The sequence below is a fragment of the Caballeronia sp. LZ008 genome, assembly GCF_031451435.1.
In the GTDB taxonomy this organism is placed as follows: Bacteria; Pseudomonadota; Gammaproteobacteria; order Burkholderiales; family Burkholderiaceae; genus Caballeronia; species Caballeronia zhejiangensis.
Map to the genome: position 1 here is coordinate 1 of NZ_JARUXK010000045.1, position 57,671 is coordinate 57,671.

23 protein-coding genes and 8 pseudogenes (1 of these 31 running past the window's edge) are annotated in these 57,671 nt (G+C 62.4%); 14 read left to right on the plus strand and 17 right to left on the minus strand.

Annotated elements, in window-relative coordinates; translation table 11 throughout:
• Positions 1-223: 223 nt before the first annotated feature.
• A pseudogene (locus QCE49_RS33655) lies at positions 224-505 on the plus strand (helix-turn-helix domain-containing protein); the annotation flags it as partial.
• Positions 505-857, plus strand: a pseudogene (gene hpxZ / locus QCE49_RS33660) (oxalurate catabolism protein HpxZ). The pseudogenes QCE49_RS33655 and hpxZ, both read left to right, overlap by 1 nt.
• 387 nt (positions 858-1,244) lie before the next feature.
• Here the strand turns inward: hpxZ and QCE49_RS33665 are convergent.
• Together QCE49_RS33665 and QCE49_RS33670 are read right to left on the minus strand one after the other, a co-directional pair.
• A pseudogene (locus tag QCE49_RS33665) lies at positions 1,245-1,631 on the minus strand (N-formylglutamate amidohydrolase); the annotation flags it as partial.
• A 93-nt stretch (positions 1,632-1,724) separates the two neighbouring features.
• Positions 1,725-2,835 (minus strand): annotated as a pseudogene (locus tag QCE49_RS33670) (porin).
• Between the two features lie 353 nt (positions 2,836-3,188).
• On the opposite strand from QCE49_RS33670, the pseudogene QCE49_RS33675 reads away from it, so the two are divergent.
• Positions 3,189-3,380, plus strand: a pseudogene (locus QCE49_RS33675) (RND transporter); the annotation flags it as partial.
• Positions 3,381-3,695: 315 nt separating this feature from the next.
• Here QCE49_RS33675 and QCE49_RS33680 read toward each other — a convergent pair.
• Together QCE49_RS33680 and QCE49_RS33685 are read right to left on the minus strand one after the other, a co-directional pair.
• Positions 3,696-4,655 (minus strand): annotated as a pseudogene (locus QCE49_RS33680) (MFS transporter); the annotation flags it as partial.
• Between the two features lie 395 nt (positions 4,656-5,050).
• A complete protein-coding gene (locus QCE49_RS33685; protein WP_250460429.1) occupies positions 5,051-5,947 on the minus strand; it encodes a LysR family transcriptional regulator in 897 nt (298 codons plus the stop codon).
• 93 nt (positions 5,948-6,040) lie between these two features.
• On the opposite strand from QCE49_RS33685, the gene QCE49_RS33690 reads away from it, so the two are divergent.
• On the plus strand, positions 6,041-7,039 hold the full coding sequence (locus QCE49_RS33690) for an NAD-dependent epimerase/dehydratase family protein (protein WP_250460431.1): 999 nt from the start codon (positions 6,041-6,043) through the stop codon (positions 7,037-7,039).
• Positions 7,040-7,555: 516 nt separating this feature from the next.
• Here the strand turns inward: QCE49_RS33690 and QCE49_RS33695 are convergent.
• Entirely contained in the window at positions 7,556-7,981 is a 426-nt protein-coding gene (locus tag QCE49_RS33695) for a cupin domain-containing protein (RefSeq protein WP_175983202.1), read from the minus strand.
• Between the two features lie 75 nt (positions 7,982-8,056).
• On the minus strand, positions 8,057-8,884 hold the full coding sequence (locus QCE49_RS33700) for an AraC family transcriptional regulator (RefSeq protein ID WP_250460442.1): 828 nt from the start codon (positions 8,882-8,884) through the stop codon (positions 8,057-8,059).
• Between the two features lie 645 nt (positions 8,885-9,529).
• Here QCE49_RS33700 and hutG point away from each other — a divergent pair.
• Positions 9,530-10,291: pseudogene (hutG, locus tag QCE49_RS33705) on the plus strand (N-formylglutamate deformylase); the annotation flags it as partial.
• Positions 10,292-10,476: 185 nt separating this feature from the next.
• Here hutG and QCE49_RS33710 read toward each other — a convergent pair.
• The 8 genes and pseudogenes from QCE49_RS33710 to QCE49_RS33745 all read right to left on the minus strand — a co-directional run.
• A pseudogene (locus tag QCE49_RS33710) lies at positions 10,477-10,626 on the minus strand (SDR family NAD(P)-dependent oxidoreductase); the annotation flags it as partial.
• A 271-nt stretch (positions 10,627-10,897) separates the two neighbouring features.
• Positions 10,898-11,917 (minus strand): ABC transporter substrate-binding protein, encoded by a 1,020-nt coding sequence (locus QCE49_RS33715; protein WP_008345505.1) that lies wholly within the window; start codon positions 11,915-11,917, stop codon positions 10,898-10,900.
• Between the two features lie 24 nt (positions 11,918-11,941).
• A complete protein-coding gene (locus tag QCE49_RS33720; RefSeq protein WP_008345503.1) occupies positions 11,942-12,850 on the minus strand; it encodes an SMP-30/gluconolactonase/LRE family protein in 909 nt (302 codons plus the stop codon).
• Positions 12,851-12,877: 27 nt separating this feature from the next.
• The gene (locus tag QCE49_RS33725; RefSeq protein ID WP_175983205.1) at positions 12,878-13,864 is read right to left on the minus strand and encodes an ABC transporter permease; all 987 of its coding nucleotides are present in this window, start codon (positions 13,862-13,864) and stop codon (positions 12,878-12,880) included.
• Positions 13,861-14,811 (minus strand): ABC transporter permease, encoded by a 951-nt coding sequence (locus QCE49_RS33730; RefSeq protein ID WP_008345494.1) that lies wholly within the window; start codon positions 14,809-14,811, stop codon positions 13,861-13,863. Before QCE49_RS33730 ends, QCE49_RS33725 begins: the two co-directional genes overlap by 4 nt.
• Positions 14,808-16,289, minus strand: coding sequence for a sugar ABC transporter ATP-binding protein (locus QCE49_RS33735; protein ID WP_250460433.1), 1,482 nt, complete (start codon positions 16,287-16,289; stop codon positions 14,808-14,810). The genes QCE49_RS33730 and QCE49_RS33735 overlap by 4 nt, the downstream gene beginning before the upstream one ends.
• A gap of 33 nt (positions 16,290-16,322) precedes the next feature.
• Positions 16,323-17,357: a substrate-binding domain-containing protein gene (locus tag QCE49_RS33740; RefSeq protein WP_008345492.1), complete on the minus strand. Its 1,035-nt coding sequence runs from the start codon at positions 17,355-17,357 to the stop codon at positions 16,323-16,325.
• A 284-nt stretch (positions 17,358-17,641) separates the two neighbouring features.
• On the minus strand, positions 17,642-17,989 hold the full coding sequence (locus tag QCE49_RS33745; RefSeq protein WP_250460435.1) for a hypothetical protein: 348 nt from the start codon (positions 17,987-17,989) through the stop codon (positions 17,642-17,644).
• A gap of 558 nt (positions 17,990-18,547) precedes the next feature.
• Between QCE49_RS33745 and QCE49_RS33750 the strand changes: the two genes are divergently transcribed.
• From QCE49_RS33750 to QCE49_RS33760, 3 genes are all read left to right on the plus strand, one after another.
• Positions 18,548-18,727 (plus strand): MbtH family protein, encoded by a 180-nt coding sequence (locus QCE49_RS33750; protein ID WP_175983208.1) that lies wholly within the window; start codon positions 18,548-18,550, stop codon positions 18,725-18,727.
• A gap of 24 nt (positions 18,728-18,751) precedes the next feature.
• Positions 18,752-19,648 carry a cupin-like domain-containing protein gene (locus QCE49_RS33755; protein ID WP_250460437.1) on the plus strand — a complete coding sequence of 299 codons (897 nt, stop codon included), beginning with the start codon at positions 18,752-18,754 and terminating at the stop codon, positions 19,646-19,648.
• A gap of 200 nt (positions 19,649-19,848) precedes the next feature.
• Positions 19,849-46,080, plus strand: coding sequence for a non-ribosomal peptide synthase/polyketide synthase (locus QCE49_RS33760; protein ID WP_309806867.1), 26,232 nt, complete (start codon positions 19,849-19,851; stop codon positions 46,078-46,080).
• A gap of 103 nt (positions 46,081-46,183) precedes the next feature.
• Here the strand turns inward: QCE49_RS33760 and QCE49_RS33765 are convergent, their stop codons facing one another.
• Positions 46,184-46,843, minus strand: a complete 660-nt coding sequence (locus tag QCE49_RS33765; RefSeq protein WP_250442089.1) for a hypothetical protein — start codon at positions 46,841-46,843, stop codon at positions 46,184-46,186.
• 154 nt (positions 46,844-46,997) lie between these two features.
• Between QCE49_RS33765 and QCE49_RS33770 the strand changes: the two genes are divergently transcribed.
• The 3 genes from QCE49_RS33770 to QCE49_RS34690 all read left to right on the plus strand — a co-directional run bounded on the left by QCE49_RS33770 (position 46,998) and on the right by QCE49_RS34690 (position 49,989).
• Complete coding sequence (locus QCE49_RS33770; protein WP_235366135.1) at positions 46,998-47,873, plus strand: alpha/beta fold hydrolase; 876 nt, start codon at positions 46,998-47,000, stop codon at positions 47,871-47,873.
• A complete protein-coding gene (locus QCE49_RS33775; RefSeq protein ID WP_250457628.1) occupies positions 47,873-49,564 on the plus strand; it encodes a cyclic peptide export ABC transporter in 1,692 nt (563 codons plus the stop codon). The genes QCE49_RS33770 and QCE49_RS33775 overlap by 1 nt, the downstream gene beginning before the upstream one ends.
• A gap of 176 nt (positions 49,565-49,740) precedes the next feature.
• Positions 49,741-49,989, plus strand: a complete 249-nt coding sequence (locus QCE49_RS34690; RefSeq protein WP_409017641.1) for a hypothetical protein — start codon at positions 49,741-49,743, stop codon at positions 49,987-49,989.
• Here the strand turns inward: QCE49_RS34690 and QCE49_RS33785 are convergent.
• The gene (locus QCE49_RS33785; protein WP_250457629.1) at positions 49,880-51,433 is read right to left on the minus strand and encodes a methyl-accepting chemotaxis protein; all 1,554 of its coding nucleotides are present in this window, start codon (positions 51,431-51,433) and stop codon (positions 49,880-49,882) included. The genes QCE49_RS34690 and QCE49_RS33785 overlap by 110 nt on opposite strands.
• A gap of 1,000 nt (positions 51,434-52,433) precedes the next feature.
• On the opposite strand from QCE49_RS33785, the gene QCE49_RS33790 reads away from it, so the two are divergent.
• The 3 genes from QCE49_RS33790 (at position 52,434) to QCE49_RS33800 (ending at position 56,851) form a co-directional block, all read left to right on the plus strand.
• Positions 52,434-53,612, plus strand: coding sequence for a porin (locus tag QCE49_RS33790; RefSeq protein WP_250457630.1), 1,179 nt, complete (start codon positions 52,434-52,436; stop codon positions 53,610-53,612).
• Positions 53,613-54,730: 1,118 nt separating this feature from the next.
• Positions 54,731-55,792: a lipopolysaccharide biosynthesis protein gene (locus QCE49_RS33795; RefSeq protein WP_250457632.1), complete on the plus strand. Its 1,062-nt coding sequence runs from the start codon at positions 54,731-54,733 to the stop codon at positions 55,790-55,792.
• A gap of 804 nt (positions 55,793-56,596) precedes the next feature.
• Positions 56,597-56,851: a hypothetical protein gene (locus QCE49_RS33800; RefSeq protein WP_309780528.1), complete on the plus strand. Its 255-nt coding sequence runs from the start codon at positions 56,597-56,599 to the stop codon at positions 56,849-56,851.
• Positions 56,852-56,923: 72 nt separating this feature from the next.
• Here the strand turns inward: QCE49_RS33800 and QCE49_RS33805 are convergent, their stop codons facing one another.
• Positions 56,924-57,671 carry the end of a bifunctional diguanylate cyclase/phosphodiesterase gene (locus tag QCE49_RS33805; RefSeq protein WP_008345467.1) on the minus strand. Its footprint extends 1,187 nt past the window's final position, so the window shows 748 of its 1,935 coding nt (coding positions 1,188-1,935); its start codon lies off the right edge, out of view; its stop codon occupies positions 56,924-56,926.

The following is a 57,671-nucleotide window of genomic DNA, read 5'->3' on the forward strand; positions in this document are numbered from 1 at the left end:
ACGTGGATTCAAACCGTTGAAAACAGAGCCAATCACACATCAAAAACACGACATCTGTATTTAGCCGGTGGTACGACATTTCAATTTTGCTTTGACAATAAGTGTAGGTCCCAAGTTCAAATGTCGTGTTTCTGCTAAGTAGAGATGTCGTGTTTCTGCTAAGTAGAGATGTCGCGTTTTGGCGTAGGTTCGTCGCCACACAAGCGTTTCAGGAGCGCGGGCGATGAACACGATTGGGACCATCACGATGTCGATGCGTGAACTGGACCGACTCAAGGCGATTCAGGCGGTCGCCGACGCGCGACTCAAACCCGAGCGTGCGGCCGAACGGCTGAACTTGAGCGTACGGCAAGTCGAACGCCTGGTGTGGCGTTACCACGCGGCCGGCGTGGCCGGTCTGGTGTCAGGCAAACGCGGACGCCCGAGCAACCATCAATTGCCCAACGGCGTGGCACAGCGCGCGCTGGCGTTGATCCGCGAACGCTACGAGGACTTCGGGCCGAGCTGGCCGAGGTCGAAGCGGCCTTCGACGCGTACGAGACCGCACTCGTCACGAACGACGTCGCGATGCTCGACGCGCTGTTTTTCGATACGCCGCATACGCTGCGCTACGGCGCCACGGAAAACCTCTACGGTTACAAGGCGATCCGCGCGTTCCGGGCTGCACGACCGGGCAAGACACTGGCGCGCACGGTGACCGCGCGCGTCGTGACCACATGCGGCGATGCCTTCCCGTCGCGAACATCGAGTTCCGGCGCGATGGCGATCCGCGCATCGGCCGGCAGACTCAAACGTGCGTGAAGATGCCCGAGGGATGGCGCGTCGCCAGCGCGCATGTAAGCTCGATGGGCGCGTAGCGGCGCGCCTGGCCGACTGCCTGACCAGCAGCGGCCGTTGCGCATCACCGTGAAATGCGTCATTGCGAGGTCAATTCCGTTCACGCGACGCAACCCGATGAATATTCGATCTGCATCGGAAGCACGTCACTTGCTGCGCAAAGTCCAGCGACGATCGGAAAGAGGGTCGACGTCCGGCAAGTCACGTCGATGCTGTGGCCGATGACCGGCTCGCCGACGTCAATCCAACGCCACGACCGCATCGAGCGCGCCGCCGACCATCGCGCGCAGCGTCGGCTGGATAGCGTCGGCTTTCTCCGGCAGATACACGAACGGCGGCGCTTCATCCATATACGCGGACTGACACATTTCCAGTTGGACCGCGTGAATCCCGTCCTGCGGCGCGCCGTAATGGCGCGTGATGAAGCCGCCCTTGAAGCGCCCGTTCGCGACCCACGTGTAATCGCTTTGCGCGGCCGCATCCGTCACCGCCCTCGTCACCGATTCCGCCGCCGTCCTCCCATCCTGCGTGCCGATGTTCAGGTCTGGCAGCTTGCCGTCGAAAAGACGCGGCAGCACGCTCGCGATCGAGTGCCCTTCCCACAGCAGCACGTTCCCGTGCATCTCGCGCAGACGCGCAAGCTCGGCGGCGATCGCATCGTGATACGGCTGCCAGTACGCTGTCACGCGACGCTGCTTTTCGGCGGCATCGGGAGCGCAGCCTTCGCGATTCATCTGCTCGCCGCGAAACGTCAGATCGGGGCACAGGCCGGTCGTCGTCTGGCAAAACCTCATCCCGCAGCCACGCCTCGATTGCGCGGTCACGCTCGCGTAGTGCACCAAGCGCAAGGCACATGACTACTTCGGCCGAAAAGAAACGTCGGCGCGTCAGAAAATATGCATCATGCCGATGTACGCGCCCGTCTGGGATTGCCCCGCGAGCGGACTCGTGCCCCGGATCGGCGTCGCGCGGCGTGGCGAAGACGGAGAACGTACCGTTCGCGCTGTTGCGCACGTAAGCGACCGTGCTGTACAGAAATGTGCGCTTGGTGAAGTTATAGGTCGTGCCGAGAACATAGAGCATCGCGTGGCTCGCCGGGTCATGCGATGCGTCGCCGCCGCCCTCGCCCACGTGGACATAGAAGCCCGCCGCCGTGACGGCCCAAGCGGGCGTCGCCTGATAGGTCGCGCCGAGCCAATAGTGATCGGCGGTGCTGGAGAGGCCCGCGGGCGTGTCGGGCGCGGAATAGTGCGTGTAGGCGGCCTGCACTTTCCATCGATCCACCTTCAGGTTCGCGCCCACGAAGAGTTCGCGCGACGCCTGAAATACGTTGTTCATCTGGCCATTCTGGCTGCGCAGTTCGTCATAGATGCCGCGCACGTCGAAAAGCGGCGAGTGGTAAGTCAGCATGATGCCGTCCGAGCGGCCGAACTCGCCCGCCGCGCCGGAGTTGAACGCGCCCGCCTGACCGCCCAGCGAGTACTGTCCTTGCACGTCGAACCCATGAAACACGGGGCTGTGATATTCGACGTTGTTGCTCGTCTGCTGCCAGTTGCGTCCGCGCACGAGTGATGCCGATGACACCGCCTGTTGCACGAAGGGATCGAATTCCCAGACGCCGTCGCTGTCAATGAACAGATTGCGGCCCGCCTGCAACTGCCCGTATGTCTTCGAGCTCAGTCCGACATAGGCGCGGCGCGACCAGAGACGTCCGCCCCCCGTGGTGCCGTTCATGATCTGGATCGCAGTTTCGAGATTGAACACCGACGTCAGGCCGCCGCCTAGATCTTCGTTGCCTTTGAGGCCCCACATGCTGGTGCCCCAGTCGCCGCCCTCGGCGCTCCATCGCGCGGATGTGCCGCCGGTACCGTTCGCGATGTGATTCAGATATTCGATGCCCCCGTCGAGGCGTCCATACATCGTGACGCTGGATTGCGCCATGGCGCCCGACGCGACAAAGGTGAAACCGACCACCGCTTTCCGTACACAACCTTTCATGTTCGGTTCGACTCCGTTGGGGGTCCGCTCGGATGCGCGGAACCGATGCACGCGAACATAGCACCATCGCGAGAACTCGGCACAGATCCAGTAACCGCAACGGTCAAGAACTGGAAGATGATCTCAATCGAAGTCCGTTTGCTGCGTCCCGCGCAGCTAGCGATCCAACGGGCAGCCGCGAGCAGCCATACTTCAGCCGGTCGAGGTCGCCATCGGTGATGCTACTTGTTTCGCCAAGCAAGCTCGCTTTCAGTCCCGAACGTCGCTAAGACCTTAGCGCGCACGTCGGACCTCGATGGTCGACACAGCTACGCAGATAAGAGCGTTCCATCCACCCTTTCGTGCTCAAGGGGACGAACCGCTATCAGGCCGGCTCGGTTGACTATCTCAATGTCGCCAGCGCGCAGACCATTGCGCTCGAGAACCAGCGCAACGGCGAGACGATCGAAGCGCGCCGACTGAATGCTAGCGTTCGACTGCTCAAGGCGCTCGGAGGCGGCTGGGATCGCACGGCGCTGCGCGACACGGCGGCCGCAGCGCAATGACACCGTTGTCGTTTCGGCACTAGCTTCTCCGACCTTCAAACCTCCGTACAGACAGGAATTAGCAAATTCCTGCTGTACGTGGAATCGAGGCATGGTCATCGGATCGACGCCTGCATTCGCGTACGCCCTGACGCGCGCCAGCGGCCTCTGACTAAGCAACCTCGGCTTTCGACGGCGCCTCAAAGAAAGACCGTTGATATTGAGGGAATGAAGGCGATCGCGATCAATCCGAGAAGCAACATACCGAGGTAAATCCAGATTCGCCTCGAAGCGCAGGCGAGCTCCAGAGCGCCGCGCCGCGCGAGATTTTCATGCTCAGGCTGCCTCCGTCTTGCCGACCATGTGCCCGGATCGCCCTTTGCGCGTCAAGAGCAGCAACGTTGCGACACTGACGAGCGTAAGGATGGCAAGCGGCATGAGCGCGAGGGAGTAACTGCCCGTTGCCTCCTTAACCCAGCCGTAGACGTTCACCATGAGGCCGCCACCAAGCAGATTTGCGATGGCGTTAATCGTTGCGAGGCCCGCCGCCGCCGCGCTGCCGGAGAGCATGTCGCCAGCGAGCGCCCAGAAAGGCCCTTTGAACGCATAAGCACCGACCAAAACGGCACAGAGCAGGCAGATCGTCGGGAGCAAGGCGCCGCTAAGCGACGTGGCGAATAGGCCCATACCGATAAGAAGCATCGGAATGACTGTGTGCCAGCGACGTTCCTTTACTCGGTCAGAGCGTCGGCCCCAATAGACCATCAACACGCACGCCAACGCGTAGGGTACGGAGTTAATGAGGCCTGTCTGCATAACGGTCAGGCCGTACGACTTGAGCAATTGTGGCTGCCACACGTTCAGGGTGCTACCCGCAGCCGACGCACAGGTATCGACAAGAGCAAGGCAAAGGACGTAGCGGTTTCGGAAGAGCTTCGTCAGCGGCATATCCAAGACTTTTTTTGGCGCCTTCGTCTCTGTCGCAAGTTCATTGGCGAGCCACGTGCGCTCTTCCTCCTTGAGCCATCTCGCTTGCTCCGGCTTGTTAGTCAAGAAGAACAGGCACATCAGACCAAGAAGCACAGTCGGCAGGCCTTCAAGGATAAAAAGCCAGTGCCATCCGCGCATCCCTGCGATTCCATCCATTTGCAGAAGCAGTGCGGATAGTGGTGAACCGACGAAGTTACCAAGCGGGATCGCCACCATGAATATAGCAACGATGCGAGCGCGGTACGACGCCGGAATCCAGTACGAGAGGTACAGTAGGACCCCCGGAAAGAAACCAGCCTCGGCAGCACGCATGGTGCCGAGATTCCGTACGTATTCAACACCCCTTCGTTGACGCGCTTGAGTTCATCGGCGTGCACATGGCTGTTCGGTTCGCTCGGCAATCAGAACGCGCGGCTCTCACCTCGCTGCCCGCGTCAAGTTTCTGGATTGACCTCGCCCAGAACGGTCAAATGCCTCTTCCTCCGCTGGTAGCACGCGCTATAACATGCGCTGTCGCGTCTCGCGGAGAATCATCGATACGGGATCGAACAAATCCGTCGTGCCCATGCGAACTGGTTGCGCCGCTCGTCGAAGCTCCGCTGGAAGTGTTTCGGAAGACGGGTGCGGACTGCGCCGTGTCGATGCCTCGCGCCGACGCTCACAGTGAGGCTTGCGGATGCGCGTGTCGCCCAGTCGCGGCGTTATCGCGCGTACTGTTCGAGCGCGTCAGCAAGGGCATCGAAGGTAGCGCGGCAGCGCGGGCTCGCGCGCAGATCTTCGTGCATCGTCACCCACGTTTCGAGCCGGAGCGCGAACGCTTTCGACAGCACGCGTACGAGACCATCACGGCGCGCAATCGCGACATGACATCCGCCGATTCCCGCACCCGCGCGGATCAGTGCGAGTTGCGCGAGATCGCTATCGGCGCGCATCGAAAACAACGCGTGACGAAAACCCGGCAACGTGCGGCTCACATCGCGAATGAACGCGTTTGGCTGGTCGTAGCCGATGACCGCGTGTTCTGCGAGCGCCGCCATGCTGCGCGGCGTGCCGTGACGGTCGAGATAATCGCGCCGCGCATGAAGTCCGACCTCGATCACGCCGACTCGCCGCGCGACGAGTTGCGTCTGGCGCGGGCGCACCATGCGCACGGCAATATCCGCTTCGCGCCTCAGCAAGTCCTGCACGCGGTTCGACAGCACGAGTTCGACGATCAATCGCGGATGCCGCTCGCGCAGCGCGGCGATGACCGGCGGCAGCACTTCGACCCCGACCACTTCGCTCGCGGATACGCGCACGACGCCCTGCACGCCCGCGCCGTCGTCGCCCGTGTGGCCGCTCGCCGCGCGCTTGAGCGATGCCGCCGTACTCTGCATCGCTTCGGCGTGCGACTGTAATGCAAGCGCAACGTCGGTCGGCTGAAGCCCGTTCTGCGAGCGCGTAAATAGACTTACCTTCAGCGCCCGTTCGAGCGCTTCAACGTGCCGCCCAGCCGTCGGCTGCGTGATGCCGAGCGCGCGCGCTGCACCCGACAGCGAGCCCTCGCGCAGCACTGCGAGGAACGTTCGGTAAAGCTCCCAGCCGATGTCGTCTGCCATACGTTTTTGAATATCGGATCAACGAGGTTCGCCAATTTTAATGTGTCCGCGAAGGGCGGAGAATGGCGTCATCGACAACCTGGGAGGCGTGACATGGCGCAAGGCGAAACGGTTCTGGTACTTGGGGCGACGGGCGGCATCGGCGGGGAAGTTGCGCGGCAATTGCGCGATGCGGGCTGGCGCGTGCACGGGCTGCGGCGCGGCGCGGGGGCATCGAAGGGCGACGGCATCGACTGGATTCACGGCGACGCGATGAACGCGGCCGACGTGATGCGCGCGGCACAGGGCGTATCCGTGATCGTGCACGCGGTAAATCCGCCAGGCTATAAGCGCTGGGCCGAACTGGTGCTGCTGATGACCGACAACACCATCGCGGCGGCGAAGGCGCAGGGCGCTACCATCGTGTTGCCGGGCACGGTCTACAACTTCGGGCCGGACGCGTTTCCATTCATCGACGAAGACGCGCCACAGCATCCCGTCACGCGCAAAGGCGCGATTCGCGTGGAAATGGAAGCGCGTCTGCAACGCGCGAGCAAGGAAGGCGCGCGAGTGCTGATCGTGCGCGCGGGCGATTTCTTCGGGCCAAGAGCGGGCAATAACTGGCTCGCGCAAGGACTCGTGAAGCCAGGAAAGCCGGTGGCGAAGGTCAGCAATCCGGGTGCGCGTGACATCGGGCATCAATGGGCGTATCTACCCGATGTCGCTCGCACGATGGTTGAACTGCTTGCGCACCGCCATTCGCTCGATGCGTTCGCGCGCTTTCACATGAGCGGTCATTGGGACGAGGACGGCACCGGCTTTGCCGACGCGATCCGTCGCGTGGTCGCGCGGCGCACCGGGCGGGCGCCCGCTGTCGTCGGCTTTCCGTGGTGGCTGCTCGCGCTTGCCGCGCCGTTCAACGTAACATTCAGGGAGCTTCAGGAAATGCGCTATCTATGGACGACGTCCGTGCATCTGAATAACGCGCGGCTCGTGCAGACGCTCGGGCACGAGCCGCATACGCCGCTGGACGTGGCCGTCGAAAAGACGCTCATCGGACTCGGATGTCTCGCGCCTGATGTTCGAGCTTCGCTATCGAGCCTCGCTCCGTAAAGCGAGCGGCCGTTAAGATCCCCGCAGTACGTGAGCCTGCCGTCCGGCTAAGCATTCTGGCTTCCGCGCAATGCGGACGATGCTCGACTGGTAGCGTATTCAGGAACGGGTTCGCTCGGCTCGAAACTGTCGCACGACGAAACGTTCGAGCCCGCCCCACGAATCGCGTGTGCCTGACCGAGGGTGATTCTTCGGGCGGTTGATTGTCTTGCCCCCTTCTCAAAGGCATATCCTGAAGATGGTGACCTGAGATGTTCTTGAAGGCGGACGGAAACGCAGACGATTAGTTGCGCTCTGTGTTTCCTCGCGATTGTCGCCGGTTCACCAGCCATGGCCGAGTGGCAGGCGCCGGGCTGTTTCGACCGGCACATGCCTTGTGTCCTCAAGCGAATCGCCGGTGGAACTACCTGGCCCCACACGAGAGCGGACGTTGAACTGGAATCGACGCAATCGCGCCCTCGGAGAATCGCCCGTATCCGCCCGCCACGTCTCACCGGTCATACCCCGGTGGCCGGCTCAAATCCACTGGTCGTTCGCGACAGTACGCTCGCTTGCCGCGCCGTCGCCTGTGTTCACGACACCTCGCGGCTCGATAAGCAGCAGCTTGACTTCTGCGTTTGCACAGGGCTTGTGCTCGACTCCCTTCGGCACGACTCCCAACTGTCCGGCACGTAATACGATCGAACCATCGCCTGAAGGCCCTGCCCGAAAATCGATACGCAGTTCGCCATCGAGGACGATGAACGCTTCGTCGGTATCGGCATGTCGGTGCCACTCGAACTCGCCTTCGACCTTGACGACCTTGAATTGATAGTCGTTCATTTCCGCGACAACGCGCGGTTGCCAGTGATCGTTAATCTGCGCGATCTTGCCGATCAGATCGATGGTGTCGCACTGGCCGCGCGTGACCGGAGCGGTGGAATGGTTCGAGGATTGGGACATCGTTCTCTCCGTTCAAAGGTTGATGCGTTGAGGATACGCATGCTCCTTCCGGTCGTATTGAACGATCGTGGCGTTTTAGCCGCGCGGAACGCCGCCCGCGACTTGTAACCAGCGCCCTGGCGTCAGCCCAAATGTCTTCGAAAAGTGTCGCGTCATATGACTCTGATCGGCAAAACCCGCGGCTGCAGCAGCGCAAGCGAGCGAGGTGCCAGCGAGCAGCATGTGGCGCGCTGCATCGAGGCGCCGCATCGTCAGATATCGATACGGGCTCGTGCCGTAGAACCTGCGAAAATCGTGCGACAAGCTCCAGCGATCGCGACCCGTCACCGCTTCGAGTTCGTCGAGCGCGACAACGCGCGAGCAATTTGCGTGCAGATAGTCGCGTGCACGCCGCGCCGCGAGGAAGTCCCCTTGGGCTGTTCTTGCAGGCGTACCAGTGACGGCGGCCAAGGCATTCGCCAACTCGGCAAGTGCATCGCTCTGTTCAAGCGGCTCGAGCGTATAGCTGACATGCTGCAGCAACGCTACGGTCGCAACCTCGAGGCGCCGATCGGTAGTCACGCCGCCTTCGAGGAACGGCAGCGCTTGTCCGCCGAGCACTTCCTGAAAGAGAGCGGGTTCCACGTAGACCATCCGGTATTGGAACCCCTCATCGGTGCCCGCCTGGCCATCGTGAGCCTCATCGGGATGCAGTACGAGCGTGTTGCCCGGCAGGCTGTTCCGCTGGCTGCGCCGATAGTTGAAACTCTGAACGCCAGCGAGCGTGCGGCCGATCGCGTAGGTGTCGTGGCGGTGCATGGAGTATGCGCTGCCGTGAAACCACGCTTCGATGCGCTCGACGCCTTCTATCGGCTCGGCGCGCCTTACCCAGTCGGGGGGTAAGACCGCTGCTCGTAGATTCATGATATATGGCCCCGGATGGCCGCCCTGTGCTGATGCGGTGCAGATCTCAAGGCGGTGCGCGCGCAGGCGAAAACCGAATTGTCGCACGTGCGACGACGCGCCACATGCGCCTAGCGCATTCCTACGCAGTGGGACTTCCGCGGCCCTAAACGTCGGCTTGAGGAACGTGGACGGCCGTTCGGTGTTGGGAAGATCCGCTGCCGGCCGGGAACTTGTGGGCAGTTGCAACCACTGACTGCTTTCCAGCGACGGGTTTGAGGAGGTGACGGGCGCGAACCAACCCAGAACCGCCGTTACCTGGACAGGGTTTTGGCGTCGGGTAACGAAATACACCGATCATTCGACTGCAGGTCCGAAATCTAAAGATGACTGAACGGGATGTCATGTCGGCCGCAGCCTGATCGAACGACGCGTCAAACGAGGCAATGTGTTCGAACGACCATCGCTGCTTCGTCCGACCAGTCGACTAACCCCGCGAGTGTCTCAAGCTGACAGCTCCAAACTCAGGAGAGAGCTAACAGCGCCTAGCGGCGTCCGGTCGAAGCGACATTGGCGCTGCCCCGCCAGGGTACCGACTGCGACCTTCGCATTGCGGTACTGCTGCGCCTGAACATAGCCTTAGGTAAGCGATAGTGCAAACCCTCTCATCTCGGCACGCACATTCCCGACGCCCTGCGCGACCGGTACACGGATATCGCGCTGACGGTCGCGGATACTGACTGGCACCTCGACCGCCTCTACGGCTTCGCCCGCGCACTCGGCGCGACGATCCTCGGCGCGCGCGTGTCGCGCTACGTGATCGACCTGAACCGGCCATCGAACGACGAGAGCCTGTATCCCGGGCAGACCGCCACGTCCCTGTGCCCGACGGAAACGTTTCGCGGCGCGCCGCTGTATCGCGAAGGCTGCGCGCCCGACGCGGCCGAGCGCGATCGCCGGGTGGCGACTTGCTGGCAGCCGTATCACGACGCCCTTCAGGAAGAGCTGACGCGCCTGCGCAGCCAGCATCGGAATGTGCTGCTCTGGGAAGCGCACTCGATCGCGAGCGTTCTGCCGCGCCTTTTCGAAGGCAAGCTTCCGGACTTCAACATCGGTACGCAGGATGGCCGCACCGCCGCGCCCTCCGTGCAGGAAGCTATACAGCGCGTCGCCGCGGCGAGTCCGTTCACATGGATTGCGAACGGCCGCTTCAAGGGCGGCTTTATCACGCGGCACGCCGGCGCGCCGCAGGAAGGCGTGCATGCGGTGCAACTGGAGATGTGCCAGTCCACCTATATGAGCGAAAACGCACCGTTCCACTATCTGCCCGAGGTCGCGAAGAAAGTGGAGCCGGTGGTACGCGGCATGGTGAATGGCGCGCTCGACGCAATCGTCAAGCTGACTGCGAACGCCTCGCGGGCGAAATGAGCGCGAGACGTCCTTGCCGCAGGACGTCTCGGCAATACCATCTGAACACCACGACCAGAGACGCTCTGGCCAATACACGCTTGCCGAGCTTCATCAGCGCTCGGAGCAGGCGATCAGGCTGGCGGGCGACGAGCCAACCGCATCAACGCGCCGTGTACCCGCCATCGACAGGCAGCGATATCCCGCTCGATCATCTCGAGCGCGACGGCGCGGGCGACCATCGCGGCGCCCCGCGCATTGACGGCCATCACGCGGTCGAATGCGTCCGCGTCGAGTTCCAGCGGCGATTCGAGCGATGCAATGCCCGCGCAGTTCACGAGACCGTCGAACGCTTCGAAGGGCTCCGTGCGTCGTCGATGAGCGAACGGTGCGCGCCGACGTATCGAGAACGACGTCGACCGGGAACTCGTCTCCCCAGTTCGTGAATGTCCAAGCGCGCACGTGCTCATTCTTGGGCGATACGATGCGCGTCTTGGCGCCGGCTTCATCGAGCGCCTGGCGGGGCTCGCCATTTCCACTTGCTCAAATCCTTCCCGCGACCAAGATCGCAACCTTTAGCCCCTTGAGAGAATCATTCGTCGTGTTTCCATTTCCGATGATAGGTGCCTACTTCTTCCCATCCACGACGGCGACGACCTCGTCGCGCGTGTACTCCTTGTTCGCCAATGCACCAACCGGCGTTTTGGCCAGCACCGCGTCGAGTTCCTCCGGCTTCACTTCCAGAACCGGCATACGGATGTCGTGCGGCATCTTCTTGCCGGCGAGAAGCTGCTGCGTCACCCAGAAGGCGAACGAGGACGCGCCCGGCGGAATCGTCACCGACATCGTCTCGTAACCGCTCTTCTTCTGTTCGGCCCACCAGGCGAGTTCTTCCTGCCGGTTGCCGAGAATGATGATCGGCGTCGGCCGCCCCGCGGCCTTGAGCGCCTGCGCGGTGCCGAAGCCGTCGCCCCCTTGCGTGAGCACGCCGTCGACCTTCGGCAAAGTCGGCAGGATGCCCGCGACCTGCTTCTGCGCGACGGTCTGCGTCCAGTCCCCGTGCACCGAACCGACGATCTTCATCCCCGGATACTTCTTGAGTTCGTCGACGATGCCCTGATGAATCTCGTCGTCCACGGAGACGCCTGCGAGTCCGCGAATTTCGAGCAAGTTGCCCTTGCCGTTCAGCCGCTTCGCCAAGTAATCGACCTGCATGCGGCCCATGCCCTGAAAATCCACGGCAATCCGATACGCGCACGGCTCGGTTGCGATGCCATCGAACGATACGACCGTCACGCCCGCGCCGCATGCCTGCTTGATGACGCCGTTGAGCGCCGTGGGCGAAACGGCATCGACGGCGATGGCCTTGAAGCCTTGCAAGATGAGATTCTGGATCTGCTGAACCTGCTCTGTCGCCTGGCTTTCGGCTGTCGTGAAGCTGGGCGCCGCCGCGACGACCTTCTGCTTCACGGCCGGATCGGCGACGTTGGCCCAGCTCTTGAGCATCTGCTGGCGCCAGCTATTTCCCGCGTAGTTGTTCGACAGCGCGATCTTCATCGACGACGTATCGCCCGTCGCGACCTGCGCCGACGCGCCCGCCGACGCCGCGACCAGGCACAGCGCCACGGCCAGTGTTGTGATTCTCATGCTCGTCTCCTGTTATTGATGTTTTTACCGTCCCGCGCCACGCACGCCGACATGCAGCGAATAGATCGATGACGTCGCCGTAATGAACAGGCGATTTCGATGGATGCCGCCGAACGTCAGGTTCGCGACGACCTCGGGAATGAGGATCTTGCCGAGCAGCGTGCCGTCGGGTGCGTAGCAGTGCACGCCGTCCTCCGCGCTGGTCCAGACATTGCCGTGCTCGTCGACCCGCATGCCGTCCGGCACGCCGCTCTGCATCTCGATGAACACGCGTCCGTTACGCAATACGCCATCGCCCGATACATCGAACACGCGGATATGACGCGGCGCTTCTTCGTCGTGGGAAGCGGCCGAATCCGCGATGTAGATCTGCGATTCGTCCGGAGAAAACGCGAGGCCGTTCGGCTTCGCGAAGTCGTCGCAGACGAGATGCACACGCGCGCCGTCGGGCGATAGGCGATACACGTTGCATCGGCCGATCTCGCTCTCTGCGCGATAGCCTTCGTAGTCGCTCAAGATTCCGTAGTCGGGATCCGTGAACCAGATGTCGCCCTTCGAATCAACGACGACATCGTTCGGCGAGTTCAGCCGCTTGCCTTCGAAATGCGATGCAAGCACGGTCACGCTGCCGTCGTGCTCCGTGCGCGTCACGCGCCGCGCGCCATGCTCGCAACTCACGAGCCGCCCTTCGCGGTCGCGCGTGTTGCCGTTGCTGTAGTTCGACGGCGCGCGAAACACGCCGACGCCCATTCCCGGCGCCCAGCGCAGCATGCGGTTGTTCGGGATGTCGCTCCAGACGAACAGGTCCGTGGCCGGAAAATAGACCGGTCCTTCCGCCCAGAGGCATTCGTCCGTCACTTTGGAAAGGAACGCGTTCGGCTGCAGCAGCAGCCTGAAACGCGGATCATGCACTTCGAAATCGCTGGGTTTCATGTCTCCTCGTCCTTTGTGGATTGCGTGTCAGCGCGCCGGTTTTCCGCCGGCGGCGACCGTCACCGCGATGATGAGCACGCCGTACACGATGGAGCGCACGCCGGCATCGGCGCCGACCGCGTTGAGCGCGGCGTTAGTGAGAAACAGGAACATCGAGGCGCCCCATACGCCGACGATCGTCGCCTTGCCGCCCGTGACCAGCGTGCCGCCGATCACGACCACGGCGATCGAGATCAGCATGTACTCGACGCCCATATCGAGCGACGCGCCGCCTGATGTCGCCGCGAGCAGCAGCGCCGTGAGCGCCGCGATCATCGACGAAAGCACGTAGGCAAGGCAGCGCGTGCGATGCACGTTCACGCCCGCGAGCCACGCGGCGCGCGCGTTCTGTCCGATCGCCGAAAGCCTGCGGCCATACACGGCGCGATGAAGCAGCACCGCGAGCGAGACCGACAAGGCGAGCGCAACCAGCGCGATATACGGCACGTTGAAGAGCCGGCTCGTGGCGAATGCGCCCAGCGCGGGCGGCGGCGGCGGAAGCTGGCGCCCTTGCGTAATGGCGATCGACTGGATGATGAAGCTCGACGACAGCGTCGCGATGATCGGCGGAATGCGCAGCAGCCGGATCAGCATGTAGTTCGCGATCCCGACCGCGACGCCCACGCCGAGCGCCGCCGCGACGCCGAGCGCAATCTGGCCGTTGGAGCCGCCCATCGCGTGCATGCCGACGACGCCCGCGAGCGCGATCGTCGACGGCACCGAGAGGTCGATGTTGCCGACACCCGACGTGATGACGAGCATCTGCCCGAGACCGACCAGCACCATGAACACGCCGTAGGTGAGGGCCGTCTGCGCGACATTGCTCGCGATGCCGAAGCCGAAGATGCCGACGATACCGAACCACACGAGCACCGTGCCGACGAAAGACCACGCCCAGGGCGCTTGAACGCCCTTCAGCCGTTCCCACGCGGTATCGTTGTTGGCGAGCGCTTCACCGGAAGTCTGCGATTTCATTGCCGTTCCCCGCGTTGCAGCAGCACGCGCAAGGACAGCACGACGATCAGGATCGCGCCCTGCATGCCGACTTGCCAATCCGCCGAGATGTTGAGAAAGGCGAGGAACGACGCCGCGAGCGTGAGCGTGATGGCACCGAGCACCGCGCCGATGACCGATACGCGCCCGCCGACGAATTCGCCACCGCCGAGAATGACCGCCGCAATCGAGAGCAGCGTGTAGCGCAGCGCAAGGTTCGCGTCGGCGGAGGTCGTGAGCCCGAGCAGCGAAAGACCCGACAGCACGCCGAACACGCCCGCGATGCCGTAAAGCGTCGCCTTGCTGCGCACGAGCGACCAGCCGAAGCGCCGCATCGCGCGCGGATTGCCGCCCGCGCCGCGTATGCGCACGCCGGCCGAGGTGCGCATCAGCAGAATGTGCCCTGCGATGGCAATGAGCACCGACCACACGATCGGCGCGGCGATGAACGGCGTCTGATAGCTCATCGCCGTGCCGAGCCAGCCGGGGCTCGCGCCGCCCGGCGAAGGCAGCAGCACGATGGCGAGCCCGCTCCACACGAACGACAGCCCGAGCGTCACGACGATGGACGGAATCTGCCGCAGTTCGATCAGCGCGCCGACGGCTGCATACGCGAGCACACAGGCGACGAGCGCGAGCGCGCCGAGCCACGGCTCCTTGACGAGCAGCGTCGCGCCGATGCACGCGACGAGACTCACGAATGGACCGATGGACAAGTCGAGATCGTTGACGGTGATGATCGCGAGTTGCGCAAGCGTGGCGAGCACGATCGGCACGGCCAGATTGAGCAGCAGGCTCGACCCGAAATAGCTCATCACGGCGGGCTGCATGACGAGAATCGGCACGAGCACCGCGACGAGCGAGATGGCGGGAAGCAGCGCGCGCAGACGCGCTTGCGTGTCCCGGAAGGTGATGCGCGCGGGGGTCATGCGGCCTGCTCCTCGAAGCTCGCAGCGAGCAGCGCTTCTTCCGTGCATTCGTCCGCATGCAAGACGCGCGTGACCGCCGACGAGCGAAAGACATACGTGCGGTCGCAATGCGACAGCTCTTCGTTTTCTGTCGTGTACCAGATGAACGTGCGGCCTTTCGCGGCTTCGTCGTGAACGAGCCGGTAGATGTCGCGCTTGGTGCCTACATCGACGCCGCGCGTCGGATCGTCCATCAGAATGAGCTGCGCGTCCGACGACAGCGCGCGCGCAAACAGCACCTTCTGCTGGTTGCCGCCCGAGAGCGACAGGATGCCCGCGCTTATCGGCGCGCCGCGTATGCCGATCTTCGTGCGCCACGCTTCCACGAGCGCGCGCGCCGCCGCGCGATCGACGAGTCCGCGCTTGCGCTTCGCGCCGCCGAGAAGCCACCGCAAATCGAGATTCTGCGCGATGGACCACACCGGGAACACGCCGTCGCGCCCGCGATCGCCGGCAACGAATGCGGCTTTCATGCGGCCCGCGCCGTGGCTCGTCGCCGCCTCGTAGATGGCGAGCAGCGCTTCGGTCTGGCCTTGGCCCGCGAGTCCGGCGAAGCCGACGATCTCTCCGCGCGATGCCTCGATCAGCGTATGTTTCCTTCCGCCGACGTTCCAGCGGAACGGTTTGTCATCGCTTTGTGCGTTGCGTATGCGGGCGGCCGCCGGCGTTTTCTCCGCTTCCAGATGCTGGCCCATCGCCTGAATGATCGACGCACGGTTCGCCTCGTTGCCCGGCAGCACGCCGACGATGCCGCCGTCGCGCATCACCATCACACGATTCGCGACGCGCTCTATCTCGCCGAGCATGTGCGTAATCAGCAGACAGGTGATGCCGCTCTCTGCCGCGCGCCGGACGAAGGCAAGCAGTTGATCGGCGGTATGGGCATCGAGCGACGAGGTCGGCTCGTCGAGGATCACGAGACGCACGGGCGCGCCCGTCACCGTGAACCCGCGCGCGATCTCGACCATCTGCTGTTGGGTGAGCGTCAGATCGGACACGAGTTCGTTGCCCTTCAGTCCGTTGCCCGGAAAAATCTCTTCGAGCTTGTCGCGCATGAGCGCCGTTGCCGTGCGCCGCCAGCCGCGCCCGCGCAATTGCGGATGCACGATCGTCATGTTTTCCGCGACCGTCAGGTTCGCGCACAGCGAGAGTTCCTGAAAGACGCAGCGCACGCCGGCCTTGCGCGCGGCGTTGGCGTCGTAGTGCGGCGCGCTTTGGCCGTCCACTTCGATACGGCCCTGCGTCGGCGCATACACGCCCGCGAGCACGGCCATGAGCGTCGATTTGCCCGCGCCGTTGTGTCCCGCGATGCCGACGCATTCGCCGCGCATGAACGCGAAGTCGATGTCCGCGAGCGCGCGCACCCGGCCGAAGGTCTTGCCGACGCCTTCGAAGCGAATCAGCGTGCGCTCGTCCTCTGTATTGATAGTTGCGCCCATTCACATGCCTCCATGCGTGGCGTCATCGAATGCTTATTTCTTGTCGAGCAAGGCCACGGTCTGCGGCAGCGTATAAGTGACGTCGGCGATTCCACCCGGCGGCGTCGCGGCGAGCCTCGCCGGCAACTCCTGCTGCGAGATGGCGAGCAGCGGCACGTTAATGGTGACTTCCTTCGGAATCTTCTTGCCCGCGAGCACTTGCTGCGCCACCCAGAACGCGAACGAGACCGCGCCCGGCGGATTCGACAGCGAGCGCGACTGATAACCGGTCTTCGCCTGCTCGCTCCACCATTGCAGTTCGGGATAGGTGCTGCCGATGACCATCGGCGGCGCGGGACGATTGGCGGCCTTGAACGCCTGCGCGATGCCGAACGACATCTCGCCTTCGGTCGCCACGCCATCGACTTGCGGTAGCGTCGGGAGAATGCCGGCCACAGCCTTCTGCGCGACCGATTGCGTCCAGTCGCCGTTCACCGAGCCGACGAGCTTGAGCCCCGGATGCTTCTTGAGCCCTTCGAGCACGCCTTCGTGCATGAGGTTGTCGACGGAGATGCCGGCCACGCCGCGCACTTCCAGTATGTTGCCGTGGCCATTGAGCTTCGTCGCCAGATAGTCGACGCCCTGCTCCGCCCAGCCCTTGAAGTCGAAATTGACGCGATACGCGCACGGCTCGTCGACGACGCCGTCGAACGAGACCACGACGACGCCCGCAGCGCATGCCTTCTTGATGGTGCCGTTGAGCGCGGTCGGCGAAACGGCGTCGATGACGATCGCGTTATAGCCTTGCAGGATCAGGTTCTGAACCTGCTGCGCCTGCTCCGTCACCTGATTCTCGGCGGTCGTGAAAGCGGGCGCGGCCGCGATCTTCTTGTCCGCCACCGCTTGCTGGGCGACGGCGTTCCAGCTCTTGAGCATCGACTGCCGCCACGCGTTGCCCGCGAAGCTATTCGACAGGGCGATTTTTTTTTGCGTGGTGTCGCCCGTTGCGACCTGCGCGTGCGCGGCGCCTGCGAGCATGCAGACGGCGAGCGCGAGCGCGGCTCTTGCCTGCACTCCTTCACGGAACATCGGGTTGTCTCCTTTCATTTTTCTTGTGGAGAGGCGCTGCGCGACTTCATCTACAGCACGCCCCTTCCGGGCGCATCGGGCGCGGTGCCGATGCGACGCTTCCAGTCAGTCTGCTTGATTCGTCCTGCGGTCAGGCCAATCGCGGTGGTCAGGCCACTCGATCGCGGAGCCAGTATAACGACAGTTTCGCGATTCGTGCAATTGCGCGCGTTACCGGTAACAGCGTGGCGCAGCGGCTTCGCCCCGGCTCACCAATCCCGCGGCATTGACGACGTGGATATTCTTCAGGAACGATGCCTCGCCGGGCCGCTTCTCCACATATTCGAGCGCATCGTCGCGTTCGCCGGATGCGGGCGTGTAGCGGTCGCGCCAAAGCAGCCCATGATGGGCGATGCCGGCGAGTTCGGGCCGCGCATGCAGATCGACCGTGTAGCCCGTGCCGCGATCACGAAATCGAATTCGAACGTGCCGTCTCCCGCACGCGCGCGCACGCGGTTGTCATCGACGACGGCTTCGTGCCAGGGCGCAGCCAGATGCAGATGGAAGTTCGCATGACGCGCCACGCGTTCGATGGCGTCGGCGGGTGCAGTCGAGCCCGCGCGACGGAACCGCAGCGCCTGGCGCCAGCGCACGGCATCGCGGAAAGTTATCGTATGCGCCGGGATACGCGCGTGCGCGGCTCACCGGGACCGCAGTCCATGTTTGAAGCACTCACAAACTCGGGCGAGGTGCACAGCGCACGCTCTTTCGAGTTAAGACCGAGTCTGTGCCGGTCTGCATGCAAATGCCGGGCGCTTTGAATTAGAAAACCAATCCTTGATACGCTTCTTTTATTGCGATCGAGGCCATCGGGAAGCGCTTCCATAGCTGCGTACCTCGTCGCCCAAGGGCAGCACACGCGTCACAAGCAACTCGACGTGCCTTGCGCCGAGCGCGATGTGGGCATCGCGCAAAGCACTCGTCACGCGAGACATATCGAACTCGGTAAGGCCCCCGCAATTTCCCTTGCTACCAATCCGAAGCCGATATTAAATAGCGATGCATTCCTCACGTCTTTTGCAAGGTGCTCGTCGCATCGAGTGCGCGCCACGCTCGACGCACGCTATGGCTCTCGCGACACCTCATTCAATGCTAACTCCCGGCGCTTATATTTCGTTGCAATCCGAAGCACGAACGAAGGGAGCAACAGCGTGGACAATCCATTCGACGACGATCAGGGCACATTCCGTGTGCTGATCAACGAATCGCAGCAGCGCTCGCTTTGGCCCGCTCATCTCGAGGTTCCGGACGGCTGGACGGTGGAGTATCCAGATTGCTCACGCAGGCAATGCCTGGACTACATCGAACAGAACTGGACTGCACGGTCCTGATGATTCTCGATCTGGGAGTGGGAAATGGCCAAGCGCATTGTGAAAGTGATCGACCTCGTTCCGGGACGCAGCGTTCAGCTTCCGTCCATCGATAATGAAACGCTCAGACACGGACACTTCTGGAGCGACCATGTCTGCGCTCAGAAACCTGTTGTCATCAGAGGAGCGGTGCGCAACTGGCCTGCTCTCCGGAAATGGAACGCACCCGGCTATCTCGAAGCATTGACGGATAGCGAAGTCGGCATCTCGGATGCGTTCAACGCCTCGCCCACCGGTCTCTGGTATGCAAATCTCCCGAAGCTGAAACTCAATCAGGCCATTGCGCGTCTGCGCGACGCAGGGCCGGACGAGACGCATGCGATCCGCGCGCTCCCTATTCCGTCGGAATGGAAACCCGATCTCGGCCATTATGAGTTTCTCGAAAGAGAGCACGATCGACCGCCGCGCGCATATGCACAAGACCGGCTCTTCATCTATCGGAATGCTTCGACCGAATGGCACTACCACACGACCGACGAGACGCTAACCACGCAGATCATCGGCACCAAGCGCATTTCCATGTTCAGGCTGTCCAGTGAAAACTGGCAAGCGTATGCCGTGCCGATCAAGTCCAATCTTCATCACATGAATGATGGCGCGCGCTTCTTTCCCGCGGATGGTGCACTGACGAAGTTCGAAACCACGCTTGCGCCCGGCGACGTTCTCTATATCCCACCGTTCTGGTGGCATGGCGTCGATCCCGCCGATAACGATTTCGGCATCACACTCGCTCATTGTTTCAGAACGCCGCTCAATCGCCTCGGTTCACTGAGCGATCCCGCGGTGAAAGACGTCATCCGCGCGCAGCACAGCGCCATGCTCGCGTTCCGGATGAGAGCATTCGTCGCCCTCGGTTCGCTTTCGAGGCTCGTGACTCCCTGAGTTTCACATTCCTACCCGCGGCCAATCGAGGCGCGTTTGCGTCGCTTTACGCCGCCGCATCAGTCTGACGAACACGCAAGGACCTGTGCCAGATGCAACCACGCGCGAACGCGCGTGCGCTTCTTCCACGCGTTCCGATGACGACGTTCTCGACTATCGCTTTCAGAGCACGCGCGTGCTCTCCACTACGGATCGACGCCATGCACGGTTTTCCCATCACGCCCGCTCAATCGGGCATCTTCTTTCGACAGCAACTCGATTTGCGCGATCCGCGCTTCAATCTTGCTCAACTCACGGAGATCATCGGACCGCTCGATGTCGATGCGCTTCAGGCAGCGCTGCGGCAAACCATCGACGAAGCCGAAGGCATGCGCGTGCGCCTCTTCGTCACCGACGGCTTGCCGCGTCAGACGGTTCCCGATGAGCCGTTGCACTTCACACTGCGCGTGGTCGATGTAAGCGATGCACCCGATCCGCTGGAAGCGATCGATCGCGCTGTGCAGATCGCGCTCGCCACCGCCTTCGACCTCGGCCATTGGCCGCTATTCGATGGGCAGCTCTTTCAGGCGAGCCCCACGCGCTTCTTCTTCTTCCAGCGGATTCACCATGTAGCGTTCGATGGCTTTTCGTTTTTGCTGTTCACGCAGCGGCTCGCAGCCATTTACTCGGCACTGATCCAAGGAGACGATCCCGCACCGTCCGGCTGGGCGCGTCTTGCCGATCTCCTCGATAACGACGCCGCGTATCGCGCGTCCAGCGCCTTCGAAAACGATCGGCAGTTCTGGCACGAATACATGGCGGGTTGCCCCGAGCCTGTGATCCTCTCGGCATGCATGGCGCCCGAGCCGATGCCCGCAGAAGCCTATTCGCAGGCGAGCGCGCGGATCCGTCTGTCGCCCGACACGACCGCGCTCATGCGCGATATGGCCGAACGCAACGGCACGACCTGGCCGCAAATCATGACGGCGGTCATGGCCGCCTATGTCGCACGTCTGAGCGGCCAGCCCGAAGTGGTGCTCGGGTTGCCCGTCACCGCCCGCGTCGGACGTCTGGCGAGAAGCGTGCCGGGCATGTTGTCGAATGCGCTGCCGTTACGAGCGATCGTCGACGAACGCACGACCATCGTCGATCTTCTCGATGCCGTCGCGCGGCAAAGCCGCCGCGTACTGCGTCATCAGCGCTATCGCGTGAAAGATATCCGGCGCGATGTCGGCCGCATCGAAGCCGACAGGCCGCTCTTCGGTCCCACGGTGAACATCATGCCGGAGTACAGCCGTGCGCTGAACTTCGCGGGCTGCGTCATCGGCTCGAATCGCTCGTTCTATGGCACGCCCGATGATCTCGCGCTGATCGTGCATGACCAGGGCGATGAACTTGGCATCGAATTGATGTTCGATGGCAATCCGTTGCTCTATACGCCCGAGTCCGTCGAGGCGCACGCGCGCCGCTTCACACGTCTCCTCGAACAAGTGCTCGATCGGCCCGATGCGCCGCTGCATACGCTTCAGCTCGTGTTACCTGAAAGGCAGGCGCTCCTCGAACGCTGGAACGACACGACCGCGCCGTATCCGGAGCATGAGTGCATTCAGCGGCTTCTCGAGCAGCAGGCACGGCTCACGTCCGACGCCGTCGCACTCGTCTGCGATGGCGCATCACTCACGTTTGCGCAGCTCAATGCGCGCGCGAACCGGCTCGCGCATCGGCTCATCGCGCTCGGCGTGCGTCCCGAAGATCGCGTCGCCTTGTGTATGGAGCGCGGCATCGGCGCGATCGTCGCGTTGTTCGGCATACTCAAGTCGGGCGGCGCTTACATCCCGCTCGATCCAGCTTACCCGGGCGAACGTCTGAGTTACATACTCGGCGATGCCTCGCCTCGGTTGCTCGTCGCCGATGCAGCGGGCCGTCACGCGCTCGGTGATATCGGCGCGCTTACGGTGCTCGATCCGGATGCATCGCTCGACGATGCGCTGCCGAACGACGATCCGCACGTGCCCGCCCTCGCCTCGCATCATCTCGCGTATGTGATCTACACGTCGGGGTCCACCGGCAAGCCCAAGGGCGTGATGGTCGAGCACCGGCACGTGATGAACCTGCATCATGCGTTGCAATCGACCGTGTTCGCGCATTGCGCGCCGCATGCGGGCGTGACGCTGAACGCAAGCATCGCCTTCGATGCGTCGGTGCAGAATCTCACCGCGTTGCTGTCCGGGCATCGGCTCGTCATCGTTCCCGCCGATGTGCGCACCGACGCGATGGCGCTCGTCGATTTTCTCGACACATCCGGTATCGACGTTTTCGACTGCACGCCGACGCAACTCGAATCGCTGTTCTCGGCCGGTCTGCTCGAACGACGGCAAGCGCCACTGACCGTGCTCGTCGGCGGTGAACCGCTCACGCCGCAGACGTGGAGCCGTCTTGCGCGCGCACAAGGCATACGTGCGTTCAACGTCTATGGTCCGACCGAATGCACGGTAGATGCGACTTTCGCGGAGATCACGCATGAACAGGCGCGACCGGTTATCGGCAAGCCGCTCGCCAACACGCGCACGTATGTGCTCGACGCACGGCGTCGCACGGTGCCGCCTGGCGCGGTGGGCGAGCTGTATATCGGCGGCGCGGGTGTCGCGCGCGGCTATCTGAATCGTCCCGAGCTCACGGCCGAGCGCTTTCTCGACGATCCGTTCGTGCCCGGCGCACGCATGTACCGCACCGGCGATCTCGCCCGCTTTCATCTCGACGGCAATATCGAATTCCTCGGACGCAATGATCTGCAAATCAAGATTCGCGGCTTCCGCATCGAGCCCGGCGAGATCGAGACGCAGATCGCGAGTCATCCGGCCGTGCGCGATGCGGTGGTGATTGCGCGTTCGCGCACGCCCGGCTCGCAGGATCAGCAACTCATCGCCTATGTCACCGCACGCGATGAATTCGGCATCGATGCCAGCGACTTGCGCGAACATCTGAGCACGCGTCTTCCCGACTATATGACGCCCGCCGCGTTCGTTGCGCTCGATGCGCTGCCGCTTACGCCGAGCGGCAAGCTCGATCGCCGCGCGTTGCCCGATCCGCAAGCCGACGCCTTCGCGCTGCGTCCCTTCGAAGCACCGCAAGGTCGCACCGAAAGCGCGCTTGCCGGACTGTGGGCTGAACTGCTGGGAATCGAACGTGTCGGTCGGCATGACAATTTTTTCGCGCTCGGCGGCCACTCGCTGCTCGCGGTGACGCTCATCGAGCGCTTGCGGCGCATCGGGCTGCAAGCGAGCGTGCGAGATCTCTTCGCGACGCCCGTGCTCAGCGCATTCGCCGATGCCATCGATTACGCCGCGCCGAAGTCCGACATTGTCGTGCCGCCCAATGTCATCACGCCCGCGAACAGCGCCATCACGCCGGACATGCTGCCGCTCATCTCGCTGACGCAGACGGATATCGATCGCATCGCCGATCAAATGCCTGGCGGAATCTCTAACGTTCAGGATATCTATGCACTCGCGCCGCTTCAGGAAGGCATCCTGTTTCATCACATGCTCACGACGGAAGGCGATCCGTATCTGCAAACCGCGCGCCTCGCGTTCGACAGCCGCGCCCGTCTCGATGCATGGGTCGATGCGTTGCAACAGGTCGTCGCGCGGCATGACATTCTGCGCACTGCGTTCGTTCACGAAGGCGTGACGACGGCGGCGCAAGTCGTCCTGCGTCATGCGCCCGTGACGATCGTCGAGGTCGACGATCTGACGCATCATTTCGATGCGCGCACGCAGCGCCTCGATCTCGCTCGCGCGCCCCTGATGCAGATTGCAATCGCACGCGACGCGAGCGGGGATCGCTGGCTGATGCAATTGAACTGGCATCATCTGATCGGCGATCATGCGACGCTCGAGGTCATGCATGCGGAAATCGGCGCGATTCTCGATGGCCGCGCGCACGCGTTGGGCGCGGCGCAACCATTCCGCGACCTTGTCGCGCAGGCCCGGCTCGGGGCGAACCATGACGCGCAGGAAGCCTTTTTCCGCGACATGCTCGCCGATGTCAGCGAGCCCACGTTGCCGTTCGGCTTGACCGATGTGCATCACGACGGCTCGGCCGTCGCCGAAGCGCAAATCACGCTGCCCGCCGAGCTCGATGCGCGTCTGCGCGCGCAGGCCCGGCATATCGGCGTCAGTCTCGCGAGTCTCTGTCATCTCGCGTGGGCGCGCGTGTTGAACGCGGGCAGCGCACTGGATTCCGATGGGTGCGTGGTATTCGGCACCGTGTTGCTCGGACGCATGCAGGCGGGCGTCGACCAGGCGCTCGGGCTCGTAATCAACACCTTGCCGGTTCGCTTCGACATCGACGACGCTTCCGTCGCTGACAGCGCGCGTATTGCGCATGACCGTCTCGCCGCGCTGCTGCAGCATCAGCATGCCCCGCTCGCGCTCGCTCAACGATGCAGCGGCGTCGCCGCGCCCGCGCCGCTCTTCAATGCGCTGCTCAACTATCGTCATAATCGCGCATCCGACGACCGGCACACGGCCTTCGACGGCATCGAACTGCTCGGCGCCGAAGAGCGCACCAATTATCCGCTGACGTTGTGCGTCGATGACAACGGCGATAGTCTCGGTCTCATCGCGCAGACCGTTGCGCCGCTGTCGCCCGCACAGCTCTGTGGATATATGGCGCAGGCTTTGTCGAGCCTTGCGCACGCACTCGAAGAAGCGCCGCAAACGCCGGTGAATCAGCTCGACGTCGTGCCGCCCGACACGTATGAGTTGCTGGTGAAGACATGGAACGACACGGCTTCGTATCCATCGGACATGTGCATTCACCAGCTTTTCGAGCAACAGGCCAGGCGCGTGCCCGACGCGGTCGCGCTCGTCTTCCAAGATCAATCCATGACCTATGCGAAGCTCAATGCGCGAGCGAACCGGCTCGCGCATCGTCTGATCGCGCTGGGCGTGGGACCGGAAGATCGCGTCGCGTTATGCGTGGAGCGTGGCATCGGCATGATGGTCGCGTTGCTCGCGATCCTCAAGTCCGGTGGCGCTTATGTGCCGCTCGATCCCGCTTATTCGGGCGAGCGCCTGAGCCACATTCTCAGCGACTCGACGCCGCGCCTGTTGCTCGCCGACGCCCCCGGCCGCGCGGCGCTCGGCGATACGGGCGAGCTTACCGTGATCGATCCCGATGCATTGCTCGACGACGACATCTCGCAAGACGATCCGGTCACGGCCGTCGCTCCGTCGCATCTCGCATACGTGATCTACACGTCCGGTTCTACCGGCAAGCCCAAGGGTGTGATGATCGAGCACGCGCAGATCGTTCGCCTCTTCGATGCGACGCACGACTGGTTCAATTTCGATGAACGCGACGTATGGTGCCTGTTCCACTCGTTCGCCTTCGACTTCTCGGTCTGGGAAATGTGGGGCGCGCTGCGTTATGGCGGCAAGCTCGTGATCGTGCCGCAACAGCTTGCGCGCTTCGCGCCCGACTTTCTTCGACTGCTTCAGCGGGAACGCGTGACCGTACTGAATCAGACACCGAGCGCGTTTCGCGCATTGATTCAGGCGCAGGAGACGAACGATGCGCCCACCGCGTTGCGCTATGTGATATTCGGCGGCGAGGCGTTGAATCCTTCGATGCTGGAGCCGTGGTACGCGCGTCATTCGGATCGGCATCCGCGCCTCGTCAACATGTACGGCATCACCGAGACGACCGTGCATGTGACTTATCGACCGCTCGATCGCGAAGACTGCGCGGACAGCCACAGCCCGATCGGCGTGCGCATTCCTGACCTCACGATCTATCTGCTCGATGCGCAACAGCGGCTCGCGCCTGTCGGTGCGGTCGGCGAGTTGTATGTCGGCGGCGCGGGCGTGGCGCGCGGCTATCTCAATCGGCCCGAGCTGACCGCGGAGCGTTTCATCGACGATCCCTTCGTTCCGGGCGCGCGGCTCTATCGCACGGGCGATCTCGGACGGTATCGTCCCGATGGCAGTCTGGAGTTTTTCGGGCGCAACGATCATCAGGTCAAGGTTCGAGGCTTTCGTATCGAGTTGGGAGAGATCGAAGCGCAGATCGCCAGTCATCCGGCGGTGCGCGAAGCCGTCGTCATCGCGCGCGCACGCGATGAAGCGACGCAGGATCAGCAACTCATCGCCTATATCACCGGCGTTTCCGACATCGACACGAGCGACCTTCGCGAGCATCTCGGTTCGCGTCTGCCGGATTACATGGTGCCGTCCGCGTTCGTGACGCTCGATGCCTTGCCGCTGACGACGAACGGCAAGCTGGATCGACGTGCGCTGCCTAATCCGCAATGGCAGAACCTCGCCGTGTATGTCGCGCCGCGGACATCGCTCGAGACATCGCTTGCCGAGTGCTTTGCCAGCGTGCTCGGCCTCGAACGCGTGAGCATCTTCGATGACTTCTTTGCGCTTGGCGGACACTCGCTGCTCGCCACGCAACTCGTCTCGCGACTGCGCGAAGCCCTGTCGATCGAATTGTCCTTGCGCACGCTGTTCGATGCGCCGAGCGTCGCCGCGCTCGCCGACGCGTTGGAGGACACGGCTCATCGCGCCGGGGCGCGCCCGCCGTTGCAAGCGTTGCCGCGTCCCGCGCAAGTGCCGCTGTCGTTCGCACAGGAACGCTTGTGGTTCCTCGATCAACTCGATCCGGGACAATCGACGTACAACATACCCGTCGCCGTGCGCCTTTTCGGCTCGCTCGATGTTCACGCATTCGAAACCGCGTTGAACGCGCTCGTGGCACGTCACGAGAGCCTTCGCACATCGTTCGTGGAGCACGACGGCCAAGCGATGCAATGCATAGCGTCCAGCCTGAAGATCGCGCTGCCGATCATCGAACTCGATGAACGCGTCGCCGATGAGCAAAGCGCCGAGGTCCGCCGTCTCGCGCAGATCGAAGCCTCGCGCGCCTTCGATCTTCAACATGGACCGCTGCTTCGCGCGCGATTGCTGCGGTTGTCATCCGCTGAACATGTCCTGTTGTTCACGATGCATCACATCGTCTCGGACGGCTGGTCTATCGGCGTGCTCGTTCGCGAACTCGGCGCATGCTATACGGCTGCCGTGCGCAAGGAGCCGGTTGCGCTTCCGCCCTTGCCCGTGCAGTACGCCGACTTCACGATTTGGCAGCGTGCCTGGCTCGCCGATGCGGAACTGGAACGCCAGACGCAATACTGGCGCGGTCGTCTTGCCGATCTCGCGCCGCTGGACTTGCCTCTCGACCGTCCACGCCCCGCACAGATCAGCGGACGCGGCGCGACCTTGCCTTTCGCGCTCAGCCCCGCGCTGTGCGAACGGCTGTATGCGTTCGCGCAGCGGGAAGGCGTCACGCCTTTCATGCTGCTACTCGCCGTGTTCCAGACGCTGCTTGCGCGCCTGTCCGGACAGAACGATGTCGCCGTCGGCTCGCCCATCGCCAATCGCACGCATGCACAGATCGAGCCACTCATCGGCCTCTTCGTCAATACGCTCGTGCTGCGCGCCGATCTTTCGGGATCGCCGTCGTTGCGTACGCTGCTCACGCAAGTCCGCGAAACGACGCTCGCTGCTTACGCGCATCAGGATTTGCCGTTCGAAAAGCTCGTCGAAGCACTCGCGCCGGTTCGGGACACTAGCCGCCCCGCGTTGTTTCAGGTGATGTTCGTGTTACAGAACGCGCCGCTTGAACCACTCGCGATGCCCGGCCTCACGCTGGAACCGCTGCCACCGGCCGAAGCCGGCGCCAAGTTCGATCTCACGTTGGACCTGACTCATACGCAAGACCATCTGACCGGCAGCCTGAACTACGCCACCGACCTCTTCGATGAACGCACCATCGCGCGCTTCGGCGAGCGCTTCGCGCGCTTGCTCGAACAGGCGCTCGATCAGCCCGATGCGCCGCTCTTTGCGCTCGACATCGTGCTGCCCGAGGAGCACGCGCTCCTCGAACGATGGAACGACACGGCAACGGCTTATCGCGACGATGTTTGCATTCAGCAACTCTTCGAAGAGCAAGTCCGGCGCACGCCGGATGCCCTCGCGCTCATCTTCGCGGACCAGTCGCTCACGTACACGCAGCTCGATGCGCGCGCGAACCTGCTTGCGCATCGGCTGATCGCGCTCGGCGTGCAAGCGGAAGATCGCGTCGCGTTCTGCATGGAACGCGGCATCGGAGGAATCGTCGCGTTGATGGCGATACTGAAGGCAGGCGGCGCGTACGTGCCGCTCGATCCCGCTTATCCGGGCGAACGCCTGACGCATATCCTCACCGATGCGATGCCTCGTCTGCTCATTGCCGATGCCGCCGGTCGCGAAGCATTGGGCGACACGGGTTCGCTCACTGTCATCGATCCGCAAGCAGCGCTCGACGACGCGTATCCGCAGGATGATCCGCGCCCGAACGTCAGCCCGAACAACCTTGCTTACGTGATCTACACATCGGGTTCGACCGGCAAGCCCAAAGGCGTGGCGATCGAGCACGGAACGCTCGTCGCGTCCACCTTCGCGCGGCACCGGTTCTATGAGCGCGCACCGAACGAACGCTTCCTGCTGCTGTCGTCGCTCGCGTTCGACAGCTCCGTCGCGGGCCTCTTCGGCACGCTCACGAACGGAGGCTGTCTTGCGCTCGTCGATCTCGATACCGCGCGAGACCCGCACGCGATCATCGAACTGGTGCGGCACCGCGACATCACGCGTGTGTTGTGCGTGCCGTCGCTCGGTCAGGCCATTCTCGACAGTATGTCGTCGAGCGATGATCATAAGCTTCGCGAGATCATCGTAGCGGGCGAAGCGTGCCCGCCCGGACTCGCGAAGCAAAGCTCCACGCTGCCTCGACCGGTCGCCCTCTACAACGAATACGGTCCGACGGAAGCGACGGTTTGGGCGACCGCGTATCGGTGCCTGCCGGAAGAGTCGAACCCGGTGCCGATCGGCGGTCCCATCGCGAACACGCGCATCTATCTGCTGGATGCCGAGCGCCGCCTGATGCCTGTCGGCGCCGTGGGCGAACTCTATGTCGGCGGCGCGGGTGTCGGACGCGGCTATCTGAACCGTCCCGAACTCACCGCCGAGCGCTTCCTCGACGATCCCTTCGTACCGGGCGGGCGCATGTATCGCACCGGCGACATCGCACGCTATCGCGCCGATGGCAACATCGAATTTCTCGGACGCAACGATCATCAAGTCAAGATTCGCGGTTTCCGTATCGAACTCGGCGAGATCGAGGCGCAGATCGCGAGTCATCCGTCGGTGCGGGAGGCTGTCGTCATCGCGCGCACGCGGCATGAAGCGACGCAGGATCAGCAACTCATCGCGTACGTCACCGGTACGGACGAGATCGACGCGGGCATGTTGCGCGAACATCTTGCATCGGGCTTACCCGATTACATGGTGCCCTCGGCGTTCGTGGTGCTCGATGCCTTGCCGCTGACGCCCAACGGCAAGCTCGATCGTCGCGCATTGCCCGATCCGCAGTGGCAGGATCAGGCCACATATGTCGCGCCGCGCACATCGCTGGAAGAAACCCTCGCGCAATGCTTTGCCAGTGTGCTCGGCCTTCGACGTGTCGCCGTGTTCGATAACTTCTTCTCGCTGGGCGGTCATTCGCTGCTGGCCACGCAACTCGTTTCGCGCGTGCGCCAAGCGCTCTCCATCGACTTGCCGCTGCGTGCCTTGTTCGATGCGCCGAACGTTGCAGCGCTTGCCGAAGTGCTTGCGCTCGATGAGTCACGTCGCGTCGCGAGCGCCTTGCCGCCTCTGCAAGCACGCGAGCGACCCGCTCATCTGCCGCTTTCCTTCGCGCAGCAACGTATGTGGTTCCTCGAACAACTGGATCCCGGACAATCCGCGTATAACATTCCAGTCGCGGTGCGTCTGAACGGATCGCTCGATGTGCCGTCATTCGAGACCGCGCTGAACGCGCTCGTGGAGCGTCACGAGAGCTTGCGAACCACGTTCGCGCAATACGACGGACAGGCCGTGCAATGCATCGCGCCGCACTTGCACATCGCGCTGCCGGTCATCGCGCTCGATGCGCTAGCATCTGGTGCGCAAGCCGCCGAACTGTGTCGACTCGCGCAGGACGAAGCCACGCGGGCATTCGATCTTCAGCGCGGTCCGTTGCTGCGCGCACTCCTGCTGCGCGTTGCACAAGACGAACATGTGCTGCTGTTCACGATGCATCATATCGTCTCGGATGGCTGGTCGACGGGCGTGCTCGTGCGTGAACTCGGTGCGGGCTATGCGGCTGCGTTACGCAATGAGCCTGTTTCACTGCCGCCGCTGGCCGTGCAATACGCCGACTTCACCTTGTGGCAGCGCGATTGGCTGGCGGGTGCAGAACTCGACCGTCAGACGCAATACTGGCGCAATCAGCTCGCCGAACTCGCACCGCTGAACCTGCCCGCCGATCGCCCACGTCCATCGCAAATGAGCGGACGCGGTGCGAGTGTGCCATTCGCGGTAGGTGCCGCGTTATGCGAACGGATCGACGCGCTTGCGAATCGGGAGGGCGTCACGCCGTTCATGCTGCTGCTCGCCGTCTTCCAGACGCTGCTCGCGCGACTGTCCGGTCAAAACGACATCGCCATAGGGTCGCCGATCGCAAACCGCACGCATGCGCAGACGGAACCGATCATCGGCCTGTTCGTCAACACGCTCGTCTTGCGCGCCGATCTTTCGGGATCGCCGTCGCTGCGTGAACTGCTCGCGCAAGTGCGTGAGACCACGCTCGCCGCTTACGCGCATCAGGACTTGCCGTTCGAGAAGCTCGTCGAAGCGCTCGCGCCGGTTCGCGACACCAGCCGCACGGCGTTGTTCCAGGTCATGTTCGTCCTTCAGAACGCGCCGATGGAGCCGCTCGCGCTGCCCGGCCTGACGCTGGAAGTGATGCGCCCCGCCGATGCCGGCGCGAAGTTCGATCTCACGCTGAATCTGACGCATACACAAGATCGATTCCAAGGCACGCTCGCTTATGCGACCGACCTGTTCGATGAACAGACGATCGTGCGCTTGGGCGAACGCTTCACGCGTCTGCTCGAACAGGCGCTCGATCAACCGGATGCGCCCTTGCACGCGTTCGAACTGGTGCTGCCTGACGAGCATGCGCTGCTCGAACGATGGAACGGCACGGCCGAGGCGCATCCCGAAGATGTATGCGTCCATCGTCTGTTCGAGCAGCAGGTTCGGCGCTCGCCTGAAGCGACCGCGCTGGTATTCGAAGGCGATTCGCTCACGTATGCCGAACTCAATGCGCGTGCGAATCGGCTTGCGCATCGAATGATCGCGCTCGGCGTCCGGCCGGACGATCGCGTCGCGCTGTGCATGCAGCGCAGCATCGGCATGATCGTCGCGTTGATGGCGATACTCAAGGCAGGCGGCGCTTACGTGCCGCTCGATCCGGCCTATCCGGGCGAGCGCCTGAACCAAATCCTCACCGATGCCGCGCCGCGTCTGCTGCTCGCCGATGCCGCGGGCCGGGAAGCATTGGGCGACACCGGCGCGCTCGGCGTACTCGAAATCGATGCATCGCTCGATGAAGCGCTCCCACAAGAGAACCCGCAAACGAACGTCGCGCCGCATCATCTCGCCTACGTCATCTACACCTCCGGCTCCACCGGCAAGCCCAAGGGCGTGATGGTCGAACATCGCCATGTCGTGAATCTGCATTACGCGCTGCAATCGACGGTGTTCGCACGTTGCGCCGCGCGCTCCGGCATCGGTCTGAACGCGAGCATCGCGTTCGACTCTTCATTGAAGAGCCTCACGGCGCTGCTTGCAGGTCATCGACTGATCGTGATTCCCGCGGACGTGCGCACCGATAGTGCGGTGCTCATCGACTATCTGAACAACGCCGATATCGACGCGCTCGACTGCACGCCCACTCAACTCGATGTCATGCTCGCCAGCGGCTTGCTCGAACGCCGGCGGTCGAAGCTGACCTTGCTTATCGGCGGCGAAGCGATCACACAACAGACGTGGAATCGACTGGCGAACGCTGAACAGATTCGCGCGTTCAACGTCTACGGTCCGACCGAATGCACCGTCGATGCGGCGCTTACCGAGATCACGGCAGACCAGGTGCAGCCGGTCATCGGCAAGCCGATTGCCAACGCGCGCATCTATCTGCTCGATGCGCACCTTCGGCGGGTTCCGCCGGGCGCGATCGGTGAGTTGTTTATAGGCGGCGCGGGTGTGTCGCGTGGTTATCTGAACCGGCCCGAACTCACGGCCGAACGTTTCATCGATGATCCGTTCATCGCGGGCGCGCGCATGTATCGAACCGGCGATATCGCGCGTTATCGCGCCGATGGCAATATCGAGTTCCTCGGACGCAACGATCATCAAGTCAAGATACGCGGCTTCCGTATCGAGCTCGGCGAGATCGAAGCGCACGTCGCCAGTCATCCGTCGGTGCGCGAGGCTGTCGTCATCGGCCGCATGCGGCATCAAAAAACGCTGGATCAGCAACTCGTCGCTTATGTTACGGCAACCGGCGATATCGACATCGAGGCACTTCGGGAACATGCACGTTCTCGTCTGCCCGACTATATGGTGCCGTCGGCCTTCGTGCTGCTCGACGCGCTGCCGCTGACACCCAACGGCAAGCTCGATCGTCGCGCTTTGCCCGATCCTGAATGGCAAAACCTTGCCGCGTATGTCGCGCCGCGCACCTTGCTCGAACACACGCTCGCGAAGTGTTTCGCCGATGTACTCGGCCTCGAACGCGTGAGCGTCTTCGACAACTTCTTCTCGCTCGGCGGCCATTCGCTGCTTGCTACGCAACTCGTCTCGCGTTTGCGTCAGACGCTTGCGATCGAGCTGCCCTTGCGGACGCTGTTCGATGCGCCTGGCGTCGCTTTGCTTGCCGAAGCGCTGACGCTCGATGCGCCTTCGGATCGCGCGAGCATCTTGCCGCCTTTGCAGACGCGCGAGCGCCCCGCGCATCTGCCGTTGTCCTTCGCGCAGGAACGTTTATGGTTCCTCGAGCAACTCAACCCGGGTCAGTCCGCGTATCACATTCCAGTGGCCGTGCGTCTCACCGGATCGCTCGATGCTCGGGCGTTGCAGACCGCGATGAACGCGCTCATCGATCGGCATGAAGTCCTGCGCACTTGCTTCGCGCAACACGACGGCGTTCCGGTTCAACGCATCGCAATGCAAGCGCAGGTCACCGTGCCGCTGATCGCGCTCGATACGCTCGATGCCGATGCGCAGGCCACCGAAGTCCGCCGCCTCGCACAAGATGAGGCAACACGCGCATTCGATCTTGAACAGGGTCCGCTGCTCCGAGCGAGATTGATGCGCCTGTCCGCGCGAGAGCATGTCCTGCTGTTCACGATCCATCACATCATCTACGATGGCTGGTCGACGGGCGTGCTCGTGCGTGAACTCGGCGCGTGCTACACGGCGGCGTTGTCGAACGCGCCTGCTGCGTTGCCGCCGCTCGATGTGCAGTACGCCGACTTCACCTTGTGGCAGCGCGATTGGCTCGCCGGCGCCGAGCTCGAAAGACAGACTCGGTACTGGCGCAATCGGCTCGAAGGCCTCGCGCCGCTCGATCTGCCGACCGATCACCCCCGGCCCTCGCACATCAGCGGGCGCGGTGCCAGCTTGCCCTTCGCCCTCAGCCCGGCGCTTTCCGAGCGGCTGATCGCGCTCGCGCAACGCGAAGGCGCCACGCCCTTCATGCTGCTGCTCGCCGTCTTCCAGACGCTCCTCGCGCGTTTGTCCGGGCAAACGGATATCGCGGTGGGCTCGCCGATCGCCAATCGCACGCATGCGCAAGTCGAGCCGCTCATCGGCCTGTTCATCAATACGCTCGTCATGCGCGCGGATCTCTCCGGCTCGCCTTCGTTGCGTACATTGCTCAGGCAAGTTCGCGATACGACGCTCGCCGCGTACGCGCATCAGGACTTGCCGTTCGAGAAGCTCGTCGAAGCACTCGCGCCCGCTCGCGATACTAGCCGTACGGCGCTGTTCCAGGCGATGTTCGTGTTGCAGAACGCCCCGGCGGAGCCGCTCGCCTTGCCCGGACTCACGCTCGAGTTGCTGCCTCCTTCCGAAGCCGGCGCGAAGTTCGATCTCACGTTGAAGCTCGCGCACACGCAAGGGCGCTTTACTGGCAGACTGAGCTACGCATCCGATCTTTTCGACGAGCACACGATTGCAAGGCTCGGGGAACGCTTCGCGCGTCTGCTCGAACAAGCGCTAGATGAACCCGATACGCCTCTGCACGCGTTCGACATCGTGCTACCCGAAGAGCATGCATCGCTCAGGCGATGGAACGACACTGCTGCTGCGTATCCCGAGCACTTGAGTATCCATCAACTTTTTGCCCAACAGGTCCGACGCTCGCCCGATGCGATCGCGCTCGTTTTCGAAGACGAATCCCTCACGTATGCGCAACTCGATGCGCGCGCTAATCGGCTTGCGCACCATCTCATCGCGCTTGGCGTCGAACCGGAACATCGCGTCGCATTGTGCATGGAGCGCGGCATCGACATGATCGTCGCGTTGATGGCGATACTCAAGGCAGGCGCTGCGTATGTGCCGCTCGATCCCGCCTCGGTCGCCGAGCGCCTCGCGTACATGCTCGACGACGCCGATGTATCGCTGCTCGTGACTCAGACATCGTTGCTCGACGGTCTTTCACGGGTCGCGCTTAACGTCTCGATCGTTTGTCCCGACGAAGAAGCGTGCCGTATCGATGCATGTCCCGATGTCGATCCCGCCATTGACCTGCAGTCGCACAGCCCCGCGTATGTGATCTACACGTCCGGCTCGACCGGCAAGCCCAAGGGCGTCGTGCTGAGTCATCGGAATCTATCGAACTATCTGAGCGGCGTGCTTGCGAGGATGAACGTGCTCGCGCCGTGCAAGATGGCCCTCGCTTCAACCATCGCGACCGATCTGGGCAATACGATTCTGTTCGGTGCGCTGGTCGCTGGCCACGAGCTGCATGTGCTGTCGAACGAACGCACCACTGATAGCTATCTGTTCGGGCAGTACATGCGTCAGCGCGGAATCGATGTCCTCAAGATCGTGCCCGGACATTTGCGCGCGCTCGTTGACGTTACGCTCGACACCGCGCCTGCATTGCCGACGCAATTGCTCGTGCTAGGCGGGGAAGCGACGCGCTCCGACTGGATCCGCCGCGTGCAGGCACTGAAGCCCGGCATGCGCATTCTGAATCACTATGGCCCGACCGAGACGACCGTGGGCGTGTTGACGCATGCCTATCACGATGACATCGCATACGGCATGTCGATTCCCATCGGGAGACCGTTGGCCAACACGCGAGCCTATGTTCTCGATGAATTCCTGCGTCCTGTGCCGCTCGGCGTGACGGGTGAGTTGTATATCGGCGGTACGGGTCTCGCGAGCGGCTATCTGCGGCGCGCGGCGCTCACCGCGCAGCGCTTCGTCGCCGACCCCTTCACTTCTGGCGAGCGCATGTACCGCACAGGCGATCTCGCACGTTATCGTGCCGATGGCAACATCGAGTTCCTCGGCCGCAACGATCATCAGGTGAAGGTGCGCGGCTTCCGTATCGAGCTCGGCGAGATCGAAGCGCAACTCGTGGATCATGCCGCCGTGCGTGAAGCGGTCGTCATCGCGCGGGCCCGCAGCGAAGCCTCCCAGGATCAGCAACTCATCGCTTATGTCACGCTGCTCGCCGATGTCGATGCCAGTGTCTTGCGCGAGCATGTCGCCGAGCGCTTGCCCGATTACATGGTGCCCTCAGCGATCGTCATGCTCGATGCACTGCCGCTCACGCCCAACGGCAAGCTCGACCGTCACGCGCTGCCCGATCCGCACGCCGATGCCTTCGCGTTGCGTCCCTTCGAAGCGCCTTTGGGCGAGACCGAATCGTCGCTCGCCGATCTGTGGGCCGAATTGCTGGGCCTCGATCGCGTCGGCCGGCAGGATAACTTCTTCGCGCTCGGCGGCCATTCGCTGCTGGCCGTCACGCTCATCGAACGCATGCGCCGCATCGGCCTGCACGCCAATGTGCGCGATCTCTTCGCCACGCCCGTGCTCAGCACGCTTGCCGCATCGATCGAGCGCGGTGCGATTGCGCACGATATCGTCGTGCCGCCCAATGTCATCACGCGCGACACGACCGCGCTCACCCCTGCCATGCTGCCGCTCATCGCCTTGACGCAAGCGGATATCGACTCCATCGTCGAACAAGTCCCGGACGGCATAACGAACGTGCAGGACATTTACGCGCTCGCACCGCTGCAGGAAGGCATTCTGTTCCATCACATGTTGAGCACCGAGGGCGACCCGTATCTGCAAACCGCGCGCATCGCCTTCGATAGCCGCGAGCGTCTGGATGCCTGGCTCGATGCGCTGCAACGGATCATCGCACGGCACGACATCCTGCGCACCGCCTTCATCCACGACGGCATCAGCACGCCCGCGCAGGTCGTCTGTCGCCAAGCGCCTGTCACCATCGATGAGATCGAGCTCGATCCCGCACACGGTCCGGCTGTCGATCAACTCGCGCGTCTGTTCGATGCGCGCTCGCAACGCCTGCCTCTGCATCGGGCGCCCCTGCTTCGGCTCACCCTCGCGAAGGAACACGATTCGCCGCGCTGGCTCGCGCTGCTCGTGTGGCATCACCTGATCGGCGATCACGTTACGCTCGAAGTGATTCAGAAAGAGATCAGCGCATTGCTCGAGGGCCATGCCGATGCGCTCGATGTGGCGCAACCGTTTCGCGATCTGGTCGCGCAGGCGCGGCTCGGCGCCACTCAGCAGGAGCATGAAGCGTTCTTCCGCGACATGCTCGCCGAGCTCAGCGAGCCCACGCTGCCCTTCGGCTTCACCGATGTGCATCACGACGGCTCCTCGGTTGCCGAAGCTCGCGTGACGTTGCCCGCGGCGTTGAACACGCGTCTGCGCACGCAGGCGCGAGAACTCGGCGTCAGTCTCGCCAGTCTCTGTCATCTCGCATGGGCGCGTGTGCTCGACGCGGCAAGCACCGGCGATGGCCGCATCGTCTTCGGCACCGTGCTGCTCGGGCGCATGCAGGCAGGTGTCGATCAGGCGCTCGGGCTGCTCATCAACACCTTGCCGATTCGCCTCGATGTGAACGATGTCTCTGTTGTCGATAGCGTGCGTGACACGCATCAACGTCTCGCGGCCTTGCTGCAACATCAGCATGCTCCGCTCGCACTCGCTCAGCGATGCAGTGGCGTGGCCGCGCCCGCGCCGCTCTTTAGCGCGCTGCTGAACTATCGCCACAACCAGGCCGTCGCCGATGAACAATATGCCTTCGAGGGGATCGAGCTGCTGGGCGCCGAAGAGCGCACCAACTATCCGCTCATGCTCGCTGTCGAAGACAACGGCGAGAGCCTTGGCTTGACCGCGCAAACGCTCGCGCCGCTCTCGCCCGATCAGTTGTGCGGGTACATGGAGCAAGCGTTATCGAGCCTCGTGCAGGCACTCGAGCAGGCACCGCAGACGCCCGTCGACCAACTCGATGTGCTGCCGCCCAAGACGCGTCAGTTACTGGTCCAGACGTGGAACGATACGGCTGCGTCGTACCCTGTCGATCTGTGCATTCATCAGTTGTTCGAGCAGCAGGTCGAGCGCACGCCCGATGCGATCGCGCTGATCTTTGGAGATCAGACGCTCACGTATGCGCAACTCAATGCGCGTGCCAATCGGCTCGCGCATCATTTGATCAAGTTGGGCGTGCGTCCGGAAGATCGCGTGGCGCTGTGCGTGGAGCGTGGCATCGGCATGGTGGTGGCGTTGCTCGCGATACTCAAAGCGGGCGGCGCCTATGTGCCGCTCGATCCGGCTTACCCCGGCGAACGCCTGACTCACATCCTCACTGACTCGACGCCGCGCCTCTTGCTCGCCGATGCCATCGGCCGTGAAGCACTCGGCGATACGGGTACGTTGAGCGTGCTCGATCCGGACGCATCGCTCGATGCATCAGAGGACAATCCTCAAACCAGAATCGAACCACATCATCTCGCATACGTGCTCTTTACATCGGGCTCCACAGGCAAGCCCAAAGGCGTGATGATCGAGCATCGCCAGATGCTGAACTTCCTGTGCTCGATGCGCGATATCACCTCGATGAACGCCGCCGACACACTGCTCGCTGTCACGACGATATCCTTCGATATCGCGGGCCTGGAGTTGTATTTACCCTTGAGCGCCGGCGCGCGCATCGTGCTCGCATCGCGCAACGATGCGGCCGATCCGCTCGCGTTGCAAGCGCTCATCGATGCACACGCCATCAGCTTCATGCAGGCGACCCCGGCCACCTGGCGCATGCTGCTCGACACGCAGTGGAACGGCAGCGCGAAGCTTACCGCGCTGTGCGGCGGCGAAGCGTTGTCCGCGAACCTCGCGGCGCGTCTGAACGAGAAGGTCAAGGCGCTGTGGAATCTCTACGGTCCGACTGAAACGACGGTCTGGTCCTCGTGCTATCGCACGGGCCGCGACGCGCATAGGTCATCCACGGTATCGGTCGGCCGGCCGATTGCCAACACGCATCTGTACGTGCTCGATGCGCACTACCGGCTCGTGCCGCCGGGTGCCGTGGGCGAGTTGTATATCGGTGGCGCGGGGGTGGCGCGTGGTTATCTCAATCGTGCCGAGCTCACCGCCGAGCGCTTCCTCGACGATCCGTTCATTGCCGATGCGCGCATCTATCGCACGGGCGATCTCGCGCGCTATCGCGCCGATGGCAATCTCGAGTTCCTCGGACGCAACGATCATCAGGTCAAGATTCGCGGCTTCCGGATCGAACTCGGCGAGATCGAAGCGCAGCTCGCGAGTCATCCGGCCGTGCGCGAGGCCGTCGTCATCGCACGGGCGCGGCGTGAAGAGACGCAGGACCAGCAGCTCATCGCCTATGTCACTGGCGCCACCGCTATCGATACGAATGCGCTTCGCGAGCATGTGACTGCGCGCTTGCCGGATTACATGGTGCCATCGGCGTTCGTCACGCTCGATGCGCTGCCGCTCACGCCCAACGGCAAGCTCGATCGGCGCGCATTGCCCGATCCGCAGTGGCAGGATCTCGCCGCTTATGTCGCGCCGCGCACCTCGCTCGAACATACGCTCGCGCAGTGCTTTGCCAGCGTCCTCGGACTCGAGCGCGTGAGTGTCTTCGACAACTTCTTCGCGCTCGGCGGGCATTCGTTGCTGGCCACGCAACTCGTATCGCGCTTGCGTCAGGCGCTTTGCATCGAATTGCCCTTACGAACATTGTTCGATGCGCCGACGGTGGCTTCGCTCGGCCAAACCTTACAGCAGGAAGCGGGTCGCGTGAGCGCAATCCCGACACTGCAAGCACGCACGCGGCCGCAGCATTTACCGCTGTCTTTTGCGCAGGAACGCTTGTGGTTCCTCGAACAGCTCAACCCCGGACAGTCGACCTATAACATTCCGGTAGCCGTGCGCCTGAGCGGGTCGCTCGATGTTCCGGCGCTCGACACTGCGTTGAATGCCCTCGTGGAGCGTCACGAAAGCCTGCGTACTTCGTTCGTGCAACAAGACGGGCAGGCGGTTCAATGTATCGCGACGCAATTGCGGATCGCACTGCCTCTCGTCGAACTCGGCACGCTCGCCTCCGACGCGCAAGCCGCCGAAGTCCGCCGGATCACGCAAGCCGAAGCCACGCGAGCCTTCGATCTTCAGCATGGGCCGCTTCTTCGCGCGCGGCTGCTTCGCCTCGCCGAAGACGAGCATGTGCTGCTCTTCGCGATGCATCACATCATCTCCGATGGCTGGTCCATCGGCGTGCTCGTGCGTGAACTCGGCGCGTGCTATGAGGCCGCGTTGCATGACGAAGCGCTCGCTTTGCCGCCGTTGGCCGTGCAGTATGCCGACTTTACCTTGTGGCAGCGCGATTGGCTCACCGGCGCGGAACTCGATCGACAGACGCAATACTGGCGCACTCAGCTCGCCGAACTCGCACCGCTCGATCTGCCGACTGATCGCCCTCGCCCAGCGCGGATCAGCGGACGTGGCGCAACATTGCCCTTTTCGCTGAGTCCCAACTTGTCGGAGCGCGTGACCACGCTCGCGCATCGAGAAGGCGTGACGCCATTCATGGTGCTGCTCGCCACACTCCAGACGCTTCTTGGTCGTCTCTCCGGGCAATCGCAAGTGGCAGTCGGCTCGCCGATCGCCAATCGCACGCATGCACAGATCGAACCGCTCATCGGTCTGTTCGTCAATACGCTCGTATTGCGTGCGGACCTGTCGGGCGCGCCCAGCATGCGCGAATTGCTCACGCAAGTGCGCGATACGACGCTCGCCGCTTACGCACATCAGGACCTGCCTTTCGAAAAACTCGTCGAAGCGCTCGCGCCGGCGCGCGACACGAGCCGTACGCCGCTCTTTCAAGTGATGCTCGTCTTGCAGAATGCGCCGCTCGAGGCGCTTGCTTTGCCCGGTCTCACGCTGGAACTTCTGCCCCCGGCCGAAGCCGGCGCCAAGTTCGACCTCACGCTGAACCTGACTCACACGCACGACCGCTTCGCGGGCAGCATCAGCTACGCAAGCGATCTTTTCGATAGGCAGACTATCGTGCGTTTCGGCGAACGCTTCACGCGCTTGCTGGATCAGGCGCTCGCGCGGCCCGATGTACCGTTACATGCGCTCGAACTCGTGTTGCCTGAAGAGTATGCGCTGTTCGATCGATGGAACGACACGGCAGCCGCCTACCCCGAGCACCTCTCCATGCATCAGCTTTTCGAGCAACAGGTTCGACGCACGCCCGATGCCACCGCGCTCATCTTCGAAGACGAATCCCTCACGTATGCGGAGCTGAATGCGCGTGCGAATCGGCTTGCTCATCGACTGATCGCGCTGCGCGTGCGTCCGGAAGATCGCGTCGCGTTATGCATGGAGCGGCGCGTCGGCATGATCGTCTCGTTGATAGCCACGCTCAAGGCGGGCGGCGCATACGTGCCGCTCGATCCTGCGTATCCGGGTGAACGGCTGAATCACATTCTTGCCGATGCCGCGCCTCGATTGTTGATCGCCGATGCAGCCGGCCGTCATGCGTTGGGCGACACGGGCACTCTGACGGTACTCGATCTTCATGCATCCGACGACGAAACGCTCTCGCAGGCCGATCCGCAAGCACCGGTCGCGCCGCACAACCTCGCGTATGTGATCTATACGTCGGGATCGACGGGCAAGCCGAAGGGCGTCGCCATCGAACATCGAAACGCCGTCAACTTCCTGAACTGGGCGCAGAACGCCTTTACATCGAAAGAGCTTTCACACACGCTGTTTGCCACATCGATCAATTTCGATCTTTCGATCTATGAATGCTTCGCACCGTTGACCTGCGGCGCCACCGTGCATCTCGTCGACAACGTCCTCGCACTTTCCAGGAAGCCGCACGATGTGAGCCTGGTCAACACGGTGCCTTCGGCGATCACTTCCCTACTCGATGCGGGCGCATCGCTCGCATCCGTCGAGACTATCAACCTTGCGGGCGAGCCGCTCAGGCTCGCGCTGATGAAACGCATCTTCGCCGAGACCGATATCGAACGATTGTGCAATCTGTATGGCCCGTCCGAGACGACCACTTACTCGACGTGGATCGAGATGCATAGGGGCGATCACCTGAAGGAGACCATCGGCAAGCCGATCGCCAACACCCGCGTCTATCTGCTCGATGCGCGATGCAAGCCGGTGCCGCTCGGCACGGTGGGCGAAGTGTATATCGGCGGCGCGGGCGTGGCGCGTGGCTATCTCAACCGGCCTGAACTCACCGCCGAACGCTTCCGCGACGATCCGTTCATGCCCGGCGATCGCATGTACCGCACAGGCGATCTCGCACGTTATCGTGCCGATGGCAACATCGAGTTCCTCGGCCGCAACGATCATCAGGTGAAGGTGCGCGGCTTCCGTATCGAGCTCGGCGAGATCGAAGCGCAACTCGTGGATCATGCCGCCGTGCGTGAAGCGGTCGTCATCGCGCGGGCCCGCAGCGAAGCCTCCCAGGATCAGCAACTCATCGCTTATGTCACGCTGCTCGCCGATGTCGATGCCAGTGTCTTGCGCGAGCATGTCGCCGAGCGCTTGCCCGATTACATGGTGCCCTCAGCGATCGTCATGCTCGATGCACTGCCGCTCACGCCCAACGGCAAGCTCGACCGTCACGCGCTGCCCGATCCGCACGCCGATGCCTTCGCGTTGCGTCCCTTCGAAGCGCCTTTGGGCGAGACCGAATCGTCGCTCGCCGATCTGTGGGCCGAATTGCTGGGCCTCGATCGCGTCGGCCGGCAGGATAACTTCTTCGCGCTCGGCGGCCATTCGCTGCTGGCCGTCACGCTCATCGAACGCATGCGCCGCATCGGCCTGCACGCCAATGTGCGCGATCTCTTCGCCACGCCCGTGCTCAGCACGCTTGCCGCATCGATCGAGCGCGGTGCGATTGCGCACGATATCGTCGTGCCGCCCAATGTCATCACGCGCGACACGACCGCGCTCACCCCTGCCATGCTGCCGCTCATCGCCTTGACGCAAGCGGATATCGACTCCATCGTCGAACAAGTCCCGGACGGCATAACGAACGTGCAGGACATTTACGCGCTCGCACCGCTGCAGGAAGGCATTCTGTTCCATCACATGTTGAGCACCGAGGGCGACCCGTATCTGCAAACCGCGCGCATCGCCTTCGATAGCCGCGAGCGTCTGGATGCCTGGCTCGATGCGCTGCAACGGATCATCGCACGGCACGACATCCTGCGCACCGCCTTCATCCACGACGGCATCAGCACGCCCGCGCAGGTCGTCTGTCGCCAAGCGCCTGTCACCATCGATGAGATCGAGCTCGATCCCGCACACGGTCCGGCTGTCGATCAACTCGCGCGTCTGTTCGATGCGCGCTCGCAACGCCTGCCTCTGCATCGGGCGCCCCTGCTTCGGCTCACCCTCGCGAAGGAACACGATTCGCCGCGCTGGCTCGCGCTGCTCGTGTGGCATCACCTGATCGGCGATCACGTTACGCTCGAAGTGATTCAGAAAGAGATCAGCGCATTGCTCGAGGGCCATGCCGATGCGCTCGATGTGGCGCAACCGTTTCGCGATCTGGTCGCGCAGGCGCGGCTCGGCGCCACTCAGCAGGAGCATGAAGCGTTCTTCCGCGACATGCTCGCCGAGCTCAGCGAGCCCACGCTGCCCTTCGGCTTCACCGATGTGCATCACGACGGCTCCTCGGTTGCCGAAGCTCGCGTGACGTTGCCCGCGGCGTTGAACACGCGTCTGCGCACGCAGGCGCGAGAACTCGGCGTCAGTCTCGCCAGTCTCTGTCATCTCGCATGGGCGCGTGTGCTCGACGCGGCAAGCACCGGCGATGGCCGCATCGTCTTCGGCACCGTGCTGCTCGGGCGCATGCAGGCAGGTGTCGATCAGGCGCTCGGGCTGCTCATCAACACCTTGCCGATTCGCCTCGATGTGAACGATGTCTCTGTTGTCGATAGCGTGCGTGACACGCATCAACGTCTCGCGGCCTTGCTGCAACATCAGCATGCTCCGCTCGCACTCGCTCAGCGATGCAGTGGCGTGGCCGCGCCCGCGCCGCTCTTTAGCGCGCTGCTGAACTATCGCCACAACCAGGCCGTCGCCGATGAACAATATGCCTTCGAGGGGATCGAGCTGCTGGGCGCCGAAGAGCGCACCAACTATCCGCTCATGCTCGCTGTCGAAGACAACGGCGAGAGCCTTGGCTTGACCGCGCAAACGCTCGCGCCGCTCTCGCCCGATCAGTTGTGCGGGTACATGGAGCAAGCGTTATCGAGCCTCGTGCAGGCACTCGAGCAGGCACCGCAGACGCCCGTCGACCAACTCGATGTGCTGCCGCCCAAGACGCGTCAGTTACTGGTCCAGACGTGGAACGATACGGCTGCGTCGTACCCTGTCGATCTGTGCATTCATCAGTTGTTCGAGCAGCAGGTCGAGCGCACGCCCGATGCGATCGCGCTGATCTTTGGAGATCAGACGCTCACGTATGCGCAACTCAATGCGCGTGCCAATCGGCTCGCGCATCATTTGATCAAGTTGGGCGTGCGTCCGGAAGATCGCGTGGCGCTGTGCGTGGAGCGTGGCATCGGCATGGTGGTGGCGTTGCTCGCGATACTCAAAGCGGGCGGCGCCTATGTGCCGCTCGATCCGGCTTACCCCGGCGAACGCCTGACTCACATCCTCACTGACTCGACGCCGCGCCTCTTGCTCGCCGATGCCATCGGCCGTGAAGCACTCGGCGATACGGGTACGTTGAGCGTGCTCGATCCGGACGCATCGCTCGATGCATCAGAGGACAATCCTCAAACCAGAATCGAACCACATCATCTCGCATACGTGCTCTTTACATCGGGCTCCACAGGCAAGCCCAAAGGCGTGATGATCGAGCATCGCCAGATGCTGAACTTCCTGTGCTCGATGCGCGATATCACCTCGATGAACGCCGCCGACACACTGCTCGCTGTCACGACGATATCCTTCGATATCGCGGGCCTGGAGTTGTATTTACCCTTGAGCGCCGGCGCGCGCATCGTGCTCGCATCGCGCAACGATGCGGCCGATCCGCTCGCGTTGCAAGCGCTCATCGATGCACACGCCATCAGCTTCATGCAGGCGACCCCGGCCACCTGGCGCATGCTGCTCGACACGCAGTGGAACGGCAGCGCGAAGCTTACCGCGCTGTGCGGCGGCGAAGCGTTGTCCGCGAACCTCGCGGCGCGTCTGAACGAGAAGGTCAAGGCGCTGTGGAATCTCTACGGTCCGACTGAAACGACGGTCTGGTCCTCGTGCTATCGCACGGGCCGCGACGCGCATAGGTCATCCACGGTATCGGTCGGCCGGCCGATTGCCAACACGCATCTGTACGTGCTCGATGCGCACTACCGGCTCGTGCCGCCGGGTGCCGTGGGCGAGTTGTATATCGGTGGCGCGGGGGTGGCGCGTGGTTATCTCAATCGTGCCGAGCTCACCGCCGAGCGCTTCCTCGACGATCCGTTCATTGCCGATGCGCGCATCTATCGCACGGGCGATCTCGCGCGCTATCGCGCCGATGGCAATCTCGAGTTCCTCGGACGCAACGATCATCAGGTCAAGATTCGCGGCTTCCGGATCGAACTCGGCGAGATCGAAGCGCAGCTCGCGAGTCATCCGGCCGTGCGCGAGGCCGTCGTCATCGCACGGGCGCGGCGTGAAGAGACGCAGGACCAGCAGCTCATCGCCTATGTCACTGGCGCCACCGCTATCGATACGAATGCGCTTCGCGAGCATGTGACTGCGCGCTTGCCGGATTACATGGTGCCATCGGCGTTCGTCACGCTCGATGCGCTGCCGCTCACGCCCAACGGCAAGCTCGATCGGCGCGCATTGCCCGATCCGCAGTGGCAGGATCTCGCCGCTTATGTCGCGCCGCGCACCTCGCTCGAACATACGCTCGCGCAGTGCTTTGCCAGCGTCCTCGGACTCGAGCGCGTGAGTGTCTTCGATAACTTCTTCGCGCTCGGCGGGCATTCGTTGCTGGCTGTTCAGTTGATGGCATCGATTCACGCGAAGCTCGGCCAGGACATTTCGATTCGCGTTCTCTTCAATGCGCCATCGGTCGCGGAACTCGCCGATCAACTGAACGCCGCGCCTTCGAACAACGAATTCGATCCGATTCTGCCTATCCGGGCATCGGGGAGCGGCGCACCGCTCTTCTGCATTCATCCGGTCGGCGGATTGGCGTGGAGTTATGCGGGTCTCGCGAAGATCATCGATGACGACCGGCCCCTCTACGCCGTCCAGACGCCGGCGTTGAAGGAGCCCGGCTACCGTCCCGCGAGCATCGTCGACATGGCGGCGGACTATATCGCGCGCATCCGCACGGTTCAGCCTCACGGTCCCTATCACCTCCTCGGCTGGTCCTTCGGCGGACTGCTCGCGTACGAAATGGCGACGCAACTGCAAAACCTTGGCGAGAAGATCGGCGAGCTCGTGTTGCTGGATTCGCGTCTTCCGGACGGACTCACTGCATCCGAAGTCGATGAATGGGCGCTGTTCGCCGCGACGTTCCCGGACATGTCGCCCGATCTCACGCTCACGCTTCAGGCAATGCAATCGACCACCGAGCGCGTGGTCGCGCTACGTGCGCATCGGCTGATACCGGCGTATATCACGGACGAGCACGTCACAACGCTGATCGGTACGACGCAACGGAACATGCAGTTGCAATCGATGTACGCGCCCCGGTCGTTCCATGGCGATATCGTCTATTTCACGGCGACGCGCTCCGAAGCGCCCGGACAACCCCGACGTAGCGCGCAATGGCGAGCGTGCGTGAATGGTTCGATCGTGAACTACGACATCGACTGCATGCATGGCGAGATGTGCCTGCCATCGTCGCTCGCGATGATCGGACAGAACCTCGCATCGATGAATGTGATTGGTGCATCAGCGAAGTAGAGAACGAACAGCGCCACGGGCTTATAGGCCGGTGGCGCTGCCATCGAACGAAGGAATGGAAGGAGTGAAAAGAGTGCGCCGAGGCCGCCGATATGACGATCGCTCAACCTGCGCGCCGCTGCTTGCGATCGGTATGCTTGCGCACGTTGCTGGCGAGTTCCGAAATGATTTCGGTGGCTGCGCCGATGATCTGACCGAAGTCGAATCCCGCGCGCGTCATCTCCCGATAGAACGATCGTGCAAGCATCTTCGAGAGCTGGCTCGGGTTCTGTACGGATTGCGCGACGATGTCGCCGATCGTCTGATCCGAGGATCGCTTGATCGTTGCCTGAGCGAACGGCGAGGCGACGAGCTTCTCAAGCCGGTCCGCCTCGACGGATCGCGTGACGAACGTGCCGAGAATGCGAAGCAGCTTCAGATCATGTTCATCGAATTGCCGTCCGAGCCGCGGTCCCGATACTTGCACGACGCCTATCGTCTTTCCGTTCAGCGCGAGGACGGCGAACATCTTGTCGCGCGCGTCCGAGTATTCGACGATGGCCGTCTTCTCTCCGATATGCACTTCGCCGAATGCCTCCGTGCGGGCCGCGCACAACTCGACAACGCGATCGTCGACGGGTATCGAAACGACGCATCGCTTCACGCGCATTGCCTCGGCGACCATCGCTGCGAGTGCTTCCGGCGATACGTCGGTCGTCTCGGTGTCCGCAAACTCGACGAGCAGCGAATCCTGCGCTTCATAAACATGTTCGGCGCTTTTCATGAGCACTCCACCGGTAGGTTTGGATGTGCGTCAGGGTATGCGTCGAGAGTTAGTTCGCAGTTAGCCCATGACCGTGATTCGAACCGATCCGCGTCCTCATCCCACGCTAACTTTCGAAAGACACACTAAGCGTCATTCCTGACAGGTGCTCACGATGAAACGTCCCTTATTCATGCAGCGTCGCAGCATCAAGGTTCGCGACGGCCGTTTTGATATTTCCGTCGAAGAGTCCGGAAGTATCGGCACGCCCTGCGTCTTGCTGCACGGCCGCGGCGAGTGCAGCGGCGTATGGCGAACATTGACCGACGCAGCGTCGGCCGAACATCGTTTCGTGTCGATCGATCTGAGGGGCCACGGAGATTCGAGCTGGGACCCGGAGCGCGCTTACGATTCGCCAACCCTCGCGGGCGATGTATTGCAGGTTCTGCTTGCAATGAACATAAGAAAGCCCGTTCTTATCGGTCATTCGCTCGGCGGCAGTGTCGCACTGCAATTGAACGCACTGCTCGGACACCATGTTTCCGGACTGGTCATGGTGGACTTCGGACCGGAATCCGATGCATCGGGTTCACAACGCGTTCGTGCCGACATACGCGAGACGCCGGCTACATTCGACACGGTCGACGGATATGTCTCGTGGTTGCTCGAACGGCGTCCGCTGGCCAACGGCCGTGCGCTTCGCAATCTCGCGCTGCATGCGTTGCGCCGCACGCCGGCCGGAGTGTTCGAGCCGAAGCTGGACCGGCGCGTCGCCGATGAGTCGCCGCAAAAGAGGGAGCCGCAGGCGGAACAACTGTGGCAGATGCTGGCGTCCGTGCGCTGCCCGACGCTCGTCGTGAGAGGCGTCGGGTCAGCGGTGCTAAAGCCGCAGGTTGCGCAACGCATGGCGCATCACGCGCTATGTGAAGGGCAACTCGCCACGATATCCCGCGCCGGCCATGCGGTGATGACCGATAACCCCGACGAATTCAATCGTACGATCGACGCCTTCCTTGCTTCGCTGCCGGATGCCGTGAGCGGAGGTCAGTGATGTTCTCGATCATTCCCGCGCAGCTTCGCCGACAGTCGATGCCGCGACTGGTCATTGCAGTCATCGCCGGGTTCGCCGGGGCGCTGTGCAGCGCGGAGATCGCGCGTCTCATCGGCCAGGTCGCCGCCGGCCAGATCGAAACGCGCGGACTGGTGATCGTTTTCTTCGCGGTGTGCGCGGCGCAATTGCTGTTCAGAACGAGTTCGCAGATCATCGTGCTCGATTTCGGTCAGCAGGTGATCTGCAGTCTTCGAATCGAGCTATGCCGCAAGATCCTGCGCACGCCCTACAAGAAGCTGCAATCGCTCGGGAAGCCGCGCCTGCTCGCCATTCTTACCACGGACATCAACACGTTCGCGCAGGCATCGCAAATGCTGCCGCTCGCGTTCGGCAACGTCGTGCTCATTGTCGTATGCCTCGTGTATATGGCCTGGCTTTCGTGGCAGGCCTTCGCGTGCTTTTTCGTCTTTCTCGTCGTCGGGGGGGCGATCTATCACGGTATCGAACGCTGGCCCTTGCGCGAAATGCAAGCGGTGCGAGATCAGCTCGATGTCATCTTCCGGCACTTTCGTTCCTTGCTTGAAGGCACGCGGGAATTGCAACTCAACGACGCGCGAGCCCGATACTTCACCGAACACGTCGTCCATTCGACCGCACACGCATTCCGCCGATCGTTCACCCGCGCGATGCTCATCTATTCGCTCGTCGCCAACGCCGGTGGCATGCTCTTCTATGTGGCGATCGGCCTGATCCTGCTCGTCGTGCCGCACTGGTTTCCACAATCCCACGGCGTGCTCGTGACGCTCACCCTCCTGCTTCTTTTCCTGATCCATCCGGTCAGCGAAGTCATGACGATCTTGCCGATTCTTCGTCAGGCGTCGATTGCGCTCCAGCGCATCCGCATTCTCGATGCCGAGCTCACGCAGCAAGCGGACGATGACGGTCATGGGTCCGCAGACGATCCCTTCGGGGCCGCAGTCGAAGGCGTGCCGCTGATCCGGTTTTCCGCGGTATCGCATCGCTATCCGGGGCTGACGGAAGATCATCCGTTCACACTCGGACCGATCGATCTGTCGATTCGTCAGGGCGAAGTCGTTTATCTGATCGGCGGAAACGGCAGCGGCAAGACCACGCTCGCGATGCTGCTGCTCGGACTGTACGAGCCCGAGCAAGGGCACGTAGAACTGAACGGTGTAAAAGTCGAGAGAGACAACCTTGCGCATTATCGCGAGCGCTTCTCGGCCGTGTTCGCCGACTTTCATCTGTTCGATGAAGTGCTGTGTGAAGACCAGTCGCAAATCGCGAAGCAGGCGGCACAGTATCTTCACAAGCTCGAACTCGACCACAAGGTCAGCATGAAGGGCAACCGGTTCAGCACGGTCAATCTCTCTTCCGGACAACGCAAGCGCATGGCGCTCATAGCGTCGTATCTGGAAGACCGCCCGATCTATCTCTTCGACGAATGGGCCGCCGACCAGGATCCCGTATTCAGGCGCGTGTTCTATACGCAGCTGATTCCCGAGCTCAAGCGCAAGGGCAAGACGGTCATCGTCATTTCTCACGACGATGCCTATTTCGAATGCGCCGATCGTCTCGTTCAGGTTGCGAACGGGCGCCTCATCGACGTCTCTTCCGAAGCACTGAAAGAAGGCCTCTTCGCGGGACGCAGCGGCTCGGCAGTGGCCGAATAAAGTCGCCGTTCGCTCGAACAAGACGTCCCCACCTACGGCGTTCGACAGCGACGCCGGCAAAGTCAGCGCCGACCAAGCAAACGTTTGGCGCGTAATTCCTTCCGCAAAAACTTAGGGTTGCGCAACCAGTGGAAGGCAAGCGCGCCGCGAAGACGCTGTGCTTCGCCTATCGCCGCATGTACGGCACCGATGTGCGCGTCGCGCGCATCTTCAACACCTACGGTCCGCGCATGGACCCTCAGGACGGACGCGTCGCGTCGCGTCGCGTCGAACTTCATCGTGCAGGCGCTGCGCGGCGATCCAGGACCGCGCGGCTCACTCCACTTGAAACACCGCGACCGCCCGACGCAACGCTTCGGCCTGCTCGGCGAGCGATTGAGCGGCGGCGGACGCCTCTTCGACGAGTGCCGCGTTCTGCTGCGTGACCTCGTCCATCTGCGCGACGGCCACATTCACCTGATCGATGCCCATGCGCTGCTCGCCAGATGCCGCCGCCACTTCGCTCATGATGGCCGTCACGCGATTCACTGACGCGACCAGGCCTTCGATCGTGCCGCCGGCATGCTCGACGAGCGCCGAGCCGTTCGACACGCGCGCGTTCGAAGCATCGATGAGCGTCTTGATCTCCTTGGCGGCCACGGCGCTGCGTTGCGCCAGTGCGCGCACTTCGCCGGCGACGACCGCGAACCCGCGGCCCTGATCGCCTGCCCGCGCGGCCTCGACGGCCGCATTGAGCGCGAGGATGTTGGTCTGAAACGCGATGCCTTCGATCACGCCGATGATGTCGGCCATCTGCGACGAAGCCTGCGCGATGCTGCGCATGGTCGCGACCACGTCGTTGACCGTGTCGCCGCCCTGAGTCGCGTCGCCGCATGCTTTCGTCGCGGCGTGCGTGCCCTCGGCGGCGTTGTCGGCATTCTTCGCGACCGTGCTCGCGAGTTCTTCCATGCTCGCCGCCGTTTCTTCGAGCGATGCCGCCTGAGACTCCGTGCGTTTCGACAGATCGACAGTGCCCTGCGCGATTTCGCTGGCCGCTTCGGCAATCGCCATGCTCGATGATTGAATGCCAACCACGATCGTGTTCAGACGCGCGCGCATCGTCTCGAGCGAGACCATCAGGCTGTCGGGGCTGCGGCCTTCGAGCGGGATCGCATCGCGTAGATTGCCTTGAGCGATGCGTGCCGCAAGCGCCATCGCTTCGCCCGGTTCGCCGCCGAGCGCGCGTGTAAGACCGCGCGTGATGACAAGCGCGGCTACGATGCCGGCAAGCAAGGCTGCTACGCCGAGCGCGAGCATGATCGCTTTGGCGCGGGCGTAGGCGGCGTCGGCGTCGCGGTTGGCGATATCGTTCTGTTCATCCTGGAGCGCGATCATGTCCTTCGTGGTACTCATCCAGTCCCGTTGCACAGGCCGCAACTCGTCGATCAGCACGCGAATTGCCGCCTGTTGCTCGCGCGCTTCGGCAAGCGAGATCGCCTTTTCGACGATCGGCGCGGCGGCGGCTTCGTTCGCGCGAAGCTTCTCGAATACCGCGCGTTCGCTTGCGGAGGTCTGATCGCTTTCCTTGAAGCGCGTGCCGAGTGCGTCGTAAGCCTGCGCGTAGCCTTGCGCCTGCGTACGGATGCGCGCTTTCTCCGTCTCGACCGCGGCCGCATCGGTCAGGAGCGCGATGTTGCGCAGTGCAATCATCCGGTCGCTCACCGACAGGCTCAGCACGTGCGCGAGCTTCGCCTCCGCATTGTTGACTTCGACGACTTCATCGAAGCGCGCCTGGATTTGCGACATGCTCACGAGACCGAAGACGAGCACGGCGAACAACGTTGACAGCACGATGCCGAAGCCCAGACCCAGTTTGGTGACGACCTTCATGGTTGTGATTCTCCGTAGACAGATGCGAGCGGGTTTCCCAGGATGAGAAATCCACTGCTTTCATACTGTTTACGGATAGCATTCGGTTTACTTTACGGTGCTTTCGACGTCTTTTGACGAGTGTGCCGCGCAAAGCAACGGGCTAGCGCATCGCCTTGGTTTTGCCGTCGCTTGTACTTCCTCATTCGGGCAAATCACACCCTCAGGCATCGGGCGTCTCAAGTCTTGCGCTTCCACTGCCGATATGGCGAGATCGCTTTCGCCTCTTTAGCTCCGGACGCCACCGCTGCGCGCGAAGTAGAAACTCGAGAAGATAACTGAATGCGCTACAAAATATGCGATACATGCGGCGCCGAAGCAAGCGCTATGGCCTCTCTATGCAAACGCTGCCAGACACATTTGCCGCCGAATCCGCCTCCGGATGAAGCGACAGGAGAATCTCTGACGTCCTCGTCACAAAGCGTCAGCCGGCAGATGTTGCTCGCGTCGAGCATCGCCATCATCGGCGCGATCGCTGTTGGAGGGGTTCTCGCAACCGCTCCACGCGACGAGAGTCGAACGCAGCACAGAGCCGACGCGACCTCGGTAAGCGGTCGTGTGATTCCGGCTGAGCAGGCCGAACACCCGTCTTCGGAAAGTACATCGAAGTGAAGTCGGACCACGACGACGCAGGCCGACGCCCACCATGTCGTGACGTTACGGAATGACGGTCCCGATCGTACGAAGCTCGTCGGATTGCCCATCTGCGCAGTAGTCAGTCCGTTGGTCACGGGCGTTAGTTAGCTGCGTGCCTGTTGTTCCAGCACGGATGTCCCGACATCTGTGTCTGCGTAGCTTTTGAGTTGGCAGATCTGACCGCGATCGCATAAAGTCAGGTAGAGCACATCGCGCCTTTTCGTATCGATGACTCGCAAGGCTAAGCACCCGTAAGACATCTAGCTCCGTGTAGAAAGCGTTCTCAGAGAATGTATCTCCCGGTCTTGGCTGCTGGAGCAGGCACATGAACAAGATGCTTAAGATAGGTGCGACGACGATCCTCACACTCGGCGGGGCAGCGCATGCGCAAAGCAGCGTCACGCTCTACGGGCTAATCGATGCGGGTTTGACCTATACGAACAGCCAGATCAGCGGGACGGGCGGCGGGCACAGCAACTGGGAAATGACGAGCGGCGCGGTCCAGTACAGCCGCTGGGGTTTGCGCGGGGCCGAGGACCTCGGCGGGGGCGTGAAGGCAATCTTCACACTGGAAAGCGGCTTCAATTTGAATACCGGGCAGTACTCGGCAAACATGCGCCTCTTCAATCGCCTGGCGTATGTCGGCTTGTCGAGCCGCGATTACGGCGCGCTCACGCTGGGCCGCCAGACCGACAGCATGGTCGATTTTGTCGCGCCGCTTTCATTGACGGGTACCGAGTTCGGGGGCACGCACTTTGCGCATCCTCTAGACAACGACAATCTGAACGACTCGTTTCAGATCAACAACGCGGTCAAGTACCTGAGCCCGAACATCGCAGGCTTTCGGTTCGGTGGGCTGTACGGCTTCTCCAATCAGGCGGGCGGATTCGCGAACAATCGTGCGTATAGCTTCGGCATCTCATACGTCGCGGGCGCGTGGAACTTCGGTGCGGGTTATCTCGCGCTCAGCAGTTCTGCGCGCACGCCGGCACAGTTGAATACGAACGGCGCAGTCACCGATACAACCGGCGCGTCCCTGCAAGGCGCGCTGACGCCGACGGGTGTGCCTTTGGGCGTGCTGGCCAGCAGTCAGAAGACCTTCGGCGCCGGCGTGAACTACACCTTCGGTCCGGCTGTGGCCGGCTTCGTGTACTCGCACACCAAGCTCTCCCAATTCTTTCAGACTGGGCTGAGCGGAACTTTCCAGAACTTCGAAGGAAACATTCGGTATGCGCTGACGCCGGCGGTCGAACTTTCGGGCGCGTACACCTATTCGCGCGCAGGCGGAAATGGCGGCGGCGGCGTTCCACATTGGAATCAGGTAAGCGCGATGGCCGATTACCGCTTCTCTCGGCGCACCGATGTCTACATTCAGGGCGCGTGGCAACGGTCGAGCCCGAGCGGCACTTCGCCCTTGGGCGTGGCATGGATTAACGGCGTGACCGCCCCGGCTTCCACGACGAATCAGCTCGAAGCGGCCGTCGGCTTGAAGCATCGCTTCTGACGCCCTCGAAACAGCCTTAAGCGTCAAACCGGACGAAGGACACTATCCAACGACGAATCTATCGATGACGGATGACCGCGCAAAGCGGTCCTCCCGGTCGTGTGCGGCCACCGATCGCCAAGAACGGTGGAAACAACGGCGCACTGTGCGCTAATTGCATCGTCGCGCGCGGAGCCACTAACACATTGCGAGGCCGCATCGTAGCGATCGGAACGGATGAAGAACAGCCGCGCGCCTTTAGGCCCCATCCTTGTCGCCACCGGCACCTGAATAAAGCGGCGTGACGCTCAAAAGAAGAGAGACCACAATGTCGAGCAAGCGACGCATGCGTATCTCCTGCGAATGACAGCGCCGCGTATGGCGCGCGGCTCACCTTCAGTTAAGAAGAGTAGATTCGCAATGCGTCCAATTCAAGAAGCATCGGTCGACGTCAAGAATACAGCGGCGAAAGCTCTATCGCGCCGGACCCAGGAAGTCACGAAAGCCGGCGCCACTTTATTTATTAGGATCGCTTACTTGATACTCGACGGTGGCGCCGCCTTATTTGCAGGCCAGGCCCGGCCGACTAGTCACATTCAGATCTGACGTGTAGTGCTCCGCTTCCCGCGCTGCTTCCGCGACCGTCGGCTGAGTCATTGCCGGGCTGGCGTCGATCCGCGGAATGTGCAATAGATTTCCCGGCGCATACGCAATTATTACCTATTACGCAATTCAAAGCGACTGCGTTTCGGTATCCCGTTCCGAATAACCTTAAAGAACGCACAAAGCTTGCCGTAAAACTGTTTATAAGGCTCATCCATTCGGTAATTTTGGCTAGCCCTTATGCGTCCTCAAAGGTCGACGGGGTAGCAACATCGCGGAGCGACATTGCGGCCGATTTGCGAACCCGGCTCCCTTGCCGTGCAAGTCGTCCTCATTAATCCCCTAACGCTCCGGTCCATACAGCGTAACGAACGAACTGCAGCAACCGGGCGTTTCAGTCCGAAGCCTGCATTCCATCGCGGTCTGACTACCGACTTAGAGAAATAGGCGTCATCAGTCCGCACGCCCACGGCTTCGGAACACATCAATTCGTATTGCTAACTACCATGACAAACCACAGAAAACCTGGCCATTGCTTGCGTGACCGTTTCCGCCTCGTCAATATCTCGGCGGCCGTCGTTGCCGTCGCCACGAGTCTGATGCTCGCGGCATGCGGCGGCGAAGGCGCCGTCGAGGCCGCCACGGCGAAAGCCACCGATATGCCGGAGGCGACCGCAAAGGCGGCCACCACGGCTTCAATCTTTTACGGCATGAACGGTCACATTACCAACGGCGGCGCCTATGACAACACGCCCTACGCGACACAGCTCTCGCAGCTCCAAGACCTTGGCGTGAAGATTTTCCGCAACGACGTGTACAACTTGGCATCCGCCAAAGTGCTCGCTACCGTTGCCAAACAGTTTGCGGCAGGAGGGGTTCAGGTGTATCCGGTGATGCTGCTCGGGCTGGGTTTTGACAGCGAGGAAGCGGCTTACAATGCGGGCTTCGTAATGGGTCAGCAAACGGCACAGACTTATAAGTACACGTACTACGAAGTCGCCAACGAATTGGATTCTGCCGCGCTGGCCGGAAACTACGACGGCAACATCTGGTGGCAATACAGCAATCGGCCGTTCACGATCGCGCGCGGCGTGATCCGCGGCATGATCGCGGGTGTGAAGTCGGTCGACAGTTCCGCGAAGATTATCGTCGATGGCACATGGAAGCACATTGCGTTTTTTCAGATGCTTCTCGACGGCTCACAGCCCGACGGAACACACGGTCACCCGACCGTCAGCTGGGACATCACCGCATGGCACTGGTACTCCGACCAGGGCGACATGACGAATGCGTGCGGGGGCACGGGGTGTCACGACATTCTCGGTATCATCAGTTCCTTTGGCAGGCCCGTCTGGATCAACGAGTTCGGCGTGCGTCCGGAATATGGCGCGAATGACACGATCGCTTCTTACCTGACCGGTAACCTGATGATGCAGCAGTACTACACCCAGGCGTCGAAGTACAACATCCAGTCGATTCAAGGTTTCGAGTTGTACGACTCCCAGGAAGGCAACTACGGCATGCTGCAAAGCGATGGCAAGACGAAGAAGGCCTCGTACATGGCAGTCAAGAATTTCATTGCGAGCCACCCGAAGTAATAAGCGGCAGGGCGGTCGCCAGCTGAAATTCGCCGCGTCGGGGCTTTCGATGACGCGGTCATCGAAAAACCCGGCGAACAAGGGAATCGCTCACTTCGAAAGATATTCGATTCCCTCGGATCCTCCACCGACTATTAACGGCTCGAGTTGGCCAGCTAAGACCGTCTAGCACAACCTCTCGATCTTTCGCCAAGGCAACCATCGGTCCAGCGCTTACGAACCGGCGACAACAACCTCGGCGACATCCCACTGTCGCGGCGTCTGCGGTCTCAACAACATTCTCCGAGTGGGCAAGGACGTCTGGCGCACAAGTGCCCCTCAGCCCCCTTTGCGGTATCACCGATTCCACTCAAGAACTGCCGATGCGACCGGAAGAATTTCGCAGACTCGTGCAAGCGCGCTCACCACGGGCTTAGCGCCGCAGCGGTCCACGCGCCGTTTCCATCACTTCCGGACCGTCGGGCCTCGGCTCGGCGAGCAGGAATCGCCTATGCCGCGAAATACTGGTTTTCCCGTATTAACTCGTCTCGTCAAATTGCCGTTATCCGCTGCAAGCAACAGGTCATAACGGCACGCAAGAGCGCCAACGTTTGCGTGACCAGGCGTTTCGAGCAGCCGTACATGGCGCTTTGATGCGTCGCATAGCCCGAATTGGGATTGCAGAAGCCGGTCCGAATCGATGCGCCGGACTTGGCAAAAAGATGACTGATTCGATGAGAAAAGTACCGCTTTCCGATGCAGACGCTACCTCGGTAGTACGTTCGGGGACGCGGTTTCAGTTCATGCACATGGCAGGAGGCTGGGGTGATCCTCGAAAATGAAATTCGGCAACTTGAACGGTCCGTCAACACCCTGATATGCCGACCCACATTGATCCGCCGTGAATACTGGGCTGCTCAGACGGAAAAGCTTCTGGTGTTTCCGGGACTGTCCGCCCGCGATCGCTGTCGCTTGATCGCGTTACTGGATCTTCTTGGAATTTCAACCCGCGAAGAAGTCGCTCCGTTAGGCCCGCCCACGATGGTCTTCAGTATGTCCGGAGAGCCGACTGCGACGTGATTGATCCGCTTGCACCCTCTTCCGGTCTCTCAACGAAACGACAAGACGGACAATTCTCCTGAGCTGCCCGTGTTATGCCGATTGCGGGTGTTCATCATTGGCGATAATCCCGGACGTACCTGTCTGTTGCGCCAATGCATGCTCTCGTAGAAGGGCACGAAATCTGTCGATCGACATGGGCGTGCCGGTGAAATAACCCTGGACGACGTCGCATCCCGCTTCCATCAGCCACGCGAGCTGTTTCGCGTCTTCCACCCCCTCGGCAACCGCGTCAAGCCCGAAGCTATGAGCCATCGACAGGATCGCCGTCACGATGGGCTGTCCATGTTCTGGAAGCCTTTCGATGAATGAACGGTCGATCTTGATCGTATTGACAGGGAAGGCATGCAGATACGAGAGCGACGAATACCCTGTGCCGAAGTCATCGATGGATAACAGCACACCCGCAGTGCGCAGACGATTCATCACGTCGAGCGCCGTCTCGCGGTTGGCAATGAGGTGGCTCTCGGTAAGCTCGAGCTCGAGCAGCCCGGGTGCGAGGCCGCTCGCCGCGAGCGCCGCGAGGACGTCGTCGACAAAGGCCGGATGCCGCAACTGCCGCGCCGACACGTTCACCGCAACGCGAACGCTCACGTTCTGATGGTCGGCGCACCACGTCGCCGCTGCAACGCACGCGCGCTGCAGCACCGAACGCCCGAGCCGCACGATCAGATCGCTGTTCTCTGCGATCGGAATGAACTCTGCCGGCGATACGACGCCTTCGTCCCTATGCGTCCACCGCGTCAGCGCTTCTGCACCGACGAGCGAACCGTTGCGGCAG

What these genes read in the sequence shown, in the direction of transcription:
- QCE49_RS33685 (WP_250460429.1), bottom strand. Translation starts at nt 5,947, where the DNA reads ATGGCAGACGACATCGGCTGGGAGCTTTACCGAACGTTCCTCGCAGTG.
- QCE49_RS33690 (WP_250460431.1), top strand. Translation starts at nt 6,041, where the DNA reads ATGGCGCAAGGCGAAACGGTTCTGGTACTTGGGGCGACGGGCGGCATC.
- QCE49_RS33695 (WP_175983202.1), bottom strand. Translation starts at nt 7,981, where the DNA reads ATGTCCCAATCCTCGAACCATTCCACCGCTCCGGTCACGCGCGGCCAG.
- QCE49_RS33700 (WP_250460442.1), bottom strand. Translation starts at nt 8,884, where the DNA reads ATGAATCTACGAGCAGCGGTCTTACCCCCCGACTGGGTAAGGCGCGCC.
- QCE49_RS33715 (WP_008345505.1), bottom strand. Translation starts at nt 11,917, where the DNA reads ATGAGAATCACAACACTGGCCGTGGCGCTGTGCCTGGTCGCGGCGTCG.
- QCE49_RS33720 (WP_008345503.1), bottom strand. Translation starts at nt 12,850, where the DNA reads ATGAAACCCAGCGATTTCGAAGTGCATGATCCGCGTTTCAGGCTGCTG.
- QCE49_RS33725 (WP_175983205.1), bottom strand. Translation starts at nt 13,864, where the DNA reads ATGAAATCGCAGACTTCCGGTGAAGCGCTCGCCAACAACGATACCGCG.
- QCE49_RS33730 (WP_008345494.1), bottom strand. Translation starts at nt 14,811, where the DNA reads ATGACCCCCGCGCGCATCACCTTCCGGGACACGCAAGCGCGTCTGCGC.
- QCE49_RS33735 (WP_250460433.1), bottom strand. Translation starts at nt 16,289, where the DNA reads ATGGGCGCAACTATCAATACAGAGGACGAGCGCACGCTGATTCGCTTC.
- QCE49_RS33740 (WP_008345492.1), bottom strand. Translation starts at nt 17,357, where the DNA reads ATGTTCCGTGAAGGAGTGCAGGCAAGAGCCGCGCTCGCGCTCGCCGTC.
- QCE49_RS33755 (WP_250460437.1), top strand. Translation starts at nt 18,752, where the DNA reads ATGGCCAAGCGCATTGTGAAAGTGATCGACCTCGTTCCGGGACGCAGC.
- QCE49_RS33760 (WP_309806867.1), top strand. Translation starts at nt 19,849, where the DNA reads ATGCACGGTTTTCCCATCACGCCCGCTCAATCGGGCATCTTCTTTCGA.
- QCE49_RS33765 (WP_250442089.1), bottom strand. Translation starts at nt 46,843, where the DNA reads ATGAAAAGCGCCGAACATGTTTATGAAGCGCAGGATTCGCTGCTCGTC.
- QCE49_RS33770 (WP_235366135.1), top strand. Translation starts at nt 46,998, where the DNA reads ATGAAACGTCCCTTATTCATGCAGCGTCGCAGCATCAAGGTTCGCGAC.
- QCE49_RS33775 (WP_250457628.1), top strand. Translation starts at nt 47,873, where the DNA reads ATGTTCTCGATCATTCCCGCGCAGCTTCGCCGACAGTCGATGCCGCGA.
- QCE49_RS34690 (WP_409017641.1), top strand. Translation starts at nt 49,741, where the DNA reads ATGTACGGCACCGATGTGCGCGTCGCGCGCATCTTCAACACCTACGGT.
- QCE49_RS33785 (WP_250457629.1), bottom strand. Translation starts at nt 51,433, where the DNA reads ATGAAGGTCGTCACCAAACTGGGTCTGGGCTTCGGCATCGTGCTGTCA.
- QCE49_RS33790 (WP_250457630.1), top strand. Translation starts at nt 52,434, where the DNA reads ATGAACAAGATGCTTAAGATAGGTGCGACGACGATCCTCACACTCGGC.